General features: G+C 54.3%; 44 protein-coding genes, 2 tRNA genes and 3 rRNA genes (2 of these 49 running past the window's edge). 29 read left to right on the forward strand and 20 right to left on the reverse strand.

All coding sequences use genetic code 11. The features are described 5' to 3' along the window. Both istA and H7A79_RS03160 read left to right on the forward strand, forming a co-directional pair. Nucleotides 1-360, forward strand: the 3' end of a protein-coding gene (gene istA, locus H7A79_RS03155; protein ID WP_187001024.1) for an IS21 family transposase. Its footprint begins 516 nt before the window's first position; 360 of the gene's 876 nt are visible here — the last part of the coding sequence; its start codon lies off the left edge, out of view; its stop codon occupies nucleotides 358-360. Between the two features lie 424 nt (nucleotides 361-784). Next, nucleotides 785-1,291, forward strand: a complete 507-nt coding sequence (locus tag H7A79_RS03160) for an ATP-binding protein (protein WP_214646401.1) — start codon at nucleotides 785-787, stop codon at nucleotides 1,289-1,291. 745 nt (nucleotides 1,292-2,036) lie between these two features. On the opposite strand, the gene mfd is transcribed toward H7A79_RS03160, so the two are convergent. After that, nucleotides 2,037-5,465, reverse strand: a complete 3,429-nt coding sequence (mfd, locus tag H7A79_RS03165; protein ID WP_187001025.1) for a transcription-repair coupling factor — start codon at nucleotides 5,463-5,465, stop codon at nucleotides 2,037-2,039. A 251-nt stretch (nucleotides 5,466-5,716) separates the two neighbouring features. On the opposite strand from mfd, the gene cas10 reads away from it, so the two are divergent. The 8 genes from cas10 (at nucleotide 5,717) to H7A79_RS03205 (ending at nucleotide 12,836) form a co-directional block, all read left to right on the forward strand. Then, entirely contained in the window at nucleotides 5,717-8,377 is a 2,661-nt protein-coding gene (cas10, locus tag H7A79_RS03170; protein WP_187001026.1) for a type III-A CRISPR-associated protein Cas10/Csm1, read from the forward strand. Further along, nucleotides 8,377-8,769 (forward strand): type III-A CRISPR-associated protein Csm2, encoded by a 393-nt coding sequence (gene csm2, locus H7A79_RS03175; RefSeq protein ID WP_214646402.1) that lies wholly within the window; start codon nucleotides 8,377-8,379, stop codon nucleotides 8,767-8,769. The genes cas10 and csm2 overlap by 1 nt, the downstream gene beginning before the upstream one ends. Before the next feature lie 14 nt (nucleotides 8,770-8,783). Continuing rightward, nucleotides 8,784-9,500 carry a type III-A CRISPR-associated RAMP protein Csm3 gene (gene csm3 / locus H7A79_RS03180; RefSeq protein ID WP_187001027.1) on the forward strand — a complete coding sequence of 239 codons (717 nt, stop codon included), beginning with the start codon at nucleotides 8,784-8,786 and terminating at the stop codon, nucleotides 9,498-9,500. An 8-nt stretch (nucleotides 9,501-9,508) separates the two neighbouring features. Further along, on the forward strand, nucleotides 9,509-10,408 hold the full coding sequence (locus tag H7A79_RS03185; protein ID WP_353663629.1) for a PDDEXK family nuclease: 900 nt from the start codon (nucleotides 9,509-9,511) through the stop codon (nucleotides 10,406-10,408). 7 nt (nucleotides 10,409-10,415) lie between these two features. Continuing rightward, on the forward strand, nucleotides 10,416-10,685 hold the full coding sequence (locus H7A79_RS03190; protein WP_187001029.1) for a Card1-like endonuclease domain-containing protein: 270 nt from the start codon (nucleotides 10,416-10,418) through the stop codon (nucleotides 10,683-10,685). Beyond that, nucleotides 10,675-11,805, forward strand: a complete 1,131-nt coding sequence (csm6, locus tag H7A79_RS03195; RefSeq protein ID WP_187001030.1) for a CRISPR-associated ring nuclease Csm6 — start codon at nucleotides 10,675-10,677, stop codon at nucleotides 11,803-11,805. The genes H7A79_RS03190 and csm6 overlap by 11 nt, the downstream gene beginning before the upstream one ends. Before the next feature lie 67 nt (nucleotides 11,806-11,872). Beyond that, the gene (gene aroD / locus H7A79_RS03200) at nucleotides 11,873-12,637 is read left to right on the forward strand and encodes a type I 3-dehydroquinate dehydratase (RefSeq protein ID WP_135035715.1); all 765 of its coding nucleotides are present in this window, start codon (nucleotides 11,873-11,875) and stop codon (nucleotides 12,635-12,637) included. Further along, the gene (locus tag H7A79_RS03205) at nucleotides 12,624-12,836 is read left to right on the forward strand and encodes a hypothetical protein (RefSeq protein WP_187001031.1); all 213 of its coding nucleotides are present in this window, start codon (nucleotides 12,624-12,626) and stop codon (nucleotides 12,834-12,836) included. The genes aroD and H7A79_RS03205 overlap by 14 nt, the downstream gene beginning before the upstream one ends. Here H7A79_RS03205 and H7A79_RS03210 read toward each other — a convergent pair. From H7A79_RS03210 to H7A79_RS03230, 5 genes are all read right to left on the reverse strand, one after another. After that, complete coding sequence (locus H7A79_RS03210; RefSeq protein ID WP_135035712.1) at nucleotides 12,793-13,461, reverse strand: TetR/AcrR family transcriptional regulator; 669 nt, start codon at nucleotides 13,459-13,461, stop codon at nucleotides 12,793-12,795. The genes H7A79_RS03205 and H7A79_RS03210 overlap by 44 nt on opposite strands. Before the next feature lie 238 nt (nucleotides 13,462-13,699). Further along, the gene (gene murB, locus H7A79_RS03215; protein ID WP_187001032.1) at nucleotides 13,700-14,755 is read right to left on the reverse strand and encodes a UDP-N-acetylmuramate dehydrogenase; all 1,056 of its coding nucleotides are present in this window, start codon (nucleotides 14,753-14,755) and stop codon (nucleotides 13,700-13,702) included. Then, nucleotides 14,755-16,134 carry an MATE family efflux transporter gene (locus tag H7A79_RS03220; RefSeq protein WP_187001033.1) on the reverse strand — a complete coding sequence of 460 codons (1,380 nt, stop codon included), beginning with the start codon at nucleotides 16,132-16,134 and terminating at the stop codon, nucleotides 14,755-14,757. Before H7A79_RS03220 ends, murB begins: the two co-directional genes overlap by 1 nt. Before the next feature lie 88 nt (nucleotides 16,135-16,222). After that, nucleotides 16,223-16,417 carry a hypothetical protein gene (locus H7A79_RS03225; protein WP_187001034.1) on the reverse strand — a complete coding sequence of 65 codons (195 nt, stop codon included), beginning with the start codon at nucleotides 16,415-16,417 and terminating at the stop codon, nucleotides 16,223-16,225. Nucleotides 16,418-16,555: 138 nt separating this feature from the next. Continuing rightward, complete coding sequence (locus tag H7A79_RS03230; RefSeq protein WP_246408045.1) at nucleotides 16,556-16,693, reverse strand: MerR family DNA-binding transcriptional regulator; 138 nt, start codon at nucleotides 16,691-16,693, stop codon at nucleotides 16,556-16,558. Nucleotides 16,694-16,762: 69 nt separating this feature from the next. Here H7A79_RS03230 and H7A79_RS03235 point away from each other — a divergent pair, with 69 nt between their 5' ends. Then, a complete protein-coding gene (locus H7A79_RS03235; protein WP_135035706.1) occupies nucleotides 16,763-17,377 on the forward strand; it encodes a cation diffusion facilitator family transporter in 615 nt (204 codons plus the stop codon). A gap of 451 nt (nucleotides 17,378-17,828) precedes the next feature. Here H7A79_RS03235 and H7A79_RS03240 read toward each other — a convergent pair whose 3' ends face one another. Both H7A79_RS03240 and H7A79_RS03245 read right to left on the reverse strand, forming a co-directional pair. After that, nucleotides 17,829-18,809, reverse strand: a complete 981-nt coding sequence (locus H7A79_RS03240; protein WP_187001035.1) for an RluA family pseudouridine synthase — start codon at nucleotides 18,807-18,809, stop codon at nucleotides 17,829-17,831. 106 nt (nucleotides 18,810-18,915) lie between these two features. Continuing rightward, nucleotides 18,916-19,212, reverse strand: a complete 297-nt coding sequence (locus H7A79_RS03245; RefSeq protein ID WP_187001036.1) for a hypothetical protein — start codon at nucleotides 19,210-19,212, stop codon at nucleotides 18,916-18,918. 97 nt (nucleotides 19,213-19,309) lie between these two features. Here H7A79_RS03245 and H7A79_RS03250 point away from each other — a divergent pair, with 97 nt between their 5' ends. Beyond that, nucleotides 19,310-22,192, forward strand: a complete 2,883-nt coding sequence (locus H7A79_RS03250; protein ID WP_377057953.1) for an Rne/Rng family ribonuclease — start codon at nucleotides 19,310-19,312, stop codon at nucleotides 22,190-22,192. A gap of 302 nt (nucleotides 22,193-22,494) precedes the next feature. Here H7A79_RS03250 and H7A79_RS03255 read toward each other — a convergent pair whose 3' ends face one another. Then, the gene (locus H7A79_RS03255) at nucleotides 22,495-23,772 is read right to left on the reverse strand and encodes a D-amino acid dehydrogenase (RefSeq protein WP_187001037.1); all 1,278 of its coding nucleotides are present in this window, start codon (nucleotides 23,770-23,772) and stop codon (nucleotides 22,495-22,497) included. Between the two features lie 128 nt (nucleotides 23,773-23,900). Here H7A79_RS03255 and H7A79_RS03260 point away from each other — a divergent pair, with 128 nt between their 5' ends. Then, entirely contained in the window at nucleotides 23,901-24,365 is a 465-nt protein-coding gene (locus H7A79_RS03260; protein ID WP_135035694.1) for an Lrp/AsnC ligand binding domain-containing protein, read from the forward strand. A 203-nt stretch (nucleotides 24,366-24,568) separates the two neighbouring features. Here H7A79_RS03260 and H7A79_RS03265 read toward each other — a convergent pair whose 3' ends face one another. Further along, complete coding sequence (locus H7A79_RS03265; protein WP_135035691.1) at nucleotides 24,569-25,291, reverse strand: 16S rRNA (uracil(1498)-N(3))-methyltransferase; 723 nt, start codon at nucleotides 25,289-25,291, stop codon at nucleotides 24,569-24,571. Between the two features lie 331 nt (nucleotides 25,292-25,622). Between H7A79_RS03265 and H7A79_RS03270 the strand changes: the two genes are divergently transcribed. Together H7A79_RS03270 and speA are read left to right on the forward strand one after the other, a co-directional pair. Further along, complete coding sequence (locus H7A79_RS03270; RefSeq protein ID WP_377057959.1) at nucleotides 25,623-26,393, forward strand: inositol monophosphatase family protein; 771 nt, start codon at nucleotides 25,623-25,625, stop codon at nucleotides 26,391-26,393. A 468-nt stretch (nucleotides 26,394-26,861) separates the two neighbouring features. After that, nucleotides 26,862-28,769 (forward strand): arginine decarboxylase, encoded by a 1,908-nt coding sequence (gene speA, locus H7A79_RS03275; protein WP_187001039.1) that lies wholly within the window; start codon nucleotides 26,862-26,864, stop codon nucleotides 28,767-28,769. Nucleotides 28,770-29,110: 341 nt separating this feature from the next. Here the strand turns inward: speA and hemB are convergent, their stop codons facing one another. Continuing rightward, nucleotides 29,111-30,121, reverse strand: a complete 1,011-nt coding sequence (gene hemB / locus H7A79_RS03280; protein WP_187001040.1) for a porphobilinogen synthase — start codon at nucleotides 30,119-30,121, stop codon at nucleotides 29,111-29,113. Nucleotides 30,122-30,522: 401 nt separating this feature from the next. On the opposite strand from hemB, the gene H7A79_RS03285 reads away from it, so the two are divergent. The 6 genes from H7A79_RS03285 to H7A79_RS03310 all read left to right on the forward strand — a co-directional run bounded on the left by H7A79_RS03285 (nucleotide 30,523) and on the right by H7A79_RS03310 (nucleotide 36,423). Then, nucleotides 30,523-32,063: ribosomal RNA gene (locus tag H7A79_RS03285) — 16S ribosomal RNA — on the forward strand. 115 nt (nucleotides 32,064-32,178) lie between these two features. After that, a tRNA-Ile gene (locus H7A79_RS03290) sits at nucleotides 32,179-32,255 on the forward strand. Nucleotides 32,256-32,260: 5 nt separating this feature from the next. Continuing rightward, nucleotides 32,261-32,336: transfer RNA gene (locus H7A79_RS03295), tRNA-Ala, on the forward strand. A gap of 357 nt (nucleotides 32,337-32,693) precedes the next feature. Continuing rightward, nucleotides 32,694-35,577 (forward strand): 23S ribosomal RNA (locus H7A79_RS03300). A gap of 150 nt (nucleotides 35,578-35,727) precedes the next feature. After that, nucleotides 35,728-35,840: ribosomal RNA gene (gene rrf, locus H7A79_RS03305) — 5S ribosomal RNA — on the forward strand. The 16S, 23S and 5S rRNA genes sit together here with 2 tRNA genes alongside, the layout of an rRNA operon. A 286-nt stretch (nucleotides 35,841-36,126) precedes the next feature. Continuing rightward, on the forward strand, nucleotides 36,127-36,423 hold the full coding sequence (locus H7A79_RS03310; RefSeq protein ID WP_135034493.1) for a ComEA family DNA-binding protein: 297 nt from the start codon (nucleotides 36,127-36,129) through the stop codon (nucleotides 36,421-36,423). 425 nt (nucleotides 36,424-36,848) lie between these two features. On the opposite strand, the gene H7A79_RS03315 is transcribed toward H7A79_RS03310, so the two are convergent. Further along, nucleotides 36,849-38,510 (reverse strand): electron transfer flavoprotein-ubiquinone oxidoreductase, encoded by a 1,662-nt coding sequence (locus H7A79_RS03315; RefSeq protein ID WP_187001041.1) that lies wholly within the window; start codon nucleotides 38,508-38,510, stop codon nucleotides 36,849-36,851. A gap of 813 nt (nucleotides 38,511-39,323) precedes the next feature. Beyond that, nucleotides 39,324-40,127 carry a competence/damage-inducible protein A gene (locus H7A79_RS03320; protein ID WP_187001042.1) on the reverse strand — a complete coding sequence of 268 codons (804 nt, stop codon included), beginning with the start codon at nucleotides 40,125-40,127 and terminating at the stop codon, nucleotides 39,324-39,326. A gap of 145 nt (nucleotides 40,128-40,272) precedes the next feature. Here H7A79_RS03320 and argG point away from each other — a divergent pair, with 145 nt between their 5' ends. Both argG and H7A79_RS03330 read left to right on the forward strand, forming a co-directional pair. Then, nucleotides 40,273-41,622 carry an argininosuccinate synthase gene (gene argG, locus H7A79_RS03325; protein ID WP_187001043.1) on the forward strand — a complete coding sequence of 450 codons (1,350 nt, stop codon included), beginning with the start codon at nucleotides 40,273-40,275 and terminating at the stop codon, nucleotides 41,620-41,622. An 827-nt stretch (nucleotides 41,623-42,449) separates the two neighbouring features. Then, complete coding sequence (locus H7A79_RS03330) at nucleotides 42,450-43,007, forward strand: hypothetical protein (protein ID WP_187001044.1); 558 nt, start codon at nucleotides 42,450-42,452, stop codon at nucleotides 43,005-43,007. 90 nt (nucleotides 43,008-43,097) lie between these two features. Here H7A79_RS03330 and gdhA read toward each other — a convergent pair whose 3' ends face one another. Further along, nucleotides 43,098-44,438 carry an NADP-specific glutamate dehydrogenase gene (gdhA, locus tag H7A79_RS03335; protein ID WP_187001045.1) on the reverse strand — a complete coding sequence of 447 codons (1,341 nt, stop codon included), beginning with the start codon at nucleotides 44,436-44,438 and terminating at the stop codon, nucleotides 43,098-43,100. Between the two features lie 427 nt (nucleotides 44,439-44,865). On the opposite strand from gdhA, the gene H7A79_RS03340 reads away from it, so the two are divergent. Both H7A79_RS03340 and H7A79_RS03345 read left to right on the forward strand, forming a co-directional pair. Further along, the gene (locus tag H7A79_RS03340) at nucleotides 44,866-45,660 is read left to right on the forward strand and encodes a thymidylate synthase (RefSeq protein ID WP_135035172.1); all 795 of its coding nucleotides are present in this window, start codon (nucleotides 44,866-44,868) and stop codon (nucleotides 45,658-45,660) included. A gap of 361 nt (nucleotides 45,661-46,021) precedes the next feature. Then, nucleotides 46,022-46,864 carry an alpha/beta hydrolase-fold protein gene (locus H7A79_RS03345; protein WP_187001046.1) on the forward strand — a complete coding sequence of 281 codons (843 nt, stop codon included), beginning with the start codon at nucleotides 46,022-46,024 and terminating at the stop codon, nucleotides 46,862-46,864. Between the two features lie 340 nt (nucleotides 46,865-47,204). On the opposite strand, the gene hemW is transcribed toward H7A79_RS03345, so the two are convergent. The 5 genes from hemW to H7A79_RS03370 all read right to left on the reverse strand — a co-directional run bounded on the left by hemW (nucleotide 47,205) and on the right by H7A79_RS03370 (nucleotide 51,646). Continuing rightward, nucleotides 47,205-48,380, reverse strand: coding sequence for a radical SAM family heme chaperone HemW (gene hemW / locus H7A79_RS03350; protein ID WP_187001047.1), 1,176 nt, complete (start codon nucleotides 48,378-48,380; stop codon nucleotides 47,205-47,207). A 193-nt stretch (nucleotides 48,381-48,573) separates the two neighbouring features. Beyond that, nucleotides 48,574-49,179 (reverse strand): RdgB/HAM1 family non-canonical purine NTP pyrophosphatase, encoded by a 606-nt coding sequence (gene rdgB / locus H7A79_RS03355; RefSeq protein WP_187001048.1) that lies wholly within the window; start codon nucleotides 49,177-49,179, stop codon nucleotides 48,574-48,576. Then, nucleotides 49,172-49,411 carry an NGO_0222 family membrane protein gene (locus H7A79_RS03360; protein ID WP_135035160.1) on the reverse strand — a complete coding sequence of 80 codons (240 nt, stop codon included), beginning with the start codon at nucleotides 49,409-49,411 and terminating at the stop codon, nucleotides 49,172-49,174. Before H7A79_RS03360 ends, rdgB begins: the two co-directional genes overlap by 8 nt. A 549-nt stretch (nucleotides 49,412-49,960) precedes the next feature. Then, nucleotides 49,961-50,188, reverse strand: coding sequence for a hypothetical protein (locus H7A79_RS03365; protein ID WP_187001049.1), 228 nt, complete (start codon nucleotides 50,186-50,188; stop codon nucleotides 49,961-49,963). Nucleotides 50,189-50,593: 405 nt separating this feature from the next. After that, on the reverse strand, nucleotides 50,594-51,646 hold the full coding sequence (locus tag H7A79_RS03370; protein WP_187001050.1) for an NADP(H)-dependent aldo-keto reductase: 1,053 nt from the start codon (nucleotides 51,644-51,646) through the stop codon (nucleotides 50,594-50,596). A 686-nt stretch (nucleotides 51,647-52,332) separates the two neighbouring features. Between H7A79_RS03370 and H7A79_RS03375 the strand changes: the two genes are divergently transcribed. From H7A79_RS03375 to H7A79_RS03385, 3 genes are all read left to right on the forward strand, one after another. Beyond that, entirely contained in the window at nucleotides 52,333-53,061 is a 729-nt protein-coding gene (locus tag H7A79_RS03375; protein ID WP_187001051.1) for a metal ABC transporter ATP-binding protein, read from the forward strand. A gap of 120 nt (nucleotides 53,062-53,181) precedes the next feature. Further along, the gene (locus tag H7A79_RS03380) at nucleotides 53,182-54,057 is read left to right on the forward strand and encodes a metal ABC transporter permease (protein WP_187001052.1); all 876 of its coding nucleotides are present in this window, start codon (nucleotides 53,182-53,184) and stop codon (nucleotides 54,055-54,057) included. 446 nt (nucleotides 54,058-54,503) lie between these two features. After that, a complete protein-coding gene (locus tag H7A79_RS03385) occupies nucleotides 54,504-55,412 on the forward strand; it encodes a metal ABC transporter solute-binding protein, Zn/Mn family (protein ID WP_135035148.1) in 909 nt (302 codons plus the stop codon). 333 nt (nucleotides 55,413-55,745) lie between these two features. Here the strand turns inward: H7A79_RS03385 and mpl are convergent, their stop codons facing one another. Then, nucleotides 55,746-57,128 carry a UDP-N-acetylmuramate:L-alanyl-gamma-D-glutamyl-meso-diaminopimelate ligase gene (gene mpl, locus H7A79_RS03390; RefSeq protein ID WP_187001053.1) on the reverse strand — a complete coding sequence of 461 codons (1,383 nt, stop codon included), beginning with the start codon at nucleotides 57,126-57,128 and terminating at the stop codon, nucleotides 55,746-55,748. A gap of 262 nt (nucleotides 57,129-57,390) precedes the next feature. On the opposite strand from mpl, the gene H7A79_RS03395 reads away from it, so the two are divergent. After that, nucleotides 57,391-57,671, forward strand: the 5' end (the start) of a protein-coding gene (locus H7A79_RS03395) for a sodium-dependent transporter (protein ID WP_187001054.1). Its footprint extends 1,264 nt past the window's final position; the window shows 281 of its 1,545 coding nt (coding positions 1-281); it begins with the start codon at nucleotides 57,391-57,393; its stop codon lies beyond the right edge, outside the window.

The raw sequence follows: 57,671 nt of genomic DNA on the forward strand, positions 1-57,671 counted from the left end.
GAACTCTTCTGCGGCATGGCGCACAAAGTGCTGTTTGATAATGCCAAAACCGTCATGATTCAACGTGATGCCTGTGCAGAAGACGGGCGCCGTCTGAATCCGGTGTTGCCGGCAGCAGCCAACGGCTACGGTTTCCTTTCCAAAATCTGCCGCCATATAGGGCTGGGACTAAAAAGCAGAGTGGAGCTTTTCAAGCGTTACCTGAAATCCGGTTTCATCATGCCTTTGCAGGCGACATTGCGTTCTTCAGGTTTGCTTTCGGATGTTCAGACGGCCGATGGCTGTATCGGCAAACGGCTTTCTCAAACAGCCGATGCACGAGTACACGGGACAACAGGGAAAATTCCAACATCCGTTTAATCCGAGAGCAGGAATTTTTACTGTCCCAGCCCACCACAACAGGCCTGAAAGTATGCTTGCTTAAGCAGCCCGAAACCGGCATGACGTAAAAGTATGCCGACACGGGGACGGTATCGAATGCCGGCTGCCGTCTGAAAGCACGATGCCGAATCTTTCAGGTTCGGTACGGCGGTTATCCCGGCCGCCCTGTCTGTGCCCGGGCTTCAAACACTGTGAGATACGGCCTTTGGCTGCCCGCAGCATTCGGCTGAAAAAAAGCCCGTATGCCGACTTTATCGAACAGCTGCCGGATGCAGGGTTCAAAGCCAAAAACAGCAGAACGCAGGCAGCTTTGCTGAAACCGGCAGGACAACCCTCCGTCAAAACGATGACGGAATATGGCTTTAACTTTGCAACGGGTGCGCCCTAAGCCCGATTGACGGAGTTGTCTGACTTAAGTTTTATCGAAAAGCACGAAAATGCGGTGCTGACGGGCCCCGGCCGGGCAGGTGAAACCGATTTGGCTGTTTCTTTGGCTTATCCGGCAGTAATGGCGGGTATCAAAATCCGTTTCGTAACGGCAGCCGATTTGATGCTGCAACCGGCGGCGCATAATCGAGGAAAGCGGAAATCTTATCTGCAAGGTTCGGTTATGGGTCCGAGGCTGCCGGTGATTGATGAAACCGGCTGTTTGCCGTTTGAAAGAGAAGCCAACCTGTTCTTCAATGTTGCGGCCAAACGGTATGGGCGGGGCAGCATGATTCTGAGGGCCGATTTGCCGTTCGGCCGGCGGGCCGGGGCTTTTGCCAACGATACGGCTTTGACTGCCGCCATGTCGGACAGATTACTCCGCCATTGTCATGTTGTTCGGATAAGTGGAGAGAGTTACCGTTTGAAGGACAAAAAGAAGATAGGCATTGCGCCTGTGATAAAGGAGATTTACCCCCCGTGAGATGGTTACAACCAAACTGCCGGTTCCGGTTTTAAAGTGGTCGGTTTTGACGGCCGTGGACAGTAAAGGGTAGCTGCTTCTTTGATGACGTATTATTTGCGGATGATACTGTTGTCCAGTGGGTTTATGAAAACTATAATGCCGAATAATCTGCCGAAATAGGTAGTATCCATAATGATGTCGGCAACGGACTTAAAAGATTTGTCGGTAGTTAGACTGCCTTGCTTGATACACCGGTGGATATTTTTGGTGCTACATTGATAGCGTTTTGCTATTTGCGTACAGGTTTGTTTGAGGTGCATGTATTCGTGCGACAGACGGTTGTTATTGAGCGGTTTGAAAGTGTGGGCAAGAGCTTGTGGCGGACGGAACGTATATATCTTTGCCGGCTATTTTTACGGCTGTATTTGATATAGGTACTTTGGTGACAAAATAGACATTTTTTGCTAACCTAAATGTTTATTAAACCTTGTTTTATTTAGAGCTGGGGTCTTTGTAAAAATTACCTTAATGCCGTATATCATACTAGTGTTGGCATGGATCCAGATGAAAATATTGAAGTGTCGATTAAATAAATATTTGAATGCTAAACGTCTAGATTTCAATTGGCGTGGAAATAGTGGCGGATAAATTTTCTTGTGATATTTTTGAATGTGTAAAGAACCTAGCCTGCTGCTTGATACGGGAGATGTAGTGGGTTCGCTATTCAAAGGCCGTCTGAAAATTTTCAGGCGGCCTTGTTGTTTTATTTGTCTGTCAGTTTCTCCAAGACTGCTTTCACGGTGCGGATCCGCGCTTCTATATTGTCCGACACTGCAGTGATGCGCAGTTTGTTGCTGGCGGCCATGCGCCAGTTTTTGTGGCTCTGCATCAGCATGATGATGTCGGCGGGGTCGAGGGTATGGTGTTTGCCGAAGGTGAGGGTAATGGCTTCGCTTGTTGCATCGACCGCGTCTATGCCCATTGCTTTGGCTTTAAGGCGGATGCGGTGGCTTTCGAGCAGGGTTTTGGCGGGCTCTCCGGGTAGGCCGAAGCGGTCTACCAGCTCTTCGTGTACGGCGTTGATCTGTGCTTCGGTTTCGCAGGCGGCCAGGCGTTTGTAGAGTACCAGCCGTTCGTGGATGTCGGGGCAGTAATCTTCGGGCAGTAGCGCGGGGCTGTGCAGTTTGATTTCGGTGGTTACACCCAAAGGCGCATCTAAATCGGGCTGGCGGCCTTTTTTGAGATCGCGCACGGCCTGCTTGAGCATTTCGGTGTAGAGCGTGAAGCCTACCTGTATCATTTCGCCGCTCTGGCCTTCGCCGAGGATTTCGCCGGCGCCGCGGATTTCCAAATCCTGCATCGCCAGCGTGAAGCCGGCACCGAGTTCGTCTGCCGCGGCGATGGCGTCCAGCCGCTTTTCGGCGTCTTTGGTGATGTATTCGGGGGTGAGCAGGTAGGCGTAGGCTTGGTGGTGGCTGCGGCCGACACGCCCGCGCAGCTGGTGCAGCTGCGCGAGGCCGAATTTGTCGGCGCGGTTGATGATGATGGTGTTGGCGTTGGGGATGTCGATGCCGGTTTCGATGATGGTGGAACAGAGCAACACGTTAAAACGCTGTTGCAGAAAATCGCGCATCACCTGCTCCAGCTCGCGCTCGCGCAGCCGGCCGTGAGCCACGCCGATGCGGGCTTCGGGCAGCAGCGTTTCCAGCCGTTCGCGCATATTCTCGATGGTTTCCACTTCGTTGTGCAGAAAAAATACTTGACCGCCGCGCTTGAGTTCGCGCAATACGGCTTCGCGTACGCTGCCTTCGCTGAAGGGTTTCACAAAGGTTTTCACCGCCAAACGGCGGTTGGGGGCGGTGGTGATGAGTGAAAAGTCGCGCAGCCCTTCCAAGGCCATGCTGAGTGTGCGCGGAATCGGCGTGGCGGTCAGCGTGAGCATATCCACGTTGGCGCGAAGGCGTTTGAGCTGCTCTTTTTGGCGCACTCCGAAGCGGTGTTCTTCATCGATAATCACCAAGCCTAAGTTTTTGAATTGAATATTTTCCTGCACCAGTTTGTGTGTGCCGATCACAATATCTACCGTGCCATCGGCCATGCCTTTGAGGGTGGCGGTGGTGGTTTTGCCGCTGTTAAAGCGTGAGAGGGCGGCTACTTTCACGGGAAAATCGGCAAAGCGGTCAGCAAAGTTTTGCGCGTGCTGCTCCACCAAAAGCGTGGTGGGGGCAAGTACGGCCACTTGTTTGCCGCCCATCGCCGCCACAAACGCGGCGCGCAGGGCAACTTCGGTTTTGCCGAAGCCGACATCGCCGCACACCAGTCTGTCCATCGGCCTGCCTTGGGTGAGGTCTTTGAGCACCGCGCCGATGGCGGCGGCCTGGTCTTCGGTTTCTTCGTAGCCGAAGCCGTCTGAAAAGGCTTGGTAATCCTGCTCGTTGAAGGCGAATTTGAAGCCCTCCTGTGCTGCGCGGCGGGCATAGAGGTTGAGCAGCTCGGCGGCGGTGTCGCGCGCTTTTTCGGCGGCCTTGCGTTTGGCTTTGCTCCACGCGCCGCTGCCGAGTTTGTGCAGCTGCACGGTGTCGGCCGCCTGCCCCGAATAGCGGCTGATCAGGTGCAGGTGTGATACCGGCACATAAAGCTGCGCACCGCCTGCGTATTCGAGCAGCATCATTTCGGCCGGGCCCTCGCCCAAGTCCATCGTAACCAAGCCCATATAGCGGCCGATGCCGTGTTCTTCGTGCACCACCGGATCGCCTGTGTTGATTTCGGCCAAATCGCGAAGCAGGCCGTCTGAAACCTGTGCGTGTTTTTTGCGGCGCACACTGCGGCTTTTGGCCACATATTGATACAGTTCGGATTCGGTAACCACGGCCAGGGCAGGGGTGGAGCCGTCTGAAAGGCCGTCTGAACAACAGCCCGCGGGCAGTTGGAAGCCGTAGGAGAGCGGTGTAACCGTAATCGCCAGCGGCGCATCGCTGCTTAAAAACGCCTGCCAGCTTCTAACGCTTTCGGGTTTCAGGCCGTGTTGGGCGAAAAAGCCGAGCATGGTTTCGCGCCGCCCCGCGCTTTCGGCGGTGAGCAGGATGCGGCCGTTGAAGGCCGTCTGAAAGTTTTGCAGCGCAGAGAGCGGGGTTTCGGATTGGCGGTCCACCGCCACATCGGGCAGCGCGTGGTTGGTGCCGTTTAAATCGGGCAGGATTTGACCGTAGGCTTTCAGACGGCCTGCAAATTGGTCTTCGCTGAGATACAAATGCTGCGGAGGCAAAGGCGGGTAGGTTTCATCGCCCTGCGCCATCGCAAAGCGTGATTTGACGTCTGCCCAAAAACGCGAAGCGGCGGCGTGCACATCGCCGATGCACACCAACAGCGCTTCACCGCCGATATAGTCAAACAGGCTGGAGAGGCCGTTTTCAAAAAACAGCGGCAGGTAATATTCGACTCCCGCGCCGAAACGGCCGCTGCTCACCGCCTGATACACGGCGGCTGCGTTGTGGTCGGCGTTGATTTCTTCGCGAAAACGCGCGCGGAAGATTTTTTGCGCATCGGCATCGGTGGGAAATTCGTGCGCCGGCAGCAGGCGGATTTCGGACACCGGTGCGATGGTGCGCTGGCTGTCGGGGTCGAAGGTTTTGATGCTGTCGATTTCATCGCCGAACAAATCCAGGCGGTAGGGCAGCTCCGCACCCATCGGAAAAATATCGAGAATGCCGCCGCGCATGGCAAATTCGCCCGAGGCCACCACGTTGGAAACATGGCTGTAGCCCGCATCGGCCAAATTGCGGAGCAAGGCTTCGGCATCGAGCGTCTGCCCCGTTTTCAGCCAAAACGTGCGCCCCAGCAGAAACGGCACCGGCGCGAGTTTCTGCATGGCGGTGGCCACCGGCACAACCAACACATCGGCCAAGCCGCTTTTTACCTGCCACAAAGCAGCCAAACGCTCCGACACCAAATCCTGATGCGGCGAAAAGCGTTCATAGGGCAGCGTTTCCCAGTCGGGCAGAAACACGGCGTTATCCTGCGGACGGAAAAACTGCCAGGCACTCTGCAGGCGCAGGGCCTGTTCGACATCTTGGGTAAGAATCACTTTCAGCGGTTTTTCGGGCAGATTTTGCGTTAATGCCCACGGCAGGCTGCCGGGGGTGAAATCCAGCCAGCGGGATTTTTGCGAAGGGGCGGGGATAGGGTGGTTCATATCGTTATCGGCAGCAGTTCAGGCCGTCTGAAAGATTTCAGACGGCCTGTGGTTGAAAAGGATAGGGGTGATTTTAACAGAATGGAGAGAAGTTTCCGAAACAGTATAAACAGGCCGGTTCAATAGATTTGTCCGCACAAATTTGTGCTGATGCACGGAAATTCTGGTCTTTGTTACAATCGATTACAATAAATAACAAAAATAAAAATATGCTTAATAGAATCACTTAAATTTAACAACAGGAAATTTTTATGTTGAATTCAACCGCTAAAGTGGCTTTCGCTGCCTATTTGCACGATTTGGGCAAATTTGTAGAACGGGCGCGCTTGGATGTGCCGGATGACGAGCTGCAAACCCATGTGCAACTTTATTGCCCCCGTTTGTTTGTTGACGGCAAGCCGGGCCGGCAATATACGCACAAAGATGTTTTGGAACAGCACGTGCCGGATTGGGAGTGCGGCGATATGTATCCGTTTGCCGATAGGGCGCAAGTGGACAAAACCGATTCTCTGCTCCATGCCGCTGCCATGCACCACAAGCCCGAAACCTTTCTGCAATGGATTATTGCCACTGCTGACCGTGTGGCTTCGGGCTTTGGGCGGGAAACGTTCGAACACTACAACCAAAGCGATGATACCGCACCGGCCAACGGCAACCGGCAAACCGGTAAAAACCACTATCAGACGCGTTTGTTGACGCTGTTTGAACAAATCGCCGTCCACTGGCAGGCCGAATCTTTGGATAACGCTGATTTGGATTATTGCTATCCGCTCAAGGCCTTGTCGCCCGAGTCAATCTTTCCGCAAAAGCGCGAAACGGGCGAGCCGGGCGACAACCAACGGGCGCAGGCGGAATATCGGGATTTGTGGCAAAAATTTTTGCAGGCCTTGGAGACGATACCGGTTTCACACCGCCAAAACTGGGATTTATGGTTAGATCATTTTGATACCCTGTGGCAAACCTACACCCATGCTATTCCTGCCGCAACCGCTTTCGGCGTGAAGCCCGAAGTGTCTTTATATGACCACAGTAAAACTACGGCCGCGCTGGCCGCCGCTTTGTGGCGCTGGCATGAAGCAAACGGGCAAACCGGTGATGAAGCGGTGCAGGCACTAAAAAGCCGCAGTGATTGGGATGAGCAGAAAATCCTGCTGATTCAGGGCGATTTTTTCGGTATTCAGAATTTTATTTTTGCTTCGGGCAGCCAAACCAACAAACGCGCCGCCAAGTTATTGCGCGGCCGCTCGTTTCAGGTGTCGCTGTTTGCCGAACTGGCGGCCTTGAAAGTGTTGCGTGCCTGCGGCTTGCCGTCTGTTTCACAGATTTTAAATGCCGCCGGCAAATTTATGATTGTGGCACCCAATACTGCAGACGTACGCACAGCGGTGGAAACAGTGAAAGCAGAAATCAACGCTTGGTTTATCCGGCACAGCTTCGGCCAAGTGGCTATGGGCTTGTCGGTGCAGGCGGCAAGCTGCAATGATTTCACCGATAAAGAACGTTTTGCCGAGTTGGTGAAACAATCGTTTGCCGTGTTGGAACGGGCTAAGCTGCAACGCTTTAACCTGACCGCAGACACTCCTGCCGTGTTAAACGCGGATTACAGCCAATGCGCAGCCGGCAGCGTGTGCAGCTACAACCAGCAGTTGCCCGCAGAAATCGAGGCAGACGGCCGGGCGGCGGCACGCTTGTCGCAAGACCAGATTACCTTGGGCAATCTGTTGACCAAGCAAAACCGTATTTTGGTATTGGAAAAGGGTGGTCAGGTGCATTCCGGCGGTAATACCGTCAAATTGCGCCTGCCCGTGTTTGGTCTGCATATAGCCTTTACTGCCGAAGACATCAGCGGCAAATTCGGCACGCAGGCGGCGGAGGGCACTTTATGGCGTTTTTGGGATTTCAGCCTGCCCGAGCAGCTTGGTGATCATGTTTGGAAAGGCTATGCCCGCCGCTACATCAATGCTTATGTGCCCCATTTCAGTGAGGCCGATGAATGGTTGAATCAAAAATACAGCCCGGTGCGTGGCGAGGATGATCAAACGGAAATCGAAGCCGGACAGCCGAAAACCTTTAACCATTTGGCCTGTGAAGACAGAACCAGTGAAAACAGAACCAGTGAAAACGGGCAGCAGTTTATCGGCAAAGTAGCCATTGCCGCTTTAAAAGGCGATGTCGATAATCTCGGCACCATCTTCCAGAAAGGTTTGCAGGCACCCACTTTTGCCAAGATGGCGGCACTTTCCCGCCAGGTGAACCACTTTTTCAGCTTGTGGCTGCCGGCTTATTGTGCCGAACATTATCCGAACACCTATACCGTCTTTGCCGGCGGCGACGATTTCTTTCTCATCGGCCCGTGGCTGCAAACGCAAAAACTGGCGGCCGATATGCGGGAGGCGTTTGGCCGTTATGTGGCCGGCAATGAGGAAATCAGTTTCAGCGCCGGTATTTACATCACCAAACCCGGCCTGCCTTTGGGCGGATTATCAGCCGGAGCGGAAGAGGCTTTGGGCTCAGCCAAAAGCTTGTGCCATTCGCAATACGGGCAGAAAAACAGCCTCTGCGTTTACGGAACCAGTGTTTCATGGCACGAATGGCACGCGATTGAAACTGCTGCGGCAAGAATCGGTGAATTAAAAGATGCTTACGGATTAAGCACCGGTTTTATATACGATATGTTGCAGTTTTGCGAAGCGGCGGGCCGGGAGCGCAACGGCGATATTGCAGCCTGCATGTGGCACAGCCGTTTGGCTTACCGCATCCGCCGCCATGTGGACGACAACAAAAAAATCATCAGCAAAAACAATGCTTACGCCAAATTGATCGAAGCGTTTTATAAAAACGGCATTAAGCATTTGGAAGCGAAATACCGTATTCCCCTGTTTAACCACTTTTATTTACTGAGGGCAAAATAATGGACTTGAACCGAATCAAATTAAATACCGAGCAGTTGCCGGTGGATATTTTCAGCACCGTGGCGCAAGAGGCGGCGGAATATATCCACGATTTCAATAAAAGTAAAAATAAATCCACCCAATTGCGTAAGTTTTACGATGAATTGGCCATGTGGCACGACAAGGTTTTTCAGGCGGCCGACCGTGCGGGCGAATACCAAAAAGCCGCACCGTTTATTCAGATGCTGAAAGCCAAAGCCGCTTATGCAAGAGGAAGGGAGCATGTTAATGAACAGTTTGTCGACATGTTTAACCACATCATCGACCAGATTAACAGCGCAGATGCCTTAAAAAACGCCAAACTCTTTTTTGAGGCCGTATTGGGTTTCCGCAAAGTCAGCGAAGCCAAATAATTCAGGAGAACAACATGAAATTAGCAAACATTCACATTTTGGAAGCCAAGCTGGTGTTGCAAACCGGTTTGCACATCGGCGCGGGCGACAGCGAAATCCATATCGGCGGCATCGACAACAGCGTGATCAAACACCCGGTGAGCGGCGAGCCGTATATTCCCGGCAGCAGCCTCAAAGGCAAAATCCGCAGCCTGCTGGAATGGAAAAGCGGCGTGGTGCAGGAAGCACCGCTGGGCAAACGTGAATATGAAACCGCACAAGGCGCGGAAAAAACCGCCGTCAAACACATTCTGCAACTGTTCGGCATCAGCGGAGACAGCCAAAGCGAAGCCTTGCAGCAGGAAATCGGCCACACCCGCGTTTCGTTTTGGGATTGCGGCTTGAATCCGGATTATGCGCAACGCTTGTGCGAAGATAATCTGCTGTTTACCGAAGTGAAAAGCGAAACCATGATTAACCGAATCAGGTGTAGGAAATTCCAGCGTTGTTTACACTTTCCGTTTTTTGCATGCAGACCCATTTTGGGATTTTTGAGGGTTGTCAAGAATGCCGAAAGGCACGGCGAAGCCGCATCGTTCTTGAGAATGCTCCAAAATCACGAAACCATCATTCCAGCAAAAAAACAAAAGCTGTTTGGCATAAAAAGTGTAAACAACCCGACCTTTTCCAACACACGGGCGGGAATCGTTGGCTTGCGATTTGATCGAGCCGATACGCCCGTTTTACGATGAATGGGCAGTTGCTTTGTTTGCCGAGGGGGCTGCGTGTTGAAGATTTTTCGATGCGCGGCGGTGCGTGCGAAATGGGCAAGGCCGGCAGAATGCGCTTTTATGCGGCTTTTGAAACGGCGGCAAAATCATGGCGGCCGCAAATGCGCCGTTTGTGTATGGATTTACTTTCGGCACTGGGGAGTGAGCTGGGCGATGAAAGCGGATGTTTTGCCGAATCTGAAATGGTGGCGGCAGAGAAAGATGATGCGCTGGCTGATGCTTATAATATGGCACAGGTAGGTAAGGAGATATTTAACCTGCTGCGCGATATGGATAAGGAACAAGTGGCGCTAAATGTAACCGGCGGCACCAAGCTGATGGCAATCGCGGCATTTGCAATGTTTAAAGAGGCGGGCTATCCATCGTTTTATTTCACAGCAAACAGCAATGAAGTGCTGCTGTTGGATAATAACAAGCGTTTGTCGCTAAAACCACCTAAAATCAAAATCGAAGATTATTTGATGCTGCACGGCTATCCGGCTCGGCATAAGCTGCAAAAGCAGCTAACGCATCGTGAGTGGCTGCCGTTTGCAGAAGAGCTGGTGCGTGCAAAGCACAGGTTGGAGTCGGAGTTGGGGCAGCTTAATTATAAGATTTCAAAGGCGGATAAGCGGGCATTGAAATGTAAAGTGCCTGCCGGCACCGTTGCGCATAATATGCAGTATTTACTGGAACTGTTGGAAAAATACGGCTTGGCACGACAGCAGGGCGGTTGTTTGGTGTTTGCCGATGAAGAGGCCAAGCAATATGCGGCGGGCGGTTGGTTTGAGGATTATGTGTTTCAGACGGCCAAATCTTTGCCGGGTGTGCAGGATGTGGCACTGAACGTGCAGATTGAAAATGCCAAAGAGCAGGTGTTCCAACACTGAATTGGATGTGTTGCTGCTGGCAAACAATGTGTCGCATGTGTTGGAGTGCAAAACGGCCAATTTTGCCAAAAATGAGGATAAGGCCGGGGATGCGCTGTATAAGCTGGAATCACTGAAAAAACTCGGTGGCCTGAGAACAAAAGCGATGCTGCTGTCGTATCGGGAATTGACCGGAAAAATCCGCAACCGTGCAGAGGGGGCGCAAATCAAGATTATCGAACAGAAGGATTTGAGCGGCATGAAAACACTGCTGGAGAAATGGGTAAATGGCCGCTAAAAAAAGAATCTTGGTGGCGGTTACCGGTATGTCGCCGCAGATTGTTACGGAAACGCTGTATGCGCTCCATACGCAGCAGCAATGGCTGCCGCAGGAAGTGTATGTGTTAACCACGCAAACCGGTGCTGCCAATATTGCCAACTCCCTCTTGGGGGAGGGCGGTTTTTTCCGGCGCTTGTGCGAAGAATATGAATTGCAGGATATTGCTTTCGATAAGGATTTTATCCATGTGATACGCGATGGGGCGGGGCAGCCGCTGGCCGATATCCGTTCGCCGCAGGAAAACAATCTGGCGGCAGACCAGATTGTGCGCTTTATTTACGATTTGTGTGCCGATGGGCAAACCGAACTGCATGTGTCGATTGCGGGCGGGCGCAAATCGATGGGGTTTTACATCGGTTACGCGTTGTCGCTCTTCGGCCGCAGGCAGGATAGATTGTCGCATGTGCTGGTGGAAGAGGCTTTCGAGCAGCACCGCGAATTTTTCTATCCGCCGCGCCAAAGCGTGTGGCTGGATACGGCCAAAGGCCGTTTGGACGCTTCGCAGGCGCAGGTGATGTTGGCCGATATTCCTTTTGTCCGTATGCGCGAAGGAATGCCGAAACTGCGGTTGGCCGATAACTGGAATTTTTCTCAGGCGGTAGAATTGACGCAAAAGAGCTTTAGTGATTTTAATTTGTTGATCGACTGCCCGACTATGAACATAGTTTGCGGCAATATGGAGCCGATCAAGCTGGCGGAACGCGAATTCAGTTTTTATTTGGCGATGGCCGAATTCAAACAGGAAGGCATTGTGTTGTGCAGGCAGAGAAACAGCCCCGATTATCAGTGTTTGAAAGAGCGTTATTGGCAGCATTACTGCCGGTTTAAAAAAGATCTGCAGGGAAGCGGCCCTCAGGCGAAGCGCCGCCGTGAGGAGGCTTATCAGAATTTGGATATCGGTGAAATCTGGAAAGAAATGCCGACACGGATTAAAAAAGTGTTGGAGCGCCATTTGGACGATTATGCCAAGCATTACCTGATTAACAGCTCGGGATTGAGAAACAGCTTGAATTATCAACTGGAAACAGATAAAAACAGAATCCGAATCCGGTATGTTAGCGCGGATGATCAAGGGTAACTCAAGATCTATCGGGCTTTGCAGGGCTTGAGGCCGTCTGAAAACCGTTTGACGAGGTTAAGGAACGATGAACACTGTTACAGTCAAAAATACCGTTTTGGGCGAAGGCCGCCCGAAAATCGCCGTGCCGCTGGCGGCCGAAGATTCAGACGGCCTGCAGTCGGCATTGCAGGGTTTGCAGGGGCTGCCTTTCGATGTGGCGGAGTTGCGCGCAGACTTTCTCAAGCAGGCGGCCGATGCGGGATATGTGATGGATTGTTTGCGGCAGGTGCGCGCGGCATTGCCCGATAAGCCGCTGCTGTTTACCTTCAGGCGGGCAGAAGAGGGAGGCAGATGCCCGGTTGCACAAGATGATTATTTTGCGCTGGTGCAGGCAGCCATACGCTCGGGTTGGGCGGATATGGTCGATATCGAGCTGTTTGCGGGCGAGGCGCAGGTGAAAGAAAGCGCGGCACTGGCCAAATCACACGGTGTGGCCGCGCTGCTGTGCAACCACGATTTCGATGCCACGCCGCCGAAAGAAGAGATTATCGCCCGCCTGCAAACCATGCAGGATTGGGGGGCGGACATCTGCAAAATCGCCGTGATGCCGCAGTCTCCTGCCGATGTTTTGGTGTTGCTCGATGCCGCGCAAACGATGTTCCGCCATTATGCGAAGCAGCCGCTGGTTGCGGTGGCGATGGGCAAGATGGGCGTTATCAGCCGCCTGGCAGGCGGAACATTCGGCTCGGCGATGACGTTTGGCGCGGCAACAAAGGCATCGGCACCGGGGCAGATAGCGGTTAATGATTTGCGCACGGTTTTGGATATTTTGGCGGATGAGGCCGTCTGAAAGGTTAAGGCCGTCTGAAAGGTTGAGGCCGTCTGAAAGGTTGAGGCCGTCTGAAAGGTTGAGGCCGTCTGAAAGGTTGAGGCCGTCTGAAAGGTTGAGGCCGTCTGAAAGGTTTCAGACGGCCTCGGTTTTTTATATTGTCGGTATTGAAGGCCTCAGCGTGTTTGCACGCATTCTGATTCGGAGCCGAGGTTTTTGACGGTGTGGTCGAATTCGGCCACATATTGCGGCAGCAGATAGGGGCGCAGCAGGCTGAGGGTGCGGCCGATACCGCGTATTTTGGAATCTTCTCCCAGTTTGGCGCGGCCGCGGATGGAGCCGTCGAAGTCGAACCAGTATTTGGTAATCATCCACATATTCACGGCCAAATCGTGCATGGCGGTTTCATCGGCGTTGATGATGCCCAAGCCGTTAAGACGGGTGAGCAGGTTTACCAGCAGGGGGGAAACTTTGGCTTGTGTGAAGTTGTTGTGTTCGCCCAAAAGCTCGGCGCTGCGGGCAAGCAGGGTATTGACATCGCTAAACAGAAAACGGTAACGCCACATGATGTCGTAGATGCCCGACATATAACCTACGGCTTGGCAAACGCTTTCGGGCAGAGCGGCGGTTTGCAGATAGCCCAGCAGGTCATCGCTGTAGCGCTTGAAAAGCTGCACGATGATTTCGTCTTTGTTGCGGAAGTGGTAATAGAGATTGCCGGGGCTGATGCCCAAATGGGCGGCAATGTGGTTGGTGCTGATATTGCGCTCGCCTTCTTCGTTGAAGAGAACGAGTGCAGAATCAATGATGCGCTGATAGGTGTTTTGTTTGCCGTCTTTCGCCATGGTTCAGTCTCCTTGCTGCCGTTTGTCTTTATGGTGGATTGGGTGATTATATCAAGAAAGCGGCAAAGTGATGTTCCGACACGCAAAGCCGCGCAAATGCAGTATGGCGCGCCGCTCCCAATGAAAAGGGATAATGAGAGAAAACGGAGCCGGCCGTGTTGCCCGCCGCAGGCAGCGTGGTTTGCAGCTTTAAAGAAAGGGCGGCGGAAACGGCTCAGGCGGGAATCCGGGCAGATTTTCAGACGGCCGCTGCGGTATCGGGCGCGGTATCTGCGCCTATCCAATTGGGTTCGGTGTGGAGCGCAACGCCGAAGGTTTGCTGCACGGTGCGCACGATGTGTTGCGCCAATGCGTAAACATCGTGCGCCTGCGCCTGCTGTTTGTTTACCAACACCAGCGCCTGTTGGTTGTGAACGGCTGCGCCGCCGATTTGGAAGCCTTTGAGGTTGCAGCATTCGATCAGCCAGCCTGCGGCAAGTTTCACCGAGCCATCGGGCTGCGGGTAGTGCGGCATATCGGGATACTGCGCCAGCAGTTTTTGCGCTGTTGGTGCCGCCACCACGGGGTTTTTGAAAAAGCTGCCGACATTGCCCAGCGTTTTCGGGTCGGGCAGTTTGCCCGAGCGGATCTGGCAGACGGCATCGGATACGTCTTTCGCCGTGATTTTGCGCCCCGCGCAGGCCTGTTCCACCACAGCGGCCAAGTCGCCGTAGCGCACATTGGGGCGGAAGGTTTCGTTTAGGGCAAACACCACCGCCGTAATCACATAACGCCCCCTGCCTGCCTGTTTGAACAGGCTTTCGCGGTAGGAAAAGCGGCAGGCGGCATTATCGAGCGTAACAAATGTGCAGGTGTCCAAATCGAAGCAGCGCACGCTGTGTATCGCGTCTTTCACTTCCACGCCGTAGGCGCCGATATTCTGCACGGGCGATGCGCCCACGCTGCCGGGAATCAGGCTCAGGTTTTCCAGCCCGCTCAAGCCCGCTTCGAGCGTGTGCAGCACAAATTCGTGCCACACTTCGCCCGCCTGCGCTTCGAGATAAACGAGGCCGTCTGAACGGAAAAGCTCGCGGATGCCCCGGTTTTGGATATGGACGGCCAAACCCTGATAATCGCCCATCAGCAGAATATTGCTGCCGCCGCCCAGCCACAGCACGCTTTCGCGCTTGAATGCGGGCAGCTTCACGATTTCGTGCAGGTCGTTTTCGTGTTCCAAAACCGCAAAATCACGCGCCCGGGCTTTGAGGCCGAAGGTGTTGAGCGGGGTTAAATCCACATTGTGCATCACTTGCATCACACTGTCCTTTTGCGCGCCGCCTGCGGGCGGCTGCACCATTGCAAATACCAAACCAGCAGCACCGCCGCCACCGTGAGCGACAACACCAGCGCCGTCCAAAAACCATAAATGCCCATATTCAAACCATAGGCGAGCGCATAGCCGGGCAGCAGGCCGAAGCCCCAAAACGCCAGCGCGTGTATCAGCATCGGCACTTTGGTGATTTTATAGCCGCGCAGCGCATAAGAAGCCACGCATTGGGTGCTGTCGGCAAGTTGGAACACCGCCGCAAACAGCAGCACGGCGGCGGCAATGCCCAATACGGCGGCATCATCGGTATACATGCCCGCCAGCGGGTAGCGGAGCCATACCAACAGCAGGGCGGTAACCGCCGCCAGCATCAGCCCCAACACCAGTGACACGCCCGAAATATAGCGCGCCCTAATATATTCGCCGCGTCCGAGCGAATAGCCCACCCGCACCGTGCCGGCTGCGCCCACGCTTTGCGGAATCATATAAATCACGCCGGTAAGGCTGATCACCACCTGTTGCGCGGCGATATAATCCTCACCCAGCGGGGCAATCAAAAACACAATAAACGAAAACAGGCTCGCTTCGAGAAAAAACGACAAACCGATGGGCGCGCCCAGCTTCCAGATTCTGCAGAACGCATCGGCTTTGGGGCGGCTGAAACGGTCGGTCAGCCCGAAGCGGCGGAAATAGGGCTGCTTGGCCGCATAAAGCCACAACACCGCCGCATTAAACCAAAACACCGTCGCCGTGGCCAGACCGCAGCCTGCGCCGCCCAGCGCAGGCATGCCGAATTTGCCGTAAACAAACATATAGTTGAGCGGAATATTGAGCAGAAACGCCAAAAAACTCACCACCATAATCGCGCGCGGGCGGTTGAGGCTGGAGGCATAAGCATGCAGGGCGCGGTGTATCATCGCGGCGGGCATGGCCAGGCCGGTGAAAAACATATAATGCCCCATCATCCGCTCGACCTTGCCGCTCAGGTTCAAAACCTGCTGAAACAGCGGCACCGCCGCCCACAGCAGCAGCATACCGGCCAGCCCCAGCATCAAGCCGAACCAGATGCCCTGCCGCCCCGTTTCGCCCACTTCGGCGGTTTTGCCCGCGCCGAACAAATGGGCAATCATCGGATTGAGCGCCGTCATCACCCCCAAAAAGGTGATATACACGGTGGCAAACGCGCTGCTGCCCAATGCCACCGCCGCCAAATCGTCTTTGCCCGCGCCGCCGGCCATCACCGTATCGACAAAACCGATGCCCACCTGCGCCACCTGCGCCAGCAGCATGGGCAGGGCCAGCAGGGAGAGCTTTTTGATTTCTTTCGAGAAAACGGAGAAGGAATAGCGGTTTAAATCGAGCAGCATGGGGTTTTTTGATATTCAAATAAGGCGGGCACCGCGCCGCGTGGGGCGTTCAAGCATTGTCGGGGCTTCAGACGGCCTGTTGCCGATATTATAGAGACTGTTTGAAAAGCGGCGTGTAGTGTAACAAAAAAAGCCCCGTTTCGGTTGGATTGGCAACAGGCAGGCCGTCTGAAACACGGTCTGCCCAAGTGCTGTCGGCCTGCAAGATTTTCCGCAATAAGCAGAAACGCCGTCTGCAAACCGCTTTGGCAAGCCGCGTCAGGCCGCGCGGCTGCCGTTGCACAAACCGCTGCCCTGTTTGTAATGTAGAGCAGCCCGCATCCATGCCCGGGCATATTTTCAGACCCGAGGTGTATTTTCAGACGGCCTGTAATGCAAAGCCATGCCCGAATCGGAGCGGGTTTCAGCTCTGATTGGGAATTTAATAACGGCAAGGGCAAAACCTGCTATTTTGTTGGTGCGTGGGGCTGATTAAGCCTTGTTTTTCATAATAACGAATGGTTTCCAAATGCACGCCTGCTTGTTCACTGGCTTGTTTTATTTTAAAAAATTTTGACATTTTGGCTTGACCCTGTAATGGCTACGGAGTTTATAATATAGCAAGCTTCATCTAAAACAGGAGCAAAAAATGCCGTGCCAAAATTGTTGCGGTTCAAATCAACCCACTCATCAATCGCCCAAATACAAAAAAGCCTTGTGGATTGTCTTGATATTGAATTTAACAATGTTTTTTGTAGAAATTGTAATGGGGATAAAATCGGGTTCAACTTCGCTGTTATCGGACAGTTTAGACTTCTTGGGTGATAGTGCCAATTATTTGATAAGTTTGATTGTGTTGCCAATGGCGTTAAGTTACCGTGCCAAAGCGTCTATGGTCAAGGGGCTAACAATGGGCAGTTTTGGTTTGTTTATTTTAATGACGACCGTTTATCGTGTGTTTTATGGGGAAATTCCCAGTTATTCTGAAATGAGTATTGTGGGATTTTTGGCGTTATTGGTAAATGTGTCAGCATTGCTGATATTGTTAAAATTTCGTGATGGCGACAGCAATGTCAGAAGCGTGTGGGTGTGTTCCCGAAATGATGCCATTGGTAATGTAGCAGTGATTTTGGCTGGTATAGCAGTTTATGTTTTTGGGTCAAAATATCCTGATTTAATTGTGGCTTTTGTTTTGGCATTTTTGGCATTACAAGCCAGTCAAGAAATCATCAAAAGGGCTTGGACGGAATTAAAAGTCAGTTAATTTAAAGCACCGTTTGGATTAAGGTTCAAGCGGTGTTTTTCTTTCTAAAATTTTACAAAATAACTTTCAGCCAGCCCCAAAAACCTTAATTTGTAATTCATTCTCATTTTTTGCTAAAATGGCGGTTATTTTAAGTTGAAGTTTAAAATGCAAAATTCCTTAATCGCCCTAGCATTATCGCTTGCCTTAACTGCCTGTCAAACAATGCCGGCAGACACGCAACCGGCTTAAACCGGCCTTTGAGCGGTGCGCCGAAGCCGCCGCCATGCCGCTTCAGACGGCCGCCAAACCCGCCTTTGCCGGTGTCCCGCCCAATCCGTGCTCCCGGGTAAAACCGACCTGGAAATACCGGCCGTTCGAGCCTGCCAGTGAGCTTTATCTTGCCCTTATATGGAGCGGGACAAGGTTGCGGACAGGCATATTTTCTGCTTCGGCAGAATCAAACAGAACCTCATCCCTGCCGGCTTTCCAACACCGATAAAAACTGTGCCAAATCTTGCGGCAGCGCCGCTTTCAGGTGCAGCGGCCCGCCCGTGAGCGGGTGGTTCAGATGCAGTTCGGCCGCGTGTAGAAACATCCGTTTCAGGCCGAGTTTCTGCAGGCGTTTGTTGGCCTGATAATCACCGTAGCGTTCGTCACCTGCAATCGGGCAGCCTTGCGACTGCATATGCACCCTGATCTGGTGGGTGCGGCCGGTTTTCAGCGTGGCTTGGGCGAAGGTTAAATCCGACAGGCCGACACTGTGCAGAAGGCCGTCTGAAAAACGGTTCAACACCCGCAAAACCGTGTGTGCCGGTTGGCCGTTTTCACTCACGCGCACCATTTTTTCGCCCTGCGCGCCGGTGTATTTGAAGAGCGGCAGTTTTACATCTGTGCGGTTTTGTTTCAGACGGCCCACCCCCAGCGCGAGATAGATTTTTTTCGGGTGGTTGTTGCGGATGGCTTCGTGCAGCTTCACCAGCGCGCTGCGTTTTTTGGCAACCATCAACAGGCCGCTGGTGTCTTTGTCGAGGCGGTGGACGAGTTCGAGATATTCGGCTTCGGGGCGGGCGCGGCGGAGTTGTTCGATAACGCCGAAGCTTACGCCGCTGCCGCCGTGCACTGCCGTGCCTGCGGGCTTGTTGATGACCAGCACGGCATCGTCTTCATACACAATCTCAAACCTGCGCGCGGGCGCGGCGTTTTTTTCAGACGGCCTCTGTTTTTCGGCCGTGCGCACGGGCGGAATGCGCACCACATCGCCTTCATTCAGCCGCTCGGACGGTTGGGCGCGCTTTTTGTTCAGACGCACCTCTCCTGCGCGGATAATGCGGTGGATATGGCTCTTGGGCACGCCTTTGAGGGTTTTGATTAAGAAGTTGTCGAGCCGCGCGCCGGCATCCGCTTCGGTGATGCTGATGCGGCTGACCAAGTTTTTGCTAATTGCAGGCATTTTCTCTATAATCCCGTTACTGTTTTAAGACGGTTTAAGAAGAAATAACAGGCCGTCTGAAACAGATTCGGCGCAAGGTTTGCAAACGGCAAACCGAAACCGCCCGTTATTGTGAACCGGGTATTTTATCTGAAAAAAGCACGCCACAAAGCATTTCCTTTGTCTGCCTTAAAGCCGGGCGGATAAAGATGTAATTAAGTTTAACCTTTTCCGGCACGGTGCCCGCAAGCATAAGACGCACGACAACGCGCTGCCGCAGGATTTTTGCCGCGCCGGACAGCAATGAAGAAGACGGCTCGTATTTGCCGGCTGCCCGATGGCGCAGCGGCAGGCCAGCAGCATGGAAAAACGCAAATCGTAGAAGCATCCGTGCCGTATGTTCTTTATCTCCCTTCTCGTTCAAGCAGCCCCACACGCCGTTTCAGACGGCCTGACCATTGGCGGCTGGCAAGCGTTGAATACTGATTACACGCCTCGTGGGTGCATGAAACGAGGTTGTTATGAAACGTATGTTGTTTAACGCCACGCAGGCCGAAGAGCTGCGCGTGGCAATCGTTGACGGGCAGACCCTGCTCGATCTCGATATCGAAACGCTGGGCAAAGAGCAGCGTAAAGGCAATATCTATAAGGGTGTGATTACCCGCATCGAGCCGTCGCTGGAAGCGTGTTTCGTTGATTACGGCACCGACCGCCACGGCTTTCTTCCGTTCAAAGAAGTCTCCCGAACCTATTTCCAAGACTACGAGGGCGGCCGCGCACGCATTCAAGATGTGCTCAAAGAAGGCATGCAGGTGATTGTGCAGGTGGAAAAAGACGAGCGCGGCAACAAAGGTGCGGCGCTGACCACCTTTATCAGCCTGGCCGGCCGCTATCTGGTGCTGATGCCCAATAATCCGCGCGGCGGAGGTGTGTCGCGCCGCATCGAAGGCGAAGAGCGCCAAGAGCTGAAAGCCGCAATGGCCGAGTTGGATGTGCCGCGCGGCATGAGCCTGATTGCGCGCACTGCCGGCATCGGCCGCAGCGTGGAAGAGCTGCAATGGGATTTCAACTATCTCAGGCAGCTGTGGCAGGCCATCGAAGAAGCGGGCAGGGCGCACCACGAGCCGTATCTGCTGTTTATGGAAAGCTCGCTGCTCATCCGCGCCATCCGCGACTACTACCGCCCCGACATCGGTGAAATTCTGGTCGACAACCGCGAGGTACACGAGCAAATCAGCGAGTTTATGAGCTATGTGATGCCCAACAACATCGGCCGTCTGAAACTCTATCAAGACCACACACCGCTGTTTTCGCGTTTTCAAATCGAGCATCAGATTGAAAGCGCGTTTGCCCGCAGCGTGAGCCTGCCTTCCGGCGGGGCGGTGGTTATCGACCACACCGAAGCCCTGGTTTCCATCGATGTGAACTCGGCCCGTGCTACCCGCGGTGCCGATATTGAAGACACCGCCTTCAAAACCAATATGGAGGCCGCCGAAGAAGTGGCCCGCCAAATGCGCCTGCGCGACCTGGGCGGTTTGGTGGTGATCGACTTCATCGATATGGAAAACCCCAAACACCAGCGTGATGTGGAAAACGTGTTGCGCGATGCCTTGAAAAAAGACCGCGCCCGTGTGCAGATGGGCAAACTTTCCCGCTTCGGCCTGCTCGAGCTTTCGCGCCAACGCCTGAAGCCTGCGCTGGGCGAAAGCAGCCATACCGCCTGCCCGCGCTGTGCCGGAACCGGTGTTATCCGCAGCATCGAATCCACCGCCCTGCATGTGCTGCGCATCATTCAGGAGGAAGCCATGAAAGACAACACCGGCGAAGTGCACGCACAAGTGCCGGTAGATGTGGCTACTTTCCTGCTCAATGAAAAACGCGCCGAACTGTTTGGTTTGGAAGAGCGTTTGGAGGTTTCGGTATTCCTGATTCCCAACAACCATCTCGAAAACCCGCACTACGAAATCACCCGTGTGCGCACCGATGATGTGGACGAAAACGCCGAGCCGAGCTACAAGCGTGTGGAAGTTCCCGAAGAAAACGAAAGCGACAAACCTTTCGGCAGCGAAAGGGCCAAAGCCGAACGCCCCGAGCCGGCCGTGAAAGGGGTGAAGCACACCCGGCCCGCGCCCACAGCGGCCGCGCCGGCCTCCGCCCAACCGGGTTGGTGGGGTGGTTTGAAATCGTGGCTGGGCAAAGTATTCGGCGGCACGCAGGAGCCTGAAAAAGCGGCCGAAACCGAAAAAAACACTGCGCGCAGCAACGGCAGCCGCCGCCCGGCCGCCGGCAGCCGCCGCCAAGCCCCGCGCCGCAACCCGAACCAGAAACGGCAGGATAACGAAGCCCGGGAAGCAGATGAAGCCAAAGAAACTCCGGCCGCAGGTTTGACGGAAAACAGCGCAGGCGGCAACGGCAGCCGCACCCGGCGCAACCGCCGCCATCAGGATGAGGGCAGCTGCAACCGCCCAATCCGCAACGATACCGGCGACAGTGTTTCCGAAGCAGGCAGGCCGGCAGAGAAAGCAGTTGAAAAAGCAGTCCGTAACGGGCAGCACGGCAACCGCCTCAACCGCAGCGAAAAACCGGCTGCGCAGGTTGCCGCCGGGGCAGTTGCAAAAGCGGAAAAACTGCCCGAAACGGCAGTGGAGGCTGCGCAAACCACACAGGCTGCAACCGGCAGCGATGATCGGAGCAGCCGCCGGGAGCGCGAACGCAACCGTCAGCGCGACCAACGCGACCGCCGCAGCAACAGCAAGAAGCGCAATATTCCTTCAGCCGCTAAAATCGAGCAATATCTGAGCATTGAGGAAACGGCCGACAAAGTGCGTTTTGCCGTGGCGTATGTGTGCGGCGGGGCTGAAGAAACACCGGTTGCTATTTCTGTTGCCGCACCGTTGGCCGCCGATGCCGGCGCGGTTGCGCCCGAGGCCGACAAACCTTTGGTTGTGGTGGTGCCTGCCCGGATTGAGGCTGCCCTTGTGGAGCAGTCTGTCGAAAACAGCGCAGCCGAACCGCTTTTGTTTGCCATCGAACCCGATGATGCCGGGGAGCCGGTGAGGCCGTCTGAACAGCAGATAATCGAATCAGCGGTGTTCAATACCGAGCAGGCGGTTTGTGCTGTGTCGGGTATCGGCCATGCAGACGAAGACCGTGAGGCGGGGCAGCCGGAAGCGCAGGCGCAAGAAGCTGCCGCCGTACAAACCGTAACGGTGGCGCCGGCTGTTTCAGACGGCTTGGACTTGGGCGGCCTGGTGCTGGTGCAGACCCGTGCGGATGCCATGGCTGCCGCCGCAGTATGGGTACAACCCGAAACACCCACTCTGCGCCGTGCCGATGTGCCGAAAATTGCAGAAGCCGAGGCTGCCGATGTTGCGCTGGTGCAGGTGGAAACCGCCCGGCAGTAAGCCTGATACAGGCAGAAAAAATCCCGGCCGTTATCGAATGGCCGGGATTTTTTATATGTTTTTTATTGCATAACTTTTTATCGGCTCTGCTATGGCGTTTGCAGCAAGCTTGGGCCGTCTGAAAAAATAATAGGGCTGTATCGATGGTGTGCAGGCAGTAATACCGCAGATGTTGCTGTATCCTTAGCGTATTGCATAGTGAAAGCAGCGCAGCGGGGTAAGGCAGCAAAGCCGCCAAGTGAAGCACCATATGGAACAGATTCTGCTGCCGGCCTGCTTTTTTGAAGCAGGGCAACGCAGTGTCAGTGGATATGGAATCCACTGTGTTTTTCATACCGCGCCGGCCCCAGATCATCGCTACGGATCTCTGTTTTTCTGCCGCATACCAAATCGGCGGTCAGTTTGGCCGAACCGAGCGACATCGTCCAACCCAGCGTGCCGTGGCCGGTGTTGACAAACAGGTTTTCAAAACGGGCGGCGCCGATGATGGGGGTGCTGTCCGGTGTCATCGGGCGCAGGCCGCTCCAGAAAGTTGCGCGCGGCAAATCGCCGCTGCCGGGGAAAAGGTCGGTTACCACCAGCTCCAACGTTTCGCGGCGTACAGGGGAAAGTTGCAGCTTGTAGCCGGAAAGCTCGGCCATACCGCCGATGCGGATGCGTTGGTCAAACCGAGTAACGGCCACTTTATAGGTTTCATCGATGATGGTGGAAACGGGTGCAGCTTTTTCTTGGGCAACCGGCACGGTAAGCGAGTAGCCTTTAACCGGATACACGGGCAGATTCAAGCCCAGCGCTGCCGTTATGGGGCGGCTGAAACTGCCGAGCGCGCACACAAAACAGTCGGCCTCAAAACGCCCGCCGCCTGCGTGAACGGCTTTAATCAGGCCGTCTGAATGTTCGATGCGGCCGATTTCGCAGTTGAATTTGAACGATGCCCCTTTTTCCATACACATCTGCGCGAGTTTGCGGGCAAACAGGTGGCAATCGCCGGTGGCATCGTTGGGCAGGTAGAGTGCGCCGGCGATTTTGTGCAGTGCGTTTTTTAACGCGGGTTCGTATTGCAGGCACGCTTCGGGCTGCAGTCTTTGGTACGGCACGCCGTAGCTTTGCAACACTTCGATATCGCTTTGGGCTGCGTGCACTTCTTTTTCGGTGCGGAAAATCTGCAATGTGCCTTTGTTGCGTCCTTCAAAATCCAACGCGTGTTCGGCCTGAAAGCGGCAGAACATTTCGCGGCTGTATTCCGACACCCGCACCATGCGTTCTTTGTTTATGTGGTAACGGCCGGCATTGCAGTTGCCCAACATCTGCCACAACCATTGCAGTTGGAACAGGCTGCCGTCCGGCTTGAAAATCAGAGGCGAATGCGGCCGCAACAGCCATTTTGCTGCTTTTTTCGGAATACCCGGTGCAGCCCACGGTGTGGTGTAGCCGTAGGAAAGCTGCCCTGCGTTGGCAAAGCTGGTTTCCATCGCTGCCGCATCGGCACGGTCGATAACCACAACATCGTGTCCGGCCTCCAAAAGATACCAAGCCGTACACACGCCCGCTATGCCTGCGCCCAACACGATCACTTTCATTGCCGACCCTTTTTGTAGGTAGTGGGATTATAAAGTTTATCTTATTTAAAATAGTGTTTTTCACTTTATTGATAAATTTAAAAAGATTATTATTCTGAAAATAATCTTGTTAAAAGTGAAAAGCAATTATGAAAGATTTGGATAAAACCGACTTTAAAATTTTAAAGCTGCTGCAGCAAAACGCCCGTATTCCGATGACGGAGCTGGCCGAAAAAGTGGGCTTGTCCACCACGCCCGTTACCGAGCGTGTGCGCCGCCTCGAGCGCGAAAACATCATCAAGGGCTACCACGCACGCCTGAACCCCCACGCGCTGGGGCAAAGCCTGCTGGTGTTTGTAGAAATCAAGCTGCGCTCCAAATCGGGCAATATTTTTGAAGATTTCCGCCGCGAAGTGTTAAAAATTCCGCAGATTCTCGAATGCCACTTGGTGTCGGGCGAATACGACTACCTCATCAAGCTGCGCCTGCCCGATATGTCGGCCTACCGCGACCTGCTCGGCAATATCCTGCTGCAATTGCCCGCAGCGGCAGAAAGCCGCAGCTATGTGGTGATGGAAGAGGTGAAAGAAGAAATGCAGTTGGATTTGGGCTAGCGCGAAAATCCGGCCGCGCCCAATCAACTGTTAGGGGCAGGCAATTTCCGGTGGATATATTGATACTGCGGGCGGCATACAATTGCTGAGGCCGTCTGAAAAACCGGCGGCGGACAAAAAACTTTCAGACGGCCGGCCAATACAGCAGTACCAAAAGCTTTCAGACGGCCAGTCAAGCTCTAACGGCAATCATCAGATAAAACTCAGGCGAAATCGCCCCATAATGTCTGCACGGCAGCGATGGCCGCCGGTGCAGCAGTTTCGGTGCGCAGAACACGCGGGCCGAGTTTGACTGCCTGGAAACCTGCATCAAAGGCCGACTGTTCTTCTGCCGCCGTCCAGCCGCCTTCGGGGCCCGCCATCAGAATCATGCCCTGCGGGTCGGGCTGGATGCTGCGCAAACTGCGCGCTTGGGTAAGGCTCAGCAGCAGGCGGGCGCCTTCGGGCAGGCTTGCCAGGGCTTCGCGGTAAGGCAGGAGCGGCCACACTTTCGGAACCACATTGCGCCCGCTCTGCTCGCAGGCCGAAACCACAATATCCTGCCAGCGGGCAGAGCGTTTGCCGGCCCGCTCTCCGTTTAGGCGCACCAGGCAGCGTTCGCTCAACACCGGGCGTATTTCGGCAACGCCCAATTCCACGCTTTTTTGCAGGGTGAAATCCATGCGTTCGCCGCTGGAAACTGCCTGCACCAAGATAATCCGCAACGGTGATTCGTTGTCGGCTCTTTCTTCGCGCAAAATTTCCGCCTGTGCGCGGCGTTTTTCCAAAAGCACCAGGCGCGCGGGATACGCTTTGCCGTTGCCGTTAAACAGCACGATTTCCGCCTGCGCGCGCACCCGAAGCACGTTCAGATGGCGTACTACATTTTCGGGTAAAGCAAGAAGCCGGCCTGGAGATAACACATCGGGAACGTAAAAGCGGGGCATATTGTTGGTGTCGTTGGCTGAAAAAAGTTAATATTGTCGCTTTTAAATCGAAATGGCAAGTGTAGTGAATACCCTTCATTTTCGGAAGCAGGCAGTAAACCGCAGACAGTGCAAAACCAGTGCGGTTGCCGCTTGGGCGGCCGTTAAAACCGTTTTAGCTTGGCGGAAATTTGTTTCTTTTCGGAAACGGCGTTTTAGCTTCGCAGAAACTGGTTTCCTTTCGGAAACGGCGTTTTCTTGAGGCCGGGGCGCAGTAAGGGCAGCGGCAGAAATGAAGAGAGCCCGCTATATTTAATATTTTTAAGGGGATATCGTGTTAAACAAACTGCATATGCTGGTGCGCGAGGTGGCAAAAACCGAAGTGATGCCCCGTTTTCTCAATGTGGGCATCAGCCGCAAAGCAGACGGTTCGCTGCTGACCGAGGCCGATTTGGCGGCGCAGGCGGCATTTGCAGCCAAATTGCCCGGCCTCATCGATTGCCCGATGCTGGGTGAAGAAATGGCCGTGCAGCGTCAAACCGAATTGTGGCGGCACAACGGGCAGGGGCTGTGGGTGGTAGATCCCATCGATGGCACCAATAATTTTATCAACGGCCTGCCGCATTTTGCCTTATCGTGCGCCTTTATCTGCAACGGCCGTCCGCAGCTGGGCGTGATTTACAACCCCGTAAGCGATGAGTGTTTTTATGCCGAGCGCGGCGGCGGTGCGTTTCTCAACGGCCGCCCGCTGCCGTTGCGCAATGTGCAGAAACAGCTTCATGAAGCGATTGCCGGTGTGGAAATCAAATATTTGCGCTCGGGAAAGCTTTCCAGCCGTATGAATACGTTGGCACCGTTCGGCAGCATACGCAGCATGGGCAGCAGTGCGTTGGATTGGTGCTATTTGGCTTCGGGCCGCTATGATATTTATGTGCATGGCGGTCAAAAATTATGGGACTACGCTGCCGGCGCGCTGATTTTTGAAGAGTCCGGCGGCAAACTGGCCACTTTGGAGGGCGATGATTTTTGGAGTGGCGACCATGTGTTCAAACGTTCGGTGATTGCCGGCCTGCAGGCCGGACTGTTTGAAAAATGGTTGAAGTGGATACGGGAAAACCAATAAATGCTTCCCGAATCCGTATGTGCTCTGCAAACGGCCTGATAGTAGGCCGTCTGAATAAGATCTATATAACACAAAAGTTTCCTGAGATTTATACCTAAAATGATTATTCATTTTGCAAATAAACAACAGCAAACCCAAATTATGGAAATAATTGCACAGATTAACGCCATTTAAAGCTAACTGGTCTAGAATGCAGACTGCTGGTGCTGCTAACGCCTTTTCTCTCCCTTGAGGCGGGTGCCGGCAAGACGTTTTCCCGCAATGTATTAGCCATTCATACTTCTCCCTTGGTATGAATGGTTTTTTTTGTCTGCAAAATACCGCCTTGCCGTTTTTAATGTAGGCCGTCTGAAAACTAAAGCAGAAAGCTTGATTGCCGCCTCGGAAACCGCTTGAATTTTCCCGCCGCTCCAACCGCCTGTGCTATGATTTATGCCGTTTACCAACCCTGTTTTTGAAGGACGGATTATGTCTTGGTCGGCGGCAGACAGCGCTTCGCTTTACGGCATCCGCCATTGGGGCGACCGCTATTTTTCGGTGAGTGAAAACGGCCATGTGATGGTGCGTCCCAACGACCAAAGTGAAACAACAGTTGATTTATACGGTTTGGTGGGCCAGCTCAACGGGCGCGGGCAGGATCTGCCCATGCTGCTCTGTTTTCCCGATATTCTGCAAGACCGTGTGGCGCGGCTGTGCGCAGCGTTTGGCCGCTCTATCCGCAAAAACAGCTATCAAGGCAGCTATACGGCGATTTATCCGATTAAGGTTAATCAGCAAGAAAGCGTGGTGAAAAACATCATTGTGCCGAAAAACAGCGGTGTTTCTATCGGCCTGGAAGCTGGATTCAAACCTGAATTGATGATTGTATTGGCCTTTGCCCCCAAAGGCGGCACCATTGTGTGCAACGGTTATAAAGACCGCGACTTTATCCGTTTGGCGCTGATGGGCCAACGGCTCGGTCATCAAGTATTTATCGTGATTGAAAAAGAAGCCGAAGAAGTGGATTTGGTGATTCAGGAGTCACAAAATCTCGGCATCAAAGCCAATATAGGCCTGCGTGTGCGCCTTTCTTCGCTTTCATCGAGCAAATGGGCCGACACCGGCGGTGAAAAAGGCAAATTCGGCCTTTCTGCCGCGCAATTGATCTCTGCGGTGGAGAAGCTTGCTGCCGCCGGTTTGGATGATACGGTCAAGCTGATGAACTTTCATATGGGCTCGCAGATTTCTAATATTGCCGACTACCGCATGGGCTTTAAAGAAGCCGTACGCTATTTTGCCGAACTGCGGGGCTTGGGGTTGCCGGTTGAATATATAGATGTGGGCGGGGGCCTCGGTGTGGATTACGATGGCACACACTCGCGCAATGCCAGTTCCATCAACTACGATGTGGGTGAATATTCCCACACTATTGTTTCGATGTTGGCCGAATACTGCAACGAACATAATGTGCCGCATCCGCATATTTTTTCGGAATCCGGCCGCGCTATGACCGCGCATCATGCTGTGCTGGTGATGAACGTTACCGATGTCGAGCGCCTGCCCGAGCAGATTCCCGAAATCGCCGATGAAGAAAACCTTTCTTTCGCTGCCCAAAAGTTGATTGCCTATCTCGATATAAATGACAGCGAAATGGTTACTGAAACCTATTACCGCATCGGCCACTATCTTACCGAAGTAACCGAGCTCTATCTCGAAGGCAAAGTGCCGTTGAAAGAAAAAGCACTGGCCGAACAGCTTCACGCGGTATTGTGCCGCCGTCTGAAAAACCAGCTTCAGGCCGGACGGCGTTCGCAGTGCCAGGTTTACGATGATCTCACCGACAAGCTGGCCGACAAGTATTTCTGCAACTTCAGCGTGTTTCAAAGTCTTCCCGACACTTGGGCCATTGGCCAGGTGCTGCCTGTTATGCTTCTTCACCACCTTAACGAACGCCCAGCCCGCCGCGCTGTATTACACGATTTAACTTGCAATTCAGACGGCAAAATCCGCCAATATGTTGATCAGCAGAGTATCGAATCCAGCATGAGTGTGCATGATTTGATCCCCGGCGAACCGTATGTTTTGGGTGTGTTTATGGTGGGCGCGTATCAGGAAATTCTAGGCGATATGCACAATCTTTTCGGTGATACCGACTCGGTCAATGTTTATGTACGCAACGATGGAGGCATCGAATTTGCAGGCATGGAAGAGCATGATACCGTTGAAGACATGCTGCACTATGTGCATCTTTCCACCAACGAAGTCATCAACAAATTCGAAGAAAAGACCCGTTGGGCGCAACTGAAGGCTGCCGAGCGCAAACTCTACACTGCCGAATTTCTGCACGCACTCAAGCAAAGCAGTTATCTGAGTACCGAAGCGGAAGACGAAGCCTGATGCACGCCAATATGTCGATAAAGGCCGGGCAGGCTGCGTTTTTAAACCCGGCGGCTTGTATTTTTATCGGAATAATTGTTTGATGGTTTTTGAACATTTTCAAGAAATAATAAAATAATATAAGGGTTTTGTTGCAGCTTGCCGCATTTCCGGCAATGCTCAAATAGATTTTCAAGTAAAAACAAAAATTATAGGCGATACTGAATTTTTCTATATTCATGATTCCGAATGAATTTTGTAAAGGCCGCAGAATGGAGTTCCCCTGGATTGTATAGACGCTGACAATTTAAGCTGCAAAGAAAAGCGGGGCATTACCGGCTCCGCTTTGTTACGGCAGATATTCAACGATTAGCGGATTGCAGTTGTTTGGCGGCTTCCAAAGCATAATAAGTCAAAATGCCATCGGCTCCCGCGCGTTTGAATGCCAGCAGACTCTCCAAAATGACTTTGCTGCCGTCCAGCCAACCGTTTTGGACGGCCGCCTGCAGCATGGCATATTCGCCCGAAACCTGATAAGCATAGGTTGGCACGCCGAATTCGTCTTTTACCCGGCGGATAACGTCCAAGTATGGCAGACCGGGTTTTACCATCACCATATCGGCACCTTCCTGAATATCCAGTGCTACTTCCTGCAAAGCCTCATTGGAATTGGCAGGATCCATTTGGTAAGTGAATTTATCGGCCTTGCCCAAGTTGCCTGAACTACCTACTGCATCGCGGAACGGCCCGTAAAAAGCCGAAGCATATTTGGCCGAATACGCCATAATACGGGTGTGGATGTGGCCTTGCTTTTCCAGCGCCCTGCGGATGGCGCCAATGCGGCCGTCCATCATATCTGAAGGCGCCACTACCTGTGCGCCGGCTTCGGCATGGCAAAGAGCCTGTTTGATTAACACCTCGATGGTTTCATCGTTCAGCACATAGCCTGAATTATCGGTTATGCCGTCTTGTCCGTGAATGGTGTAAGGATCAAGTGCAATATCCGTCATGATACCCAACTCAGGAAAGGTTTCGCGTAGTTTGCGGACTGCCACCGGCACTAATCCGTCTTGGTTGTAAGCCTCTTGTGCCGTTTCGGTTTTATGCTGTGTAATCACGGGGAACAAGGCCAACATAGGGATGCCGAGCATCACAGCTTTTTCTGCCGTATACAACAACTTATCCAAACTTTGGCGTTTTACGCCCGGCATAGAGGCAACCGATTCTTCTTGATTACGGCCTTCCAATACGAAAACCGGATAAATCAAATCATCGGCACTCAACGAGTGTTCGCGCATCAGACGGCGGGAAAAATCGTCTTTACGCATGCGGCGCAAACGGGAAGACGGAACAACACGATAGGGAAAATTCATAATATCCTTAGAGACCTTAAAAATGATCGGACGGGCAGATTATACGTGCTTTTGTTTCTGAACAAAGTAAGGATTTATGACAGGCCGTCTGAAAGCGGTTTTTTCGGGTTGAGAGTGTTGTTTTTTGAGGGGGGTGTTGGATAAAGTGGGGGTGTGTTGAATAAAATATTCAAGTAAAACATTTTGTTGTAATTTTTTTGTATTGATTTTTTGTATATTGTGTTGACGGTTGGAGTTGGGGTTGTGTATAGTTCGCTTTCTGCTCCGGTGTCGGAGCTGTTCTTTAACAACACAGATTACCGATAAGTGTGGGTGCCTTAGGCCCTGCACTGCGTAGAGACAGACAAGGAACAGACTTGTCGGTTTCTTTGAAGCAGACCAGAAGTTTTAAGTTAGAGATTGAACATAAGAGTTTGATCCTGGCTCAGATTGAACGCTGGCGGCATGCTTTACACATGCAAGTCGGACGGCAGCGGGGGAGTGCTTGCACTTCTGCCGGCGAGTGGCGAACGGGTGAGTAATGCATCGGAACGTACCGGGTAGTGGGGGATAACTGTCCGAAAGGGCGGCTAATACCGCATACACTTTGAGAAGGAAAGCGGGGGACTTTACGGCCTCGCGCTATCTGAGCGGCCGATGTCTGATTAGCTGGTTGGTGGGGTAAAGGCCTACCAAGGCGACGATCAGTAGCGGGTCTGAGAGGATGATCCGCCACACTGGGACTGAGACACGGCCCAGACTCCTACGGGAGGCAGCAGTGGGGAATTTTGGACAATGGGGGCAACCCTGATCCAGCCATGCCGCGTGTCTGAAGAAGGCCTTCGGGTTGTAAAGGACTTTTGTCGGGGAAGAAAAGGTGGTTGCTAATATCAACTGCTGATGACGGTACCTGAAGAATAAGCACCGGCTAACTACGTGCCAGCAGCCGCGGTAATACGTAGGGTGCGAGCGTTAATCGGAATTACTGGGCGTAAAGCGGGCGCAGACGGTTACTTAAGCAGGATGTGAAATCCCCGGGCTTAACCTGGGAACTGCGTTCTGAACTGGGTAGCTGGAGTATGTCAGAGGGGGGTAGAATTCCACGTGTAGCAGTGAAATGCGTAGAGATGTGGAGGAATACCGATGGCGAAGGCAGCCCCCTGGGACAATACTGACGTTCATGCCCGAAAGCGTGGGTAGCAAACAGGATTAGATACCCTGGTAGTCCACGCCCTAAACGATGTCGATTAGCTGTTGGGGCACTTGATGCCTTAGTAGCGTAGCTAACGCGTGAAATCGACCGCCTGGGGAGTACGGTCGCAAGATTAAAACTCAAAGGAATTGACGGGGACCCGCACAAGCGGTGGATGATGTGGATTAATTCGATGCAACGCGAAGAACCTTACCTGGTTTTGACATGTACGGAACCTTTCGGAGACGGAAGGGTGCCTTCGGGAGCCGTAACACAGGTGCTGCATGGCTGTCGTCAGCTCGTGTCGTGAGATGTTGGGTTAAGTCCCGCAACGAGCGCAACCCTTGTCATTAGTTGCCATCATTTGGTTGGGCACTCTAATGAGACTGCCGGTGACAAGCCGGAGGAAGGTGGGGATGACGTCAAGTCCTCATGGCCCTTATGACCAGGGCTTCACACGTCATACAATGGTCGGTACAGAGGGTAGCCAAGCCGCGAGGCGGAGCCAATCCTATAAAACCGATCGTAGTCCGGATTGCACTCTGCAACTCGAGTGCATGAAGTCGGAATCGCTAGTAATCGCAGGTCAGCATACTGCGGTGAATACGTTCCCGGGTCTTGTACACACCGCCCGTCACACCATGGGAGTGGGGGATACCAGAAGTAGGCAGGCTAACCGCGAGGAGGCCGCTTACCACGGTATGCTTCATGACTGGGGTGAAGTCGTAACAAGGTAGCCGTAGGGGAACCTGCGGCTGGATCACCTCCTTTCTAGAGAAAAGAAGAGGGTTTGGGGCATCCACACTTATCGGTGAACTGTGGCATTGAAGATGCGGTTAAAGGTTTCGGAGGGCAGGCGCAATGTTTGTTGTCCGTAACGGGGCCTGGGTTTGTAGCTCAGCTGGTTAGAGCACACGCTTGATAAGCGTGGGGTCGGAGGTTCAAGTCCTCCCAGACCCACCATGATTGGGGGCATAGCTCAGTTGGTAGAGCACCTGCTTTGCAAGCAGGGGGTCATCGGTTCGATCCCGTTTGCCTCCACCAAAACAGTGCAAATGAAAGCGGATTGTAAAGTTTGCTTTGATTTGCGTTGTTGGGAACAAACATTCCCGATACCGCATTGTTCTTTAACAAATTGGAAAGCCGAAATCAACAAACAAAGACAAAGTTGGTCGGATTTGACTCGGGCATCTGCAAGATGCCGGGGTTTGGGCGGTTGAGGCCGTCTGAAAAGAATCCGGCCGCAGTATTTGGGTGATGATTGTATCGACCGTATCCTGAAAGACAAAAGGCAGGATATGGTACACAACAAAGCAGTAAGCTTTATCAGATTAGGGAATCTAAGCAGGATTGGTAGTCAACGCCGGTTACTGCGAAGTCGGAAGGTTCTTCAAATGATAGAGTCAAGTGAATAAGTGCATCAGGTGGATGCCTTGGCGATGATAGGCGAAGAAGGACGTGTAAGCCTGCGAAAAGCGCGGGGGAGCCGGCAATAAGGCTGAGATCCCGCGATGTCCGAATGGGGAAACCCACTTAGTTTACTAAGTATCCCGGAGTGAATACATAGCTCCGGAGAGGCGAACCCGGAGAACTGAACCATCTAAGTACCCGGAGGAAAAGAAATCAACCGAGATTCCGCAAGTAGTGGCGAGCGAACGCGGAGGAGCCTGTATACGATAGCCGTTGGGATAGAAGAATGACTTGGAAAAGTCAGCCATAGCGGGTGATAGCCCCGTATTCGAAATCCGAATGGTGGTACTGGGTATACGACAAGTAGGGCGGGACACGAGAAATCCTGTCTGAAGACGGGGGGACCATCCTCCAAGGCTAAATACTCATCATCGACCGATAGTGAACCAGTACCGTGAGGGAAAGGCGAAAAGAACCCCGGGAGGGGAGTGAAACAGAACCTGAAACCTGATGCATACAAACAGTGGGAGCCCTTTTGGGGTGACTGCGTACCTTTTGTATAATGGGTCAACGACTTACATTCAGTAGCGAGCTTAACCGGATAGGGGAGGCGCAGGGAAACCGAGTCTTAACAGGGCGCAGAGTTGCTGGGTGTAGACCCGAAACCGAGTGATCTATCCATGGCCAGGATGAAGGTGCCGTAACAGGTACTGGAGGTCCGAACCCACGCATGTTGCAAAATGCGGGGATGAGCTGTGGATAGGGGTGAAAGGCTAAACAAACTCGGAGATAGCTGGTTCTCCCCGAAAACTATTTAGGTAGTGCCTCATGTATCACTTCCGGGGGTAAAGCACTGTTATGGCTAGGGGGTCATTGCGACTTACCAACCCATGGCAAACTAAGAATACCGGAAAGTGCAATCATGGGAGACAGACAGCGGGTGCTAACGTCCGTTGTCGAGAGGGAAACAACCCAGACCGCCAGCTAAGGTCCCCAATGACAGATTAAGTGGTAAACGAAGTGGGAAGGCCCAGACAGCCAGGATGTTGGCTTAGAAGCAGCCATCATTTAAAGAAAGCGTAATAGCTCACTGGTCGAGTCGTCCTGCGCGGAAGATGTAACGGGGCTCAAATCTGTAACCGAAGCTGCGGATGCGCCTGGCGCATGGTAGGGGAGCGTTCTGTAGGCCGTAGAAGGTGTGCTGTAAAGCATGCTGGAGGTATCAGAAGTGCGAATGTTGACATGAGTAGCGATAAAGCGGGTGAAAAGCCCGCTCGCCGAAAGCCCAAGGTTTCCTACGCAACGTTCATCGGCGTAGGGTGAGTCGGCCCCTAAGGCGAGGCAGAAATGCGTAGTCGATGGGAAACGGGTTAATATTCCCGTACTTTGATTCAATGCGATGTGGGGACGGAGAAGGTTAGGTTGGCAAACTGTTGGAATAGTTTGTTTAAGCCGGTAGGTGGAGTGTTCAGGCAAATCCGGGCGCTCAAAACACCGAGAAGTGACGACGAGTATCTACGGATACGAAGCAACCGATACCACGCTTCCAGGAAAAGCCGCTAAGCTTCAGTTGGATCAGAACCGTACCGCAAACCGACACAGGTGGGCAGGATGAGAATTCTAAGGCGCTTGAGAGAACTCGGGAGAAGGAACTCGGCAAATTGATACCGTAACTTCGGGAGAAGGTATGCCCTCTGATGTTAAGCCCTTGCGGTGTAAGCATTGGAGGGTCGCAGAGAATCGGTGGCTGCGACTGTTTATTAAAAACACAGCACTCTGCCAACACGAAAGTGGACGTATAGGGTGTGACGCCTGCCCGGTGCCGGAAGGTTAATTGAAGATGTTAGCGCATCGGATCGAAGCCCCGGTAAACGGCGGCCGTAACTATAACGGTCCTAAGGTAGCGAAATTCCTTGTCGGGTAAGTTCCGACCCGCACGAATGGCGTAACGATGGCCACACTGTCTCCTCCCGAGACTCAGCGAAGTTGAAATGGTTGTGAAGATGCAATCTCCCCGCTGCTAGACGGAAAGACCCCGTGAACCTTTACTGTAGCTTTGCATTGGACTTTGAAGGCACTTGTGTAGGATAGGTGGGAGGCTGAGAAGCAAAAACGCCAGTTTTTGCGGAGCCGTCCTTGAAATACCACCCTGGTGTCTTTGAGGTTCTAACCCAGGTCCGTGATCCGGATCGGGGACCGTGCATGGTAGGCAGTTTGACTGGGGCGGTCTCCTCCCAAAGCGTAACGGAGGAGTTCGAAGGTTACCTAGGTCCGGTCGGAAATCGGACTGATAGTGCAATGGCAAAAGGTAGCTTAACTGCGAGACCGACAAGTCGAGCAGGTGCGAAAGCAGGACATAGTGATCCGGTGGTTCTGTATGGAAGGGCCATCGCTCAACGGATAAAAGGTACTCCGGGGATAACAGGCTGATTCCGCCCAAGAGTTCATATCGACGGCGGAGTTTGGCACCTCGATGTCGGCTCATCACATCCTGGGGCTGTAGTCGGTCCCAAGGGTATGGCTGTTCGCCATTTAAAGTGGTACGTGAGCTGGGTTTAAAACGTCGTGAGACAGTTTGGTCCCTATCTGCAGTGGGCGTTGGAAGTTTGACGGGGGCTGCTCCTAGTACGAGAGGACCGGAGTGGACGAACCTCTGGTGTACCGGTTGTGACGCCAGTCGCATCGCCGGGTAGCTAAGTTCGGAAGAGATAAGCGCTGAAAGCATCTAAGCGCGAAACTCGCCTGAAGATGAGACTTCCCTTGCGGCTTGACCGCACTAAAGAGCCGTTCGAGACCAGGACGTTGATAGGTGGGGTGTGGAAGCGCGGTAACGCGTGGAGCTAACCCATACTAATTGCTCGTGAGGCTTGACTCTATCATTTGAAGGACTTTGAAACATAAACAAAGCCTCAGAGATAAAGCTTACCGATGAAGATACTTCATCACCGATACTCGCAATGTTGGTTAAAGAATAAATAAGCGGAGCAAAACCTCCGTAACGGCTTTTTGATTTGTACAGTTTAAGTCTGGCGGCCATAGCGGGTTGGTCCCACGCCTTCCCATCCCGAACAGGACCGTGAAACGACCCAGCGCCGATGATAGTGTGGATACCCATGTGAAAGTAGGTCACTGCCAGACACCCCTTCAAAGCCCCCGGTACGGAAGTATCGGGGGCTTGCTTTCGGTCAGAAAACAACAAACGGGAAACGCTATAGAAGCGCAGAGATAACGGAATAAGGGAACCAATCCAAATCCCAAAAGTAAAGTGTTGCCGGACGGCAACAACAGTTACCATGGTTACCGTTTGCCGGCGGAAAAGTATTTGAAAAACGGGACCCATCGTTTATGATGAATGCAGTACCGGACAGATGAGGGAAGAAGGGCGGTACCGCCACAATATTCATTACGGAGCAAAACCATGAAACTGAAACTTTATTTATTGGGTATCTTGAGCGCGATAACCCCGACGCTGTTGCTGGCGGCGGTAAACATCAACACGGCAACGGCGGAGGAGCTGAAGGCGCTGCCGGGGATAGGGCCCTCGAAGGCTGCCGCGATAGTGGAGTACCGCAGTCAGAACGGCAGCTTTAAAAGCGTGGACGATTTGAAGAATGTGAAAGGGATAGGCGAAGGGATTCTGTCCAAGTTGAGGGAGGAAGCAACGGTAGAGGGCAAAGCAGCGGGGAAAGCGCAGCCGGCAGTGAAGAAACCGGCCAAGTAGGAGACGGGCGGCACACCGGCCTTTGTTCTGCCTGTGAACAGCTGTCTCCCAAAACAGGATCTCCCCGCTTCTCTTTCTCCCCATACGGCAGCAGCTGCCGTATGGGTTTTGTTTATCCGCAGAGTCTGCCGCGGGCAGTGCGCCGGCGCAGCAGGTACAGGACCGCCAAACGGTGCAGGCATAAACAGGCAGCGGCAGCCTGGCAGAGCGAAACGGCCAGATACCGGGGCGAATCCCAGGCAATGCCGCCGCCCTCTGCCGGCACGCTTAACGAAACAGACCATAACCAAAGAGAGGGGATGCCGAAAGCCAGTACGGCAGTCAAGCCCAGTGCGCGAAAAACGCCGACAGGGAAGTTTCTACAACGCTAAAACATTTTTCAGAGGTCTGAACGTCTTCGGTGGCTTTGGCAAAAACCTATCGGGCTACATCATGCCGTAATTCGGGCCGCTGCCGCCCTCGGGGCAAACCCAGCGGATATTTTGGGTTGGATCTTTGATGTCGCAGGTTTTGCAGTGAACGCAGTTTTGCGCATTAATCTGCAGCCGCGGCCTGCCGTTTTCTTCCACGATTTCATACACGCCGGCCGGGCAGTAACGTGTTTCGGGGGCGGCGTATTCCTTGAGGTTTACGTCAACCATGGTCTGCGGATTTTTCAGCTTCAGATGCGTAGGCTGGTTTTCTTCGTGGCTGAGGTTGGCGAGAAACACGCTGCTCATACGGTCGAAAGTGAGTTTGCCGTCGGGTTTGGGGTAGTCGATGGGGCGGGCTGCGGCGGCTTTTTTCAGGGTACGGTGGTCGGAGGCGTGATGCTTGATGGTCCACGGCATTCTGCCTTTGAACAGATATTGTTCCAACCCGGTATAGGCCATGGCGGGAAACAGCCCCCATTTGAAAGCGGGGCGGATGTTGCGGGCGGCGCGAAGCTCGCGATAGGCCCAGCTTCGTTTGAACAAATCTTCGTAGGCATAGGCAGTTTTGCCGCCGGTTGCCGTTTCGGCGGCTTCGGCGCTTTCCAACACGGAAAATACGGCCTCGGCCGCCAGTATGGCCGATTTCATGGCGGTGTGTATGCCTTTGATGCGGGGTACGTTTAAAAAGCCTGCCGCATCACCCACCAGCACGCCGCCGCCAAAAGCAAGTTTGGGCAGGCTTTGCAGGCCGCCTTCAGTAAGCGCGCGTGCGCCGTAGGCGATGCGCCGCCCGCCGGTAAAGGTTTTGCGGATTTCGGGGTGGGTTTTGAAACGCTGAAATTCTTCAAACGGCGAAAGATAGGGATTTTGATAGTCCAAACCCACCACAAAACCTACTGCCACACGGTTGTTGTCAAGATGATAGATAAACGAGCCGCCGTAGGTTCGGGTATCGAGCGGCCAGCCGGTGCTGTGCATCACCAGCCCGGGGCGGCATTGGGCGGCAGGCACTTCCCAGATTTCTTTGATGCCGATGCCGTAGGTTTGCGGCTGGCTGTCGCGCTCGAGCGCGTATTTTTCAATCACTTGGCGGCTGAGCGAGCCGTGGCTGCCTTCGGCAAAAATGGTTTGCTGCGCCCGCAACTCCATGCCGGGCTGAAACATTTCGGTGGCTTCGCCGTTTTTGCCCACGCCCATATTGCCGGTGGCAATGCCTTTCACCGAACCATCGGAATGGTAAAGCACTTCGGCGGCGGCAAAGCCGGGGTAGATTTCCACGCCGAGGCCTTCGGCTTGTCCGGCCAGCCAGCGGCATAATGCACCCAGGCTGACAATATAGTTGCCGTGATTGTTGAAATTGGGGGTAACGGGCAGCTTGAAGGCTTTGTTTCGGGTGAGAAACAGCACTTGGTCGGCGGTTACGTTCAGGGTGAGCGGCGCGCCTTGGGCTTTCCAGTCGGGCAGCAGCTCATCGAGCACGGCGGGGTCGAAAACCGCGCCCGATAAAATATGCGCCCCCACTTCGGAGCCTTTTTCCACCACGCAAACGCTGATTTCGCGGCCGGCCTGCGCGGCAAGCTGCTTGAGCCTGATGGCGGCCGACAAGCCCGCCGGGCCCGCGCCAACGATTACTGCATCATACTGCATACTTTCGCGTTCTATGGTTTCGGTCATATTGTGCTCCTGTTGTGCGGCCGCGCCTTGTCCGCTTCTGTGCCGCCGTGCGCCGCCCCGGGCAGTATGAAAACAGGCGGCCGGGAGATTTCAAACGGCCTGATGGGGTATGGAAAATGGCGGATTATACCGCATCACAAGGCAGAACAGCCGCCTACTCGCAAAGGAGTGGCAGGCTTTTGCGCCGCGTCAAACCCGTGCCGGGCAAAACCTGGAAACCGAATCTGAAAATTATCATGACGCCGTCCCGCCTATTTTCAGACGGCCTGAAGTTTGATTTTCAAACGCGGTCGAAATTTCAGAACAAGCCGAACGGCCGGGCCGTCTGACAATTATCTTGAATCCGTTTTGCAGGGTCTTCAGACGGCCTTTGTTTTCAGCACGGCGGTGTTGGTTTGAAAGATACGCGGCGGGGTGGGGAGCAGGGCCGTCTGAAAACAGCGGCTGCCCTTTGCCCACCCGCCTGCCGTTTCGGGTTCAGATTGCGGTTTTGCCAAAGCCGGCGGGGAGTATGCAGGGGCGGTTCGTTAAGGCCGTCTGAAAGCATCTTGCAGTTTTTCAGACGGCCTCGGGTTTATTTCCAATCGCAGCGGGCTTTCAAAATAAGGCCGAACGGCCAAGCCGTCTGACAATTATCTTGAAACCGTTTTGCAGGGCTTTCAGACGGCCTTTGTTTTCAGCACGGCGGTGTTGGTTTGAAAGATACGCGGCGGGGTGGGGAACAAGGCCGTCTGAAATTATCGCGGAACTACCCCCTGTTAAGGTTTTCAGACGGCCTGATGCACTGTGGTTTGGTGCGTTTTCGGGTAACAGCTATTCGGGCGGGTGGCGGACAATCTGCGCGCCGGTGGCGGCCAACTGTTTCAGCGCATCAGCCCAGGCCGCGTCTATCAGGGCGCAGGCGTTGCCGGCGGCTTTGATGCCGAATTCGATATGCGGCGGGACGGTATTGCCGTTGCTGCTGCAGCCGCCCAGGTTGGGCAGGCTGAAAGTGTGTATGCCGGGGTATTCGGTTTCGAGATAATCCATCAGCGGGGCAATGCGCGATTCGGGCATATGGGGCAGCCACACCGAACGCTGCCCGCTGCGCACGGAGTGGAAGCGGTCGGCATAATAGGTGTGCAGCACCCATTCTGCCATCGGGTGCGCCATCACGGGAAAGCCGGGCATAAAGTAATGGCTGCGTATCGAAAACCCGGCAACCGAATTGTAGCTGTTGGGTATCAGGACGGAGCCTGCAGGGAAGTCGGCCATCTGAAGCCGCCTTTGGTGTTCAGGCGAACCGGGGCTGCTGCCTTGCCCGGCCGACAGGCTGTTTATCAGCGCCGCTGCCTCCGGGTGGCGGACCAGCGGCACATCCAAGGCATCGGCAGCGGCCTGCCGGGTGTGGTCATCCGGGGTGGCACCGATGCCGCCGGTGATAAAGGCAGGTAGGCCGTCTGAAAAACTGCGGCGCAACTGTTTGGCCAACAGCGCCCTGTTATCGGGCAGATATTGCACCTGCCCCAAACGCAGGCCGCGTGATTCCAGCAGCTGCTTGAAAAAGGCGAAGTGTTTGTCGCTGCGGCTGCCGTGCAGAATCTCATCGCCGATAATCATTAAATTGAAATCAATCATGGCACGCAATTTCCATCGATAAAGCATGAATTATTGGATAGGCCGTCTGAAACCGCCCCGGGCTGGACGAACAGGCAGATTCATACAATAATAAACCGTTTTCGAGCCGTCTGAAACGGCATTTCCATATTCGACAGGATTTCCCATGAGCCAGCATAACCATACTATTTTGCAAAGCCTGCCCGCAGGCCAAAAAGTCGGCATTGCCTTTTCGGGCGGCCTCGATACTTCCGCCGCGCTGTTGTGGATGAAGCTCAAAGGCGCGCTGCCCTATGCCTACACCGCCAATCTCGGCCAACCCGATGAGAGCGACTACAACGCCATCCCGAGAAAAGCCGAAGAATACGGTGCCGAAAAAGCCCGCCTGATTGACTGCCGCAGCCAGCTTGCCCATGAAGGCATCGCCGCGATTCAGTGCGGTGCCTTCCACATTTCCACAGGCGGCACCACCTATTTCAACACCACGCCGCTTGGCCGCGCCGTAACCGGCACCATGCTGGTAGCCGCCATGAAAGAAGACGATGTACATATCTGGGGCGACGGCTCCACCTATAAAGGCAACGATATCGAACGCTTCTACCGCTACGGCCTGCTCACCAACCCCAACCTGCGCATCTACAAACCCTGGCTCGACCAAACCTTTATCGATGAGCTGGGCGGCCGCCAAGAAATGAGCGAATTCTTAACCGCCCACGGCTTCGATTATAAAATGTCGGTAGAAAAAGCCTATTCCACCGATTCGAATATGCTTGGCGCCACCCACGAAGCGAAAGATTTGGAATTTTTAAACAGCAGCATCAAAATCGTCAAACCGATTATGGGCACGGCCTTTTGGGATGAAAATGTGACGGTAGCGCCCGAAGAAGTGCGCATACGCTTTGAAGAAGGCATGCCGGTGGCTTTAAACGGCCAAGAATTTGCCGACCCCGTTGCCCTCTTTCTCGAAGCCAACCGCATCGGCGGCCGCCACGGCCTGGGCATGAGCGACCAAATAGAAAACCGCATCATTGAAGCCAAATCGCGCGGCATCTACGAAGCCCCCGGCATGGCATTGCTGCACACCGCCTACGAACGGCTGCTTACCGGCATCCACAACGAAGACACCATCGAACAATACCGCATCAACGGCCTACGCCTCGGTCGCCTGCTCTACCAAGGCCGCTGGTTCGACAGCCAGGCACTGATGCTTAGAGAAACCACGCAACGCTGGGTGGCCAAAGCCATCACCGGCGAAGTCACGCTCGAACTGCGCCGCGGCAACGACTATTCGATTCTCGACACCGAATCGCCCAATCTCACCTACGCCCCTGAACGCCTGAGCATGGAAAAAGTGGAAAACGCCGCCTTCACCCCGCTTGACCGTATCGGCCAACTGACCATGCGCAATCTCGACATCACCGACACCCGCGCCAAACTCAGCCTCTATTCGCAAACCGGCCTGCTCCCATCGGGAAAAGGATTAGTGCTGCCACAATTGGACAATCACAAAAAATAAGGTTTATCGGATAGCAGTGGCCGTCTGAAAACCGTCTGCCAAACTTTCAGATGGTCTGATATATCCCCCCCCAAAAAAAGGATCCATTTTGACATTCTCTCTTGACAAGGTGGAAGGGCGCAAAGGTCATCAGCCTGCCGCACCGTCACGCCCGAACCCGAACGCTGTTTCACACCCTACACCGTCTGCGTATTCTGTGAATCCAATGATGATTACGCTTGTCTGCAAACCGTTAATCCTCCTGCCCGAGCCCCTGACTTGACGGACAAAACCTTATCCGAAGCGGAGCATCCGGCCGTTTGGTCACTCGCGAAATGATGGGTATGGAACCTGTCAAACGCCGGGCCGGCATCAGGCAAAGAAGGCGGGCGTGAACTCCTGGCGAGTCCGTTTCAGACGACCACAACCACGTTTTCCAGCCGGAAATCGCCGCCATGCCGTTTCAGATTGCCGCCCATCCCGCCTTTTGCCGGATTCACCGCCCGTCAATATGCCGGCGTCCGATGCCTCCCCGCTTTGCCGGCGGGGACGGCCGAAAAAACGCCCGCTTTTTATCAACCGCCTTCCCGGGCCGGCCATCGGTCAGCAGGCGCTTGCAGACGGCCGAATCGCAAACTGGCCCTGCATGACTTTCTGCCCTGCGCCCCGCGCCGACTGCCCAAACGGAGCGCAAAGGTTGTCTGAAACCGAGCAAGGACAGCCTCCATCGGGAGGAAAATGCCCGGAAAAAAACGGCACGCCGCCATCACGGCCTTGACGGGGTTGCTCCGTCTTCGGGCCGGTCGCAAACCTGACGAAGGGGGCAATAGTGTATCATCCACAAATCATTGTTTTCCATCATTTTTATTCCCGATGCGACAGGCTTCGCCACCCGCATCCTCATCACGGCGGGCAAACGGTTTTCGGGTGGGCGCGGCAAAGTATGCCGCCGCATCGGCCGCTGTTTCCGCCTTGCATTTCCGATGCCGGCTGCGCCGCCTGCGGGGCAGGGCCGCAAGCCCCACGCCCGGTTTATACCTGCATGGCTTGCCGGCAGCCGCCTGAAAATGCACCGTTTTCAAACGGTATCGGCAGCGGTTGCCCAACCTGAGAGACCCGCTGCCCGTTTCAACCGGCCGGCAACAGTGCCGCAGGCCGAAACCTGTAGGCGCACCGCCGCCTGCATTTCGTGCAGCCACGGCGGCCGCACCTGCTGTGCCGTGCCGATCAAAAAAAACGGCACGGAAATGTGCAGGGCTGCGTTGAAAAAGCCTGCCGTTCAACAGCATAAAGACAACCGATACGGGTCGTCTGAAAGCGCGCAAGGGAGTGTCTCGCCTCCATCAGGCGGAGCAATGCCGGTAAGGGGGAAACTGCCCGGCCTGAATGTATGGCGGATACGTTGAAGCCGGGGAACCGTTCGGGCTTTAAGCAGAAAGGCCGTCTGAAACGTTTCAGACGGCCTTTCGGTTTGTTTCAGTCAAAGGCGGATCGGGTTAAACCACGCCTTGCGCCAGCATGGCTTCGGCCACTTTTTTGAAGCCTGCGATATTGGCTCCGTTTACATAGTTCACATAGCTGCCTTCGCTGCCGTTGGCCACGCAGTTTTCGTGGATGTTTTCCATAATGCCGAACAGGCGGCGGTCTACTTCTTCGCGCGTCCAAGAAAGGCGGATGTGGTTTTGGCTCATCTCCAGTCCCGAAGTGGCTACGCCGCCTGCGTTGGAGGCTTTGCCCGGCGCATACAGGATTTTGGCTTTGACAAACGCTTCGACCGCGCCCAGTGTAGAGGGCATATTGGCACCTTCGGCCACGCAGAAACAGCCGTTGGCCAGCAGGGTTTGGGCATCGCTTTCGTCAAGCTCGTTTTGGGTGGCGCAGGGCAGGGCCACATCGCAGGGAACGCCCCACGGTTTTTGGCCGGCAAAGTATTCCAGCCCCTGCTCTTTGGCGTAAACCGACAAACGCTCGCGGCGTACTTCTTTCAGCTCGATTAGTGCTGCCAGTTGCGTTTCGGTCATGCCGTTGTCGGCGAATTTCACAAAGCCGTTGGAATCGGAAACGGCCAGCACTTTGGCACCGAGCTGAATCGCTTTTTCGGCGGCATATTGCGCCACATTGCCTGAGCCGGAAATCAAAACTTTCTTGGCCGCCATGCTGTTGCCTTTGGTTTTGAGCATATTGTCGGCAAAATAAACTGTGCCGTAGCCGGTGGCTTCGGGGCGGATAAGGCTGCCGCCGTATGCCAGGCCTTTGCCGGTGAGCACAGAAGTGAATTCGTTGCGCAGTTTTTTGTATTGGCCGAACAAAAAGCCGATTTCGCGGCTGCCCACGCCGATGTCGCCGGCGGGCACATCGGTGTCGGCACCGATATGGCGGTAGAGTTCGCTCATAAAGGCTTGGCAGAAGCGCATCACTTCGCCGTCGCTCTTGCCTTTGGGGTCGAAGTCGGAACCGCCTTTGCCGCCGCCCATCGGCAGCGTGGTCAGCGCGTTTTTAAACACTTGCTCGAATGCCAGAAATTTCAGCACGCCCAAATCCACGGTGGGGTGGAAGCGCAGGCCGCCCTTGTAGGGGCCGATGGCCGAATTCATCTGTACGCGGTAGCCGCGGTTTACCTGCACCCGGCCGTTATCGTCCACCCACGACACGCGGAACATAATCACGCGCTCCGGCTCAACGATGCGCTCGAGCAGGCCGTGTCGGGTATATTGCGGGTTTTTCGCCAAGAAAGGGGCGAGGCTGCCGAATACTTCTTCAACGGCTTGGTGGAAAACGGGTTGGTTGGGATCGCGCTGTTTGATTTGCTCAAACAAACTGTTCAGATTTACAGACATAGGTCTCTCCGATTCAGATGGGTTGAAATGACAGAAAAAGAAATTCAAATAAGGCTATAAAATCAAGTGGAGGTTAATTGTGGAATTGATTTGTGTTCATTCCATTGTTCGAAATATAAACGCCTTTTGCGCCATTTGCCAAGAAGAAATTAAGGCAGATTGTTAGCGATTTTCAGACGGCCTAAAATGATTTTGGGTTTTATATGTTTTAATTTTATATATTTTTAAAATATAAATTTTTTATTTTATATTAAATGAAATATAATTTTAATTATTGATTGGCGAAAAAATAAAAAACAGCCGAAATTTTATTTTTCAGGTTTGATTTGCCGCAGAATTTTGCGGCCGCCAATCATCGGGCAAAGTGTTATACAATCCGCTTGCGATGATGCCCCCGTAGCACTTTTGAAAAACTGCAAGGAAACTTATGAAAGCCTATTTAGACCTGATGCGCCATGTGTTCGAACAGGGCACCGACAAATCCGACCGCACCGGCACCGGCACCCGCTCGGTGTTCGGCTACCAGATGCGTTTCGATTTGAGCGGAGGCTTTCCGCTGCTTACTACCAAAAAGCTGCACTTGCGCTCGATTATCCACGAGCTGCTGTGGTTTTTAAAAGGCGACACCAATATCAAATATCTGAACGACCACAACGTTTCGATTTGGGACGAGTGGGCCGATGAAAACGGCGATTTGGGCCCGGTTTACGGTTACCAGTGGCGCAGCTGGCCGGCGTCCGACGGCCGCCATATCGACCAAATTACCAACCTGATTGACCAAATCAAAAAAAATCCCGATTCCCGCCGCCTGATTGTTTCGGCTTGGAACCCCGCGCTGGTGGATGAAATGGCTTTGCCGCCCTGCCACGCGCTGTTTCAGTTTTATGTTGCCGACGGCAAACTTTCATGCCAACTTTACCAGCGCAGCGCCGATATTTTTCTCGGCGTACCGTTCAATATCGCCAGCTACGCGCTGCTCACCCTGATGATGGCGCAGGTGTGCGGTTTGCAGCCCGGCGAATTTGTGCACACCTTCGGTGATGCCCATCTCTACAGCAACCACTTCGAGCAGGCCGAAGTGCAACTCAGCCGCGAACCGCGCGTGCTGCCGCAGATGAAGCTCAATCCCGAGGTAAAAAATTTGTTTGATTTTACATTTGAAGATTTCGAACTGACCGGCTACGATCCCCACCCGCACATCAAAGCTGCAGTGGCAGTATAAATTGCCGGATAAGGGTTTGCCGGTGCCGGCATAACGGTGCGGCATTTGCCGGCACACCAAAATCCATTTGCAGCGCGGTTTGTTATTAGGTTTGTTAAATTGAGGTTTTCAGACGGCCTGCAGTCTAGGCCGGGGTTGTGGCGGCAGCACGCCATTTCAGCCCTGAAATTTTGATGTCCGCCATGCACGGGGCGGGCACCTGCCGTTTTTTATGAAAACTTCCAAAATCACAAGGCATCCTCAAAAAACAAGAGGGGCAGGTGGCACAGGTGTTTTTGCAGGTGTGCCAATAAATTCTGCAAAGGCAAATAAATTCTGCAAAGGCAAAAGGCCGTCTGAAAGCACGATGAAGGCAGTTAAGATGAGTAGATTGACCTTAGTTTCCCGCAACAAAATGTTTAACGGCAGCCATGAGCGTTACCGTCATTTTTCCGAACGCGGCCAATGTGAAATGACGTTTGCCGTTTATCTGCCGCCGCAGGTGCTGCAGGGTTACCGTGTGCCGGTTTTATATTGGCTCCCGGGCTTGGCCTGCGCCGGTGAAAACTTCCCTCTGTGGTCGGGGGCGGCGCGTTTCGCGGCTCAATGGGGAATCGCTTTAGTGATTCCCGATGCCCCGGTACGCGGTGCAGGCGCAGCAGACAGTGCCGGCTGCGGCTTGGGGCAGGGTGCAGGTTTTGATGCCGATGCCCTCTGTGGGCTGTGGGCGGCACATTATCAGATGTGCCGCTATATCGAAAACGAATTGCCGGCCTTAATCGAAGCGCATTTTCCCGCGAACGGCCAGCGCAGCATTGCCGGCCACGGCATAGGCGGTTACGGTGCCTTGCAGACTGCCCTGAGCTATCCCAAACGCTATGCGGCGGTTTCTGCTTTTGCGCCGGTTACCGACCCGGCAAAAATGCCGTGGGGGCAGAAAGCCGTTGCTGCCCGCTCGGGCGGCAGCCCGGAAAGCCGGGCGCAATACGGCATCACCGAGCTGGTGCAAACCGCCGCCGACAGGCTGCCGGTATTGATCGACCAGGGCAGCGCCGATGAGTTTTATCCGCACATACTGCAGCCGCAGCCGTTTGTGGATGCTGCACGCGGCAACGGCTTTAACGTGCAGTTTAACCTGCGCGAAGGTTACGGCCACAATTATGATTTTATCGCCACCTTTATCGACAGCCATATCGAGTTTCACGCCGATGCGCTGGGTTTGTGATTTCAATGGCGGTGAAAACCGACAAAGGCCGTCTGAACGATATTTTTCAGACGGCCTTTTAGCGGGCTAAAAAGCATCCCGTGCGGCAAACCTTTTAAAATCAGTGCCGCTGTCGGGCAACGCGGTTCAATTTTTATTTCTCCTGCCGGCAAAGGGCAGCAAATACAGTTGCGGCATCGGCAGGACGAAGCGGGCTGGCGCAGCGCAAAGCGGCATGGCCGGGGAGTTTGCTTACGGGCTGCATATAAACGGCTGCAAGGCAGCGCAAGGGTTGGGTTTTCCCGCTCTTTTGCAGTTTTTTTAAGGCACCGCCATACCCCAAGGATTCAACGCCGCTTTTTCACAAAAAGCATTGCAGCAGATCGTTGAGAAACCGCCGGCCGGTTTCAGACGGCCTGAAATACAGCGGGTCCGTCTCCAACAGGCCTTTTGCCTGCGCAGTCTGAATCTGTTTGGTGATTTGGGCGGCGGGTATGCCGGTGCGCTCTTGCAGCCGGGCGGCGGGCACGCCGTTGGTGAGGCGCAGGACGTTCATCATAAACTCAAACGGCAGCTCGGCGGCAGGCACGGTTTTGCGCACGATGCCGTCTGAAACCCTGCCGTGCATCGCGGCCAGATAATCGTTGGGATGGCGTTTGCGCACGGTGCGCTCGATGTCGGTGGGGTAGGAAATCTTGCCGTGCGCGCCGGCACCGATGCCGAGATAGTCGCCAAACTGCCAATAATTGAGATTGTGGCGGCAGGCGTGGCCGGGGCGGGCGAATGCGGAGGTTTCGTAGTGTGCGAGGCCCGCTGCTGCCAGTGCGCCGTGAACGGTTTCTTCGATGTCGGCCGCGGCTTCGTCTTGCGGCAGGCCGCCCGGGGGGCTGTGGCCGAACGGGGTGTTCGGCTCCATGGTGAGATGGTAGGCACTGATATGGCTTGCGCCCGAAGCGATGGCGGTTTGCACATCGTGCAAGGCCGTCTGAACGGTTTGGCCGGGCAGGGCATACATCAGATCGATGTTCACCCGTTCGAATATATTCTGCGCGGCTTCAACGGCCGTTAAGGCTTCGCGGTGGTTGTGGATGCGCCCCAAACTTTTCAGCGCGGCATCGTTGAAACTCTGCACGCCGATGGAAAGGCGTGTGATGCCCGCGTCTTTAAAACCTTGGAATTTTTCTTTTTCAAATGTACCGGGGTTGGCTTCGAGGGTGATTTCGGCCTGCGGTTGCAGCTTCACCAGCGAACGTATGCCGCTGAGCAGGCGGTCTATCGAGGCCGTCTGAAACAGGCTGGGGGTGCCGCCGCCGATAAACACGGTTTCCACCGCCCGCCCCCAAATGTTCGGCAGCTCGCTCTGCAAATCGGTGAGCAGCGCATCGATATAGGCATCTTCGGGCAGGCCGCTTTTGGCCTGATGGGAATTAAAATCGCAATAAGGGCATTTGCGCACACACCACGGAATATGGATATAAAGCGACAAAGGCGGCAGGGCGCTGAGACGGCCGGTACGGGAAAAGGTGATGGTATTCATGGGGTAATAAAGTTTGCGGGACAGCTGGCAAACAGTGTTTCAGCTTCGCGGAAACCGGTTTCCTTCTGGAAACTTCGTTTTAGCTTCGCAGAAACTGTGTTTTCAGACGGCCTGAGGGTGGCAAAATATTTGGACAATTGTTTGGATTGCTGCCGGCGTTATTGATGCCCGAAAGCCGTTTTACCAAGCAGGCTTAAGGCTGCGGATACAGCAAATCGATTTTCTTTTCCAACGTTTCCAAAGCCAAAGCGCGGTGGCTGATGCGGTTTTTGGTTTCGGGGTCGAGTTCGGCGGCAGTGCAGCCCGGCTCGGGCAGGAAAAAATGCGGGTCGTAGCCGAAACCGTTGCCGCCGGCGGGCTTGTCCTGCCATACGCCGCGCCAGATGCCCTCGGCAATCAGCGGCTGCGGGTCGTTTTCGTGGCGCACCAGCGCCAGTACGCAAACGTAATAACAGTTTTTGTCGGCTTTGCCGGCCAGTTCGGCAGAAAGTTTGGCGTTGTTGGCGGCATCAGATTTCGGATTTTCACCCGCGAAGCGCGCCGAGTAAATGCCGGGTGCACCGCCTAAGGCTCGGGCGCAGATGCCGCTGTCGTCTGCCAAAGCAGGTTTGCCGCTGTGTTTGCTGGCGTGGCGAGCTTTGGTGATGGCATTTTCAATAAAGGTAGGATGCGGCTCGGGGCATTCGGGCACGTTGAAATGGGACTGCGGCAGCACTTCAATGCGGCGCCGGGCGAACCAACGTGAAAATTCTTTCAGTTTGCCTGCGTTGCCGCTGGCTAAAACGATTTGGTCAAACATGGCGGTTTTCCTGTGGTCGGGCAGTCTGGGCAGCCTTGTTGCGATGATTTTGGCGGATATAGAGCGCCAGGCAGGCAATCTGCCCGAACACGGCAGCAAAAGCAAACAAAAAGGCGGCAACGGCAAATTGTTTGCTTCCAATCGAAAGCAGCCAGCTTCCCAGCAGCACCAAAGCCATAAACAAAACAGTGGAAAAGGCAGTGCCGAGCAGATAGGTTTTGCGGGCGTTCATTAGAAATGGGCAGGTCGGTTTCAGAGATGTGCATCATAACACAAACAGTATATATATAATATATAGAAGTATCAACGCCGTTTGTGTATTCAATCGGTAACAACCAAGCCGTGCCCTGCTTTTTCGGGACACTTTTGTATTTGGTATCTGCATTGATGTGAACCTATAACGGGATTTATAGTATTCTATTTGGTTTTCTGGCAGATACAAAGTGGTGGCTGCCGGCTTTGGCCTGCCTGGGTGTGTATTCGCCGTAATATCCAAATGCACGGTAAACCGTGCCGTCTTGAGCATGCCCGAAAATCATGTAGCCGTTGTTTCGGCAGATAATGCAAGCTGTCCGGCATCGAAAGTGTAAGCAACCCGACCTTTTCCAACACACCCATCGTCTGCAACTGGCAGATAACCGCGGGCAAAGAAAAAGTGTCCCCATGCGCCAGAAAACCGATTGGGGTGATCGAGGCGGGAGCTGCTCTTTCTGCCCGTCTGTCGGGCAAGGGGGCGATACGCACCGATGATCCATAAAACGCCCTTCTGGTTTTGCCTCTGCTAGATTGGGCGATACGACAGGCCGCGTCCTCCTGTACGGGGGCCATTGTTGGATAAAAAGGGGACGATACGCGTGCACGGTGGTGTTTCCATGCCGCTGCTCCCGAAAACATTGCCGCCCGCCTGCTTTGCCTGTGCTGGTTCATCATTTGGCAGTTCCATATCCATCATTTCACGCACGGCCAAACGGCCGAATGTTTCCGATTCGGATAAGGTTTTGTTCGGCAAAACAGGGATTCGGGCAGGAGAATTGACGGCTTGCAGACAAACGCAATCATGATTTGATGCACGGAATACGCGGACGGTGTAGGGTGAAACAGCGTTCGGGATCGGGCGTGACGGTGCGGTAGGCTGATGACTTTTGCCCCCCCCCCTTCCATCTTGTCAGGGGAAAATGTCAAAATGGATCCCCTTTTTTGGGGGGATGTATCAGGCCGTCTGAGGTTGAAACACATTTTTAACATGCTGCTTATGATGAGGTGGCCGATTCAAACAAAGTGGTGGGTCTTGAAAATCAAGATGGTGCAAACCGATTCTGCGGCCGCTTTAACGGTTTGCCAAACCGTTCGCGTTAGTTTGAAGCAGAATGCTGTATTGTTATGATGGGCTTTACTGCTTTTTCCGTCTGCCTTTTTATGGGCAGGGGTTGCTGATTTCGGCGTGTACGGCATCCACCGCTTTGACGACATCGTCCGAAAGCACTACTTCGGCGCTGGCGATGTTTTCGCGCAATTGTTCCAACGTGGTGGCGCCGATGATGTTGCTGGCTACAAATGCCTGTCGGGTTACGAAAGCCAGTGATAAGGCTGTAAGGCTAAAACCGGCATCTTCGGCAATTTTTGCGTAACGTTCCACTGCTGCAAAACCTTGCGGTCTGGTATAACGTTTGAAACGCTCAAACAAGGCCAAACGGCTGTTTTCGGGCATGGCACCGTGGCGGTATTTGCCGCTCAACACGCCGAAGGCCAGCGGCGAATAAGCCAGCAGCGGTATGTTTTCGCGCAGCGAAATTTCGCTCATGCCCACTTCGTAACTGCGGTTGAGCAGGTTGTAGGGGTTTTGCACCGAAGCGGCCCGCGGCAATGCGGGGGCGGCTTCGTGCCGGTTCAGATAGCGCATTGTGCCCCACGGGGTTTCGTTGGATAAGCCGAACGCGCGGATTTTGCCCTGCCTGACCAGTTCGCCCATGGTATCGACAATCTCGCTTATCGGCGTGAACCGTTCGTTTTCAGCCAGCGCCGACACGCCCAGCCTGCCGAAAAAGTTTACCTGCCGCTCGGGCCAATGCAATTGATATAAATCGAGATAATCGGTGTTGAGCCGTTTGAGGCTGTCTTCACAAGCCTGGATAAGCTGCGCGCGTGAAAAATCGTTGCCGCCGCGGATATAGTTGTCGAGATTATTGGCACCGGTGGGGCCGGCAACTTTGCCGGCCAGCACGAAATCATCGCGCCTGCCCCGCCTCTTAATCCATCTGCCGATATATTGCTCGGTACGGGCATAGGTTTCTTTGCGCGGCGGCACGGGATACATTTCGGCGGTGTCGATAAAGTTTACGCCGTTGGCCAGCGCATAATCAAGCTGTTCGTGCGCCTGCGCTTCGGTGTTTTGTTCGCCCCAAGTCATGGTGCCCAGGCAGATTTTACTGACCATAATGCCGCTTTTGCCGAGTTTGCGCTTTTCCATACGGCTTCCTTTCGTTAGATGAATGTAAATTTCGTTTTCTGTTGGAGGCGGCTAACTGCTTGTGCGCGGCAGTTGCCTGCTGTTGCCGCCTACCCAAAAACTTGGCGGAGCCCCACTCGATACCGCACACACTCTCCCAGGCTGTCGGGCAGGCGGCTTGGACAGCGCACGGATATGCTGCCTTTGCCCTCGCGCAGCCATGGCATTTTCAATCAGAGTATCGCGGTGCAGTTTTAAGGTTGGGTGTGCCGTGAAGCAGGCTGCCGTTCATATTTCGGGGGTATCGGAAGTATCGGGCTTTATTGTACGCCATTTGCGCCGGTGCTGCCTTTCAGACGGCCTGTCGTGAACCGGCTTCATGCCGGCACGGCAGGGCTCAAAGCCAATGATGATATTAAGATACTGAAATGCCGATAGAATCAATTCCGCGATGTTGGCTTGCCTGCGGTTTGCCGTGTATCAAAATGGATTGCCTGCTATTGCGTTTCGGCACGGCCGCTGCCTGTGTTTTACAAATATAATGTTATACAGTATCATTTATGCTTTTCAGCCTTGCAGGCAAACGCAAGGCCGTCTGAAAGAGTGTTAAGCATGAATTCCATTTTACTCACCGGCCTCGCCCAGCGTCTGCTGCCGGCCTCTGCCGCCCTTACTTTGCTGTGGGGTGTTTATTTTTGGGCGGTTGCATGAGCATTTTGGTTGAAAACCTCACCGTAAGCTACCGCCGCCGGCCGGCCGTCCATCATTTGAACACCGAATTTGCCGATGGCTGTATGTGCGCAGTGTCCGGCCCCAACGGAGCGGGCAAATCCACCTTGCTCAAGGCGGCGGTGGGGCTGCTGAAGGCCGACACCGGCACGGTGCGCCTTATCGGTTTGCGCCGCCGGGACATCGCCTACCTGCCGCAACAGTCCGATATCGACCGCAGCCAGCCCATCAGCGTGTTTGAGTTGGCGGCAATGGGGCTGTGGTATGAAATCGGCTTTTTCGGCCGGGTTGATGCCGCGCAGCGCCGGCGGGTAACGGATGCACTGGCGCGCGTGGGCATGGCCGGCCTGGCCGACCGCCCGATCGCCCATCTTTCCAACGGCCAGTTTCAGCGCGTTTTGTTTGCGCGTATGTTGGCGCAAGATGCAAAGTTTCTGCTGCTTGACGAGCCGTTTAATGCGGTTGATGCCAAAACCACTTATGCGCTGCTCGATGTTTTGCGCCGCTGCCACAGCAACGGCCAGTCTGTTGTGGCGGTGCTGCACGATTACGGGCAGGTTCGGGCGTATTTTCCCGAAACGCTGCTGATTGCCCGCGACAAAATCGCCGAGGGTGCCACCGAAAAAGTGCTGACCGAAACTTTTCTGCAACAGGCCGACGCCGCCATGCAGCGGCACGCAACGGCCGATTGGTGCGAAACGGCCTGATGAAACCGCGTGTGCAATCTGTTTCAGACGGCTGCAAACAGATTCAGGCCGTCTGAAAACCGTCCGCCTACTATCCGATAAACCGCCGCCTGATATTTCAGACGGCCTTTGGCTGCCAATATGAATCTTTACGAGTTAATCACTACTCCGTTTGCCGAATTCGACTTTATGCGCTACGCGCTCGCATCGGTGGTGTGCCTGGCGCTCAGTGCCGCGCCGGTGGGCGTGTTTCTGGTGATGCGCCGCATGAGCCTGATCGGCGATGCCCTCAGCCATGCCGTGCTGCCCGGCGCCGCTGCCGGCTATATGTTTGCCGGATTGAGTATGCCCGCCATGAGTGCGGGCGGCTTTGCGGCGGGCATGCTGATGGCGCTGCTGGCCGGTTTGGCCAGCCGTTTTACCTCGTTGAAAGAAGATGCCAACTTCACCGCCTTCTATTTAAGCAGCCTGGCTCTCGGCGTGGTGTTGGTGAGCAAAAACGGCAGCAGCATCGATCTGCTGCATCTGCTGTTCGGTTCGGTGCTGGCGGTAGATTTGCCCGCGCTGCAACTGATTGCCGCTGCCGCCAGCGTTACCGTCGTAGCTTTGGCCGTGATTTACCGCCCTCTGGTGCTCGAAAGCATAGACCCGCTGTTTTTACAATCGGTAAACGGCAAAGGCGGCTTTTGGCACGTTTTGTTTTTAGTGCTGGTGGTGATGAACCTGGTGGCAGGCTTTCAGGCGCTGGGCACACTGATGTCGGTGGGGCTGATGATGCTGCCGGCGATTAGCGCGCGCCTGTGGGCGAAAAATATGGGCATGCTCCTGCTGCTGGCGGTATTAACCGCTTTGGCGTGCGGCTTCGGCGGACTGCTGTTTTCGTATTACATCGAAATTCCCTCCGGCCCCGCGATTATCCTATGGTGCAGCGCAGTTTATCTGGTTTCGGTGTTGTTCGGCCTCGAAGGCGGCATTATCCCGAAATGGCTGCGCCATAAAAAACACCGCCGGGCGTGAACCCGGCAGTTTTTTCAGACGGCCTGATGCCTTTGCCCAAATACCCTGAGGCCGTCTGAAAGACTGAAACACCGCTGTTTTCGCGCAGTCGGGAATGGCGGCAGATGGAATGATGCCGGCGCTGCGCGGCCATGCCTTGCGGCTTTTTTTGGATTTTGCAAAGATTCAAGCTGCTTTTTTCAGACGGCCTAAGCTGTTACGGCGGGTTCCGGGCGCGGCTTAACCGCCGCCCCGCTTAACAATAACTGCGCACGGAACCGGTGCAGCCACCGCTTCGGCGGCCGGAAAAACCGTTCTCTTGGGCTCAGGCGGACAATGCCTTAACACAAGTCAAACGAATCCACTATAAAGCCGCGCCGGCTCCGTGCCGGTTGCAGCGTATGCGGCCTTGCTGTGATTTTTTGCAGCTTGGCCATATTGACAACCCTATATCAAAGGAGTGCACAATGAAACATTGGAAAACCGGCCTGACTGCCGCGCTGTTATCCGGCAGCCTCTTTGCCGCCCCGATCAACGTAGTGGCCAGCTTCAGCATTTTGGGCGACATTGCCAAACAAATAGGCGGCGAACGCGTGGCCGTGCAGAATTTGGTCGGCCCCGACCAGGATTCGCACGCCTACCATATCACCAGCGGCGACATCAAAAAAATCCGCAATGCCAAGCTGGTGCTGATGAACGGCCTGGGGTTTGAAGGCGGCAGCGTCCAACGCGCGGTGAAACAAAGCAAAGTGCCTTACGCCGAAGCGGCCGCGGGCATTGCCGCGCTCAAAGCGCCCGAAAGCGGCCATGCGCACGGCCACGGCCATGATCATGCCCACGACCACCATCACGGCGGATACGACCCCCACGTTTGGGCCGACCCCGTGCTGATGCGGGCCTACGCCCAAAACGTTGCCGATGCTCTGATTCAAGCCGACCCGCAAGGTGCAGCCCACTACCGCCAACGCCTGAACGCCTATCGGGGCGAGCTGGAAAAACTCCATGCCGATGCGCAGAAATCGTTTGCCGCCATCCCGCCCAACCAACGCAAAGTGCTCACCGGCCACGATGCTTTCGCCTATATGGGCAAACGCTACCACATCCGCTTCATTTCCCCGCAGGGTGTGAACACTTCTGCCGAGCCCTCGGCCAAGCAGGTTGCCGCCATCATCCGCCAAGTCAAGCGGGAAGGCATTAAAGCCGTATTCACCGAAAACATCAAAGACACCCGCATGATTGACCGCATCACCCAAGAAACCGGCATGAAACCCGGCGGCAAGCTCTATTCGGACGCGCTCAGCAACGGAGCACCGGCCGACACCTATGTGAATATGTACCGCTACAACGTGCGCCTGCTCAGCGGTGCCATGAAATAAGCGTTTGACCGGCCGCAACCGTTCTGGCCGTCTGAAAAGCAGACAGTATCTTGCTTTCAGACGGCCTGATGAGTATGTTGAAACCTTTGCAAAACTCATCGAGGCCGTCTGAAACGCTTAAATACCGTCATACCCGGGCTTGACCCGGGCATCTTTTTGTTTGGTTGGAAGAAATAACCAATACTCGGGGCAGGCACGGGTATAACGGCAAGGATATAAAAACGAAGGCCGGCAAAAACCCCATCAGGCCGTCTGAAAACAAATACTGTTTGTTTTTCAGACGGCCTGATGGGTATGTTATCAATACATTCCGGCTCAACAACCGGCTGCGGTTTAACGCTCTTCCAGCAAAGCCAACAGCTTGTCGTGGATGCCGCCGAAGCCGCCGTTGCTCATCACCAGGATATGGTCGCCCTGCCGGGCGGCTGCTGCAACTGCCGCCGTGAAGGCATCGAAATCTTTATCTGTGTGCAGTTTGCTTCCCAGCTGGGCAAGCGCGCCGGCGGCATCCCAATCGACACCGCCTGCATAACAGAACACTTGGTCGGCTTCTGCCAGGCTTTCAGGCAGCGCGGCTTTCATGGTGCCGAGCTTCATGGTGTTGGAGCGCGGCTCCAACACGGCCAAAATACGCGCCGCCCCCACTTTTTGGCGCAGGCCTGCCACGGTGGCGGCGATGGCGGTGGGGTGGTGGGCGAAATCGTCATAAACGGTAACGCCGCCGGCCTCGCCTTTGATTTCCATGCGCCGTTTCACGTTTTTAAAGGCACTCAAGGCTTCGCAGGCCGTCTGAACATCCACACCGGCGTGGCGGGCGGCGGCAATCACGGCCAGTGCGTTCATGCAGTTGTGGCCGCCGATCAGGCTCCACGCTACCCGCCCGACTGCCTGCCCTTGCAGCAGAACGTCAAACGAGCTGTCTGCCGCAGCGCTGCCTGCCTGCCAGCCTGAAGCGGTGCCGAAGGTTTCAACGGCCGTCCAACAGCCTTTATCCAAGGTGTCTTGCAGACTTTGCTCGGTGCCGTTGGCAACAATCAAGCCGTCTGAAGGAATGGTGCGCACAAGGTGGTGGAATTGGGTTTGAATGGCGGCCAGGTCGGCGAAAATATCGGCATGGTCGAATTCGAGATTGTTCAAAACAGCGGTGCGCGGGCGGTAATGCACGAATTTGCTGCGTTTGTCGAAAAATGCGGTGTCGTATTCATCGGCTTCGATAACGAAAAACGGCGACTGTGAATGCGGGTCTTGGCGCGGATGCTGCGGCAGGCGGGCAGACACGCTGAAATTCTGCGGCACGCCGCCTATCAGAAAGCCCGGTGCCAAACCGGCGTATTCAAGCACCCACGCCAGCATCGAAGCGGTGGTGGTTTTGCCGTGTGTGCCGGCTACGCCCAGCACCCAACGCCCCTGCAACACGTTTTCGGCCAGCCACTGCGGGCCGGAAGTATAAGGCAGGCCGCGGTTCATCACCGCTTCCACCACTTCCATGCCGCGCTTGGCTACATTGCCGATCACATAAACATCGGCGGGAAAAATATCCAGCTGTGCGGCATCAAAGCCTTCGTGCACGGCGATGCCCAAGCCCTCGAGCTGGGTGCTCATCGGCGGGTAGATTTTGGCATCGCAGCCGGTTACTTTAAAGCCTGCTTCTTGGGCAATGGCCGCCACACCGCCCATAAAGGTGCCGCCGATACCGATAATGTGGATATGTTTCATAGCTGGATTTCTGCGCGTAAAAAATGTGATTATATAGTGAATCGGCGGTGTGTCTGCGCCACCCTGCCGGTTTTCTGCCCGATGCCTGCAGCCGCAGGCCGCGCGGTGAGTGCCAGCCGCACAAGCCCACCCCTTAATTTTTCTCGCACAACTTTACATAAATCAGTATGATAGCAACCTTACCGGCAGAAACCCGCCTGCTGCACACACTTCAGGTCTGCCGGCAGATAAAACCATATTTGAATTTTGAAGAGGTATCACCGTGTCTGATTCTAACCAATCCAAACGCGAAACCTTCTCGAGCCGTAAAGCATTTATGTTTGCCGCCATCGGCTCGGCGGTAGGTTTGGGCAATATTTGGCGTTTCCCCTATGTAGCTTACGACAACGGCGGCGGCGCGTTTATCGTTCCCTACCTGATTGCGCTGCTCACCGCAGGTATTCCCTTGCTGTTTTTAGACTACGCCATCGGCCACCGTTACCGCGGCTCGCCTCCGTTGGCGTTCCGCCGCATCAACCGCGCCTTAGAGCCTTTCGGCTGGTG

This window comes from Neisseria musculi, from assembly GCF_014297595.2.
Taxonomy (GTDB): domain Bacteria; phylum Pseudomonadota; class Gammaproteobacteria; order Burkholderiales; family Neisseriaceae; genus Neisseria; species Neisseria musculi.

What these genes read in the sequence shown, in the direction of transcription:
- mfd (WP_187001025.1), bottom strand. Translation starts at nt 5,465, where the DNA reads ATGAACCACCCTATCCCCGCCCCTTCGCAAAAATCCCGCTGGCTGGAT.
- cas10 (WP_187001026.1), top strand. Translation starts at nt 5,717, where the DNA reads ATGTTGAATTCAACCGCTAAAGTGGCTTTCGCTGCCTATTTGCACGAT.
- csm2 (WP_214646402.1), top strand. Translation starts at nt 8,377, where the DNA reads ATGGACTTGAACCGAATCAAATTAAATACCGAGCAGTTGCCGGTGGAT.
- csm3 (WP_187001027.1), top strand. Translation starts at nt 8,784, where the DNA reads ATGAAATTAGCAAACATTCACATTTTGGAAGCCAAGCTGGTGTTGCAA.
- csm6 (WP_187001030.1), top strand. Translation starts at nt 10,675, where the DNA reads ATGGCCGCTAAAAAAAGAATCTTGGTGGCGGTTACCGGTATGTCGCCG.
- aroD (WP_135035715.1), top strand. Translation starts at nt 11,873, where the DNA reads ATGAACACTGTTACAGTCAAAAATACCGTTTTGGGCGAAGGCCGCCCG.
- H7A79_RS03205 (WP_187001031.1), top strand. Translation starts at nt 12,624, where the DNA reads ATGAGGCCGTCTGAAAGGTTAAGGCCGTCTGAAAGGTTGAGGCCGTCT.
- H7A79_RS03210 (WP_135035712.1), bottom strand. Translation starts at nt 13,461, where the DNA reads ATGGCGAAAGACGGCAAACAAAACACCTATCAGCGCATCATTGATTCT.
- murB (WP_187001032.1), bottom strand. Translation starts at nt 14,755, where the DNA reads ATGCAAGTGATGCACAATGTGGATTTAACCCCGCTCAACACCTTCGGC.
- H7A79_RS03220 (WP_187001033.1), bottom strand. Translation starts at nt 16,134, where the DNA reads ATGCTGCTCGATTTAAACCGCTATTCCTTCTCCGTTTTCTCGAAAGAA.
- H7A79_RS03230 (WP_246408045.1), bottom strand. Translation starts at nt 16,693, where the DNA reads ATGTCAAAATTTTTTAAAATAAAACAAGCCAGTGAACAAGCAGGCGTG.
- H7A79_RS03235 (WP_135035706.1), top strand. Translation starts at nt 16,763, where the DNA reads ATGCCGTGCCAAAATTGTTGCGGTTCAAATCAACCCACTCATCAATCG.
- H7A79_RS03240 (WP_187001035.1), bottom strand. Translation starts at nt 18,809, where the DNA reads ATGCCTGCAATTAGCAAAAACTTGGTCAGCCGCATCAGCATCACCGAA.
- H7A79_RS03250 (WP_377057953.1), top strand. Translation starts at nt 19,310, where the DNA reads ATGAAACGTATGTTGTTTAACGCCACGCAGGCCGAAGAGCTGCGCGTG.
- H7A79_RS03255 (WP_187001037.1), bottom strand. Translation starts at nt 23,772, where the DNA reads ATGAAAGTGATCGTGTTGGGCGCAGGCATAGCGGGCGTGTGTACGGCT.
- H7A79_RS03260 (WP_135035694.1), top strand. Translation starts at nt 23,901, where the DNA reads ATGAAAGATTTGGATAAAACCGACTTTAAAATTTTAAAGCTGCTGCAG.
- H7A79_RS03265 (WP_135035691.1), bottom strand. Translation starts at nt 25,291, where the DNA reads ATGCCCCGCTTTTACGTTCCCGATGTGTTATCTCCAGGCCGGCTTCTT.
- H7A79_RS03270 (WP_377057959.1), top strand. Translation starts at nt 25,623, where the DNA reads ATGCTGGTGCGCGAGGTGGCAAAAACCGAAGTGATGCCCCGTTTTCTC.
- speA (WP_187001039.1), top strand. Translation starts at nt 26,862, where the DNA reads ATGTCTTGGTCGGCGGCAGACAGCGCTTCGCTTTACGGCATCCGCCAT.
- hemB (WP_187001040.1), bottom strand. Translation starts at nt 30,121, where the DNA reads ATGAATTTTCCCTATCGTGTTGTTCCGTCTTCCCGTTTGCGCCGCATG.
- H7A79_RS03315 (WP_187001041.1), bottom strand. Translation starts at nt 38,510, where the DNA reads ATGACCGAAACCATAGAACGCGAAAGTATGCAGTATGATGCAGTAATC.
- H7A79_RS03320 (WP_187001042.1), bottom strand. Translation starts at nt 40,127, where the DNA reads ATGATTGATTTCAATTTAATGATTATCGGCGATGAGATTCTGCACGGC.
- argG (WP_187001043.1), top strand. Translation starts at nt 40,273, where the DNA reads ATGAGCCAGCATAACCATACTATTTTGCAAAGCCTGCCCGCAGGCCAA.
- gdhA (WP_187001045.1), bottom strand. Translation starts at nt 44,438, where the DNA reads ATGTCTGTAAATCTGAACAGTTTGTTTGAGCAAATCAAACAGCGCGAT.
- H7A79_RS03340 (WP_135035172.1), top strand. Translation starts at nt 44,866, where the DNA reads ATGAAAGCCTATTTAGACCTGATGCGCCATGTGTTCGAACAGGGCACC.
- H7A79_RS03345 (WP_187001046.1), top strand. Translation starts at nt 46,022, where the DNA reads ATGAGTAGATTGACCTTAGTTTCCCGCAACAAAATGTTTAACGGCAGC.
- hemW (WP_187001047.1), bottom strand. Translation starts at nt 48,380, where the DNA reads ATGAATACCATCACCTTTTCCCGTACCGGCCGTCTCAGCGCCCTGCCG.
- rdgB (WP_187001048.1), bottom strand. Translation starts at nt 49,179, where the DNA reads ATGTTTGACCAAATCGTTTTAGCCAGCGGCAACGCAGGCAAACTGAAA.
- H7A79_RS03360 (WP_135035160.1), bottom strand. Translation starts at nt 49,411, where the DNA reads ATGAACGCCCGCAAAACCTATCTGCTCGGCACTGCCTTTTCCACTGTT.
- H7A79_RS03370 (WP_187001050.1), bottom strand. Translation starts at nt 51,646, where the DNA reads ATGGAAAAGCGCAAACTCGGCAAAAGCGGCATTATGGTCAGTAAAATC.
- H7A79_RS03375 (WP_187001051.1), top strand. Translation starts at nt 52,333, where the DNA reads ATGAGCATTTTGGTTGAAAACCTCACCGTAAGCTACCGCCGCCGGCCG.
- H7A79_RS03380 (WP_187001052.1), top strand. Translation starts at nt 53,182, where the DNA reads ATGAATCTTTACGAGTTAATCACTACTCCGTTTGCCGAATTCGACTTT.
- H7A79_RS03385 (WP_135035148.1), top strand. Translation starts at nt 54,504, where the DNA reads ATGAAACATTGGAAAACCGGCCTGACTGCCGCGCTGTTATCCGGCAGC.
- mpl (WP_187001053.1), bottom strand. Translation starts at nt 57,128, where the DNA reads ATGAAACATATCCACATTATCGGTATCGGCGGCACCTTTATGGGCGGT.